Here is a 56,821-nt window from a genome sequence, read left to right as displayed (position 1 = left end):
TACGGCCAGGCCGACGGTTTCCCGGCACCTGCAGATACTGACCGAATGCGAGCTGCTGAAACAGGAGCAGGCCGGCCGCGAAATTTATTATCACTTAAATCCCGACAAAATGAAAGAGATCGCCGATTTTATCGAGCCGTTCAGGAAAATGTGGGACGACCGGTTCAACAAACTGGAATCCATTATGAAAAACTATCAATCCAAAAAATAGCCGGATATGGAACGGAAAACGAAAATCAATGCTGAAAACGGAAAACAGGACCTTGTGATCACCCGGGAGTTTGAGTTGCCCCTCGGATTGCTCTTCAAAGCTTACGTGGAACCGGAGATCGTGGAGGAATGGATGGGAACCAAAGTGCTGAAACTGGAAAACAGGCCGCATGGCGGCTGGCGGTTCGAAACATCGGATGCGCAGGGCAATGTGGTGTTTCGCGCCAATGGCGTGATCCACGAGTTTATACCGGAGGAAAAGATCACACGGACGTTCGAAATGGAAAACACGCCGTTCCCCGTTCAGCTGGAATTCCTGGTCTTTGAAAGACTCACCGACGACACCAGCAAGCTCACCATCCAGATCGTATACAAGTCGCCGGCAGACCGCGACGAAATGCTGAAATTGCCCTTTGCGCAGGGTATCAATATGGCCCACAACAGGTTACAGGAAGTTCTTAACAATTTGAAATAGGAAATTATGGAAAAGAGAAACAGGATTATCTACTGGATTTTCACGGCTTGGCTCGCGCTGGGAATGACGTCGACGGGGATTGTGCAATTGATGAAAATGAAAGAGGAAGTCGATATGTTTGCACACCTGGGTTACCCCGAATATTTGTTGACGATCATTGGCGTCTGGAAAATTCTGGGCGTTATAGCAGTACTTATGCCCGGATTTCCCCTTATTAAGGAATGGACTTATGCGGGTTTCTTTTTCTGCATGTCGGGCGCGATCGTTTCGCACATGGCGCTCGGCGACCCGATAGGCCAGGTAGCGCCGCCATTGCTGCTGCTTGTGCTGACGGTGATCTCCTGGTATTTTAGGCCGGCGGGCAGAAGACTCGTTTCCGTTCAAATCTAAATGCATGGTTTATGAACATCAGGGTCGACGCATATGTAGCCCAGGCCAGCCAGTGGAGCGAAGTGATAGAGCAGCTAAGGACCGTCATGCTGGATTGCGGGCTCACCGAGGAATTTAAATGGGGCAAGCCCTGCTATTCGTTCGAAGGGAGTAATGTGGTTGTAATCCAGGGATTTAAGGCCTATTGCGCACTGCTGTTTATGAAAGGTTACCTGCTGAGCGACCCGGAAAATGTGCTCGTCAAAACCGGCGAAAACACTAAAATAGGCCGTCAGATCCGTTTCGCGACCGCACAGGATGTGATCGACCTGGAACCTGTTCTGAAAGCCTATGTCCGCGAAGCGATCGACGCAGAGCAATCGGGGCGGAAAGTGGAGATCGACAAGACGCCGGCGGTACCGGAAGAATTTAAGGAAAAACTGGATGAAATTCCGGCACTGGAAAAGGCGTTCAGCGCATTGACACCCGGCAGGCAAAGGGCCTATCTCATTTATTTTTCCGCGCCCAGGCAATCCAAAACCAGGGAAACCCGGATTGAAAAATGCATTCAGCGCATCCTGAACGGCAAAGGACTGAACGATTAACTACAAAAATGAATCAATTTTAAGAAACAGATGAAAAACGATAAGAAAGAACTTTCGGCGGAAGGGCGCGACGAGCTGCTTAAAACCCTGAAAGCGCGTTTTGAAAAAAACAAAGGCCGTCATAAGGACATTGAATGGGCCGACGTGCAGGCCCGTCTCGAAAAACGCCCCGAAAAGCTCTGGTCGCTGGACCAAATGGAGCTTACCGGCGGCGAACCCGACGTAATCGGTCGCGACGAAAAGACGGGCGAAATCATTTTCTGCGATTGCTCGCCGGAAAGCCCCAAAGGCCGCAGAAGTTTGTGTTACGACCGCGACGCGTGGAATTTCCGGAAAGAGCACAAGCCTGAAAATACAGCCCTGGACGTCGCCGCGGAAATCGGCGTCGAAATACTGGACGAAGAAACGTATCGCTACCTGCAGACGCTTGGAAAGTTCGATCTCAAAACATCGAGCTGGGTGAGAACGCCGGCCGATATCCGCAAACTTGGCGGAGCGGTGTTCTGTGACCGTCGTTACGACACGGTATTTTATTATCACAACGGAGCTGAATCGTACTACGCGGCCAGGGGATTCAGGGGCACGTTGAAGGTGTAATGATTTGCACAAAGCAGCCCGCCGGCGATTTTGTACCGCATCCGGAAGCTCCGGGCGGTACCTCTGCGGGCGGGCTGTCCACGATATTCAACGGATGGTTGCGTTTAGCGCCGGAAATCCACCAGCTCGCCGTTGATGGCCTGCAATTCGTCGGCGGAGAGCGCGATGCTCATCGCCTGTGCATTGGAAACGGCCTGCCCCGCGTTACGCGCGCCCGCCAGCACAACTGTGATGCCTTTTTGCAGCGTCGTCCAGCGTAGTACCAGCTGCGCCAGTGTGGCGTTCTTCCCGGCGGCAACGGGCTCGAGTTTTTCCAGGAATGCCTTCACTTTTTCAAGATCGAACTGGCCGAAGTAGCCGTTGCGGTGATCGTCGTTTTTCAGGGTTTCATTTTGAAAATACTTGCCTGACAGAAGGCCGCGCTCGATGGGGCTGTAAGCGATAATGCCGATATTGTTTTCGACCGCGTAAGGCACCAGTTCGGCTTCGATGCTGCGGTTCAGCATGCTGTATGCGACCTGGTTGGATGCTGGGGCGAATGTTTTGGAAGCCTCTTTCAGCAATGACGTATCGTGATTGGAAACGCCTGCCGCGCGGATTTTTCCTTGCCGGATCAGCGTCTCCATTGCTTCCATCGTTTCGTCGATCGGCGTGGTAGCGTCAGGCCAATGCTGCTGCAGCAGATCGATATAATCGGTATCGAGGCGTTTGAGGCTATCCTCCACTTCCCTGACAATATTGGCCTTCGACGAGTATTTGTATACTTGCAGTTTCCGGCCGTTATCTTCGATATCGAAGAAATGCTGGCCTTTGCCCTGGTTACTGCCATCCCATACCAGCCCGAATTTGGTCAGGATCTGGATTTTGCTCCGGTCTTTTCCCTTGATAGCTTCGCCGATCAGCTCCTCGCTCAAACCGAAACCGTAGAAAGGGGCGGTATCGAGGGAAGTAACCCCGTTGTCCAGCGAAGCATGGATCGCCTCGATCGATTCTTTTTTCTGCGTGCCGCCCCACATGGTGCCACCGATGGCGAATGCACCATAGGTAATTGCGGATAATTTCAGATCGGTATTTCCTAATGTTCTGTATTCCATTGCAAAAATCATAATTATTTCCGGCTGCAAAATTGCTACGAAAGCAGGTATTTCCAAAATAACATAAATCATAGGTTTCTATTAGTAAGGTAATAGATAGAAATGTTTTCGCGTTCCGGTTTTCGCATTAACGGAACCATGCAGGCAATACAGCCCTAAATGCATTTTTTTCGGAATCGAGCCTTTCTCATGCGTTTCGTCTCGCATTTCCATTTATATTTACGAATTATTAATTAAACCAATTCTAAATAAATAGATTTGTACGATTCATAACCAATCGACCGGGTGCTGGGGCTTCGCCCGACGCATCTTCAATCCAATCCTATGTTCAGTACTATTTGTCTTTTGTTTCTGGCCGGGTTCCTGTTCTGGATGAACACCTCCGCACGCATTTCGTGGCCCGATAAAAACCGTGTGATGGCCTATATGGCGTCCTATCCATTATACAGCAGGTTCGCTGCCGGTGCATTGTTCCTGCTGGCTACCGGCTTGTGCGTCGGGTTACTCGGCGTGGGGAGCGGCTTGTTTGCCGCGGTCGTGATCCTGATGACGACCGGGTCGGTGTCCGTTTTATTTTTTCCTTTCCGCTATTTCGGCACAGTCGCAGTTGCCGCACTTTACGTGTGCGCGTTAATGCTCGAACTTATCATCCAGTGATATTATGCCTGCCAACAAAAAATACCTCACCCGATCACCCTGGCTGCGACTGAGCAAGATCCTGGCTGGAACCGTGGGCGGCTATGCCGTTACGATGAGCCTCCATTTATTTTTCACCGCGTTCCTGCCCAGGGAAAATGTCATTATCACGGCCTGTTTTACGGGTTACATCCTGTGGGCGTGCCTGCTCCTGTATGCGTTTATCGCCCCGAACGTGTGGCGCGTGTGGGGGCTTTACTTCCTGCTTACGATCGTTTTAGCAATGCCTTATTTATTGAAATTCAACCCTTAACCATGGATCCCAGGAAATATAACATCTATTTTCACACCCACACGATCAGCGGCATCTTCATTGCGGCTTTGCTGTATGTGATCTTCTTCGCAGGGTCCTTTTCTTTTTTCAAGGATGATATTGCCGCCTGGCAGAAAGGCAGATCGGAAACGGGGCACAAATTTGCGCCGCCGTACAACCATCTCCTCGATTCGCTTTCGCAACGGTATGATCTTCGTGGCCGGAATTTCAATTTTTACCTGCTGCGCCAGGGCCAGGGAGCTTACGTGGATATGACCACCTCTCAGGATACGACCGTCAGCAAGCCGAAACCGAAGCCCCGAAAAGAGGAGAGAAGACGCGGAAGAGGGCGAAGGGGAGACGATGATTCGGCTTATTTCCGCTATCATTTCGCCGACAAAAAAGCCGGCGACTATTCGGATAGCTACGATATGGCCGAGTTTCTGTACCGCCTGCATTTCCTGGCGCAGATGAATCAGATCGGGATCAATATCGGTACGCCGTTCGGCTACCTGGTGGCGGGTATCGTGGCTTTTCTATTCCTGTTCGCGCTGATTACCGGCTTACTTCTTCATTGGGACAAAATCAAATCCAATTTCTTCCTTTTCAGGCCAATGAGCAAATGGAAGACAGTCTGGACGGACATGCATACCGTGCTGGGCGTGATCGGCTTTCCGTTTCAGCTGGTGTTTGCCGTAACCGGCGTTGTCCTGATCGTGAACTTTGTGCTGCTTACGCCTTTCGCACACCTGCTCTATAACGGCGATAGCGAGAAGTTGTTCGAAAGCCTGCAATACAACAAAACGGTGAAGGTGGATTACACCTACAAGCCCATGAGCGGCAGCTTCGATATGGATGCATTTGTAGCCAAGTGGCAGGAGGAGTGGAAGGATGCGCAGATATCGCGCATTTATATCCGCAATTATATGGACGAAAGCATGCAGGTAAGCCTCGAAGCCAAACCCGATCCGAAGGCCAATTTCGCAGGATCAGGATATTTAACGGTAAATATTGCAGATGGCAAGGTGCTCGAACAAAAGTCGCCGAACGACGGCGGCAATTATATCGACAAGGTTAAAAGCCTTGTCTACCACCTGCATTTCGGCGATTTCGGCGGCAAACCGCTGCGGATCGTCTTCTTTTTTGCTGGGATTGACAGGCTGTGCAGTCATTATTTCAGGCATTATGATCTGGCTCGTGGCACGCGACAAGGCCGCTACGGAAATCCGCAAGCGCAGGTTTAATTTCTGGGCAACCAACTTTTTCCTGGCCGCCTGCCTGAGTATGCTTCCCGTAACGGCATTTGCATTCGTCATGGTAAAAATGCTCGATCATGTAGACCAGGCTGTGATTTACAAAACCTATTTTTACAGCTGGCTCGCGGTAGCCGTTTACTTCATGGCCCTCCGCAATTTGCCGAAAATGAACCGGCACGCATTAGTGCTTTCGGCGGTCCTGTGCCTGGGTGTGCCCATCGCGAACGGAATGTCGACGGGCCTTTGGATGTGGAACACCTGGCAGCAGGGAGGTCTCGACATTTTCTTCGTTGACGCGCTATTTTTAATCCTGGCCGGCTCGTGCGCATACGCGTACACAAAAGTAAATGCGGAAGCAAAGCCATTTAAAATCCTTTCATTGCAAAAGGAGAATGGCAAGCTATTGAGAACAGGCGTATTGAAAGACTAAAAGCAAGCGGTGCCGGCACGGTGGAGAGTAGCCGGGCATCGCACCGCGCTCGCCATTTTTTGTCTTCCCATTCTAAAACCTCGCTTTTTATGTCCGGTCCGCATCTGCGGCCGGCATTTTTATTTGGTTCGCAAACAGGCTGGAGTACGCGTATCGTATATCTTCCACCGTTCAAATTTCCTTCGCGGGGCCGTGCCGACTTATTAACCGCTATACGAGCAGTCGTGTAAAAATATGCGTTTTCGTGCACACACAATTTCACCGCAAGCCGGGAAATTCCTAAATTCGTTTCTCACGATATTTTAATATGCACGATAACGATCAATTTTGTGATCAGGAGCTTTTCGGGCTCATCAAGACGGGCGATCAGAGGGCCTTTACCGCGCTATATCGGCGTCATTGGCAGAGTATGTTCAATGCAGCCTATAAAAGGCTGCAATGCAAGGCTTTATCGCAGGATATGGTGCAGAATATTTTTATCGATCTGTGGGAAAGAAGAGGACTAGTGGAGGTGTCCAACGTACAGGCCTACCTGCACACTGCCATCCGCTTCCAGGTGTTCAAGCAAACGGCACGCGAAGGACGCAATGCACATTTGCTCGCGGCATTCGAGGCCAACCTGGCCGCCATAGGAAGCGCCGATGAGGTGGTGCTGGAAGAAGAAGTGCATAGGCTCCTCGCCCTTTGGATCGAGGCCCTTCCCGAAAAACGCCGGGAAATTTTTCTCCTGCATTGCTTCGAGGGCAGGTCGACCGCCGAAATCGCCGATCAGCTCGATATCAGCCGGAAAACGGTCCAGAATCAACTCAATAATGCGACGACCGAGCTCAGGAGCAAGTTCGATAAAATTCTGTGCATCGACTTGATTGTCTTTTCAATTTTCTTTCAATAGCCGCTATTTCCGGGTTTTGTATCGGGTTTTAAAAAAAAACTGAAAAATCCTGAAACCGTTTGGGAGTTCGCACGGTGCTTCGGTACATGTATGCGGAACGGCTATTTAACCGTCGTTCCGGTTAACGAATGGAAACTTTTGACGGAAAGAAGGACTTCCTGCGCATGGTGCGGAGGTATCTGCGGGGTTACGCCAGCAAAAAGGAGAAGACTTTTCTGGACGAACTTTACGATCGGCAGGAAAACCGGGACGATATTCTCGACCAGTATTCCGGCGAAGACCGGGCCGCATTAGGTGGGGAAATGGAGAGAAATATCCTGCGACGCATTGCAGGCGACCATGATGATGCTGGCCTGCGCCTCGGGTTTCCATGGTCGCGATTGATTGCGGCGGCGTCTGTGGTGCTGTTGGTAATGGCCGGGGCCGCTTATTATCTGAAACGGAGCGCCATGCCGCCTAAACCAATCGCGGTGCCGACCGATTTTTCACCGGGAAGCGACCGGGCCGTTCTTACGCTGGCCGATGGCTCGACTATTCTGCTCGACAGTGCAGGCAAAGGGCAGATCGCCAGCCAGGGAAATGCAGTTATTACCAAGAACAGGGACGGCGAGCTTGCCTACAAGGTAACGGGTACCGCTATGGCAGCGGTGGGGATGAACACGATCGACACGCCGGCGGGCGGCCAGTACAGCATTGTTTTGCCGGACGGCAGCCGGGTTTGGCTCAATGCGAAGTCGTCGATCACTTTTCCCAATGTATTTACAGGTAATGAACGCCGGGTAAGCATAAAGGGCGAATGTTATTTTGAAATACAAAAAGAGCGGAATAAGCCTTTCGTGGTGGATGTGGACGGCAGGCAGAAGGTCGTGGTTACCGGCACGCATTTCAATGTTAGTGCCTATGCGGATGAGCCCGAGATACGGACGACCCTGCTCGAAGGGGCTGTAAGCGTCAGCCACGGAGCGGAGGAAAGCCTTCACCTGATGCCGGGCGAGCAGGCCGCTTCCGGTGAAGGCGGGCTGCGCAAGCGAACGGTCGATGCGGACGAGGCGGTGGCCTGGAAAAATGGCTTTTTTCAGTTTCGTGAAACATCACTCGCAGCTATCATGCGGGACATTGGCCGATGGTATAATGTAGAGGTCGATTACCCGCAGGGAATTCCGGAAAAGCGTTTTTCAGGCAAGCTGCGCCGGAATACCAACGCGTCCGCAATCCTCGAAATATTGAAGTTTGCAGGAGTGAATTTTCGCATGGAAAGTAGCGCGTCTCAGGCTTTCAAAGGAAAGATCGTGGTGCTGCCGACGGAAAAAGGCCTTTAATTAAATCAGTTTTCACTAAACCTAACATTCCCTATGACTCTATTTTTACGTAGCCCATGAAACATCGTGCCGGGCAGCAGAAAAAACCGCAGATGTGCTGGAACCACATCTACGGCGGATTCAGGCTGGATCGTACGGCATAGCCGCACCAAAATTGTACATCTTTCTTAACCCAAACCTTGTAAATGTAATGAATTTTCATTCCAAAGGGAAGCCTGTGCCCTGTGCACGGGGGAATGCCGGGCGATTGGCCAGCGTTCCAACCCTGTCCAAGCACCAGATTATTATGCGCCTGAAACTAATGACCGTCCTGCTGACTGCCTTCCTGGTACGCGTTCAGGCGGCCGGCTTCGCGCAGCCTATCACGATTTCCGAAAGAAACGCGCCTATCGAATACGTTTTCGGAATTATCGAAAAGCAGAGCGGTCATGTATTTTTTTACGACAGCGAAGACGTACGCGGTCTGAAAGTCAGCCTGAATATGAAAAACGCGTCGATCGAGGAAACGTTGAAGCAGTGTTTCGCCGGGCTGCCGCTGGCTTACAAGATTGTTGATAAGACCGTCGCCGTAAGAAAGCTGGCCGAAAATCCGCCTAAAAAAGCTGCGGGGCCACAGCCGGTTTCGCTGGTCCGGGATATCAGCGCAGAGCTCAGGATCACCGGTAAGGTAACCGACGACAAGGGCGACGCATTGCCCGGAGTGAGCATACTGTTGAAGGGATCGAGCCAGGGTACTTCAAGCGATATCAAGGGGAACTGGGAGCTGTCGGTGCCCGACAAGGACGCGATCCTTGTATTCAGCTTTGTAGGTTTTGTAACCCAGGAAGTTACGGTGGGCAGCCGGTCGGCCATCGATATTACAATGACCCCGGATGTGCGTGGATTGGAAGAACTCGTAGTAGTGGGGTACGGTGCCCAGAAAAAAGTAAACCTGACCGGTGCGATCACATCGGTAAATTCGGTGGAGCTGAACAACCAGTCGGCCTCGAACCTTTCCAACACGCTTGCCGGTAGGGCGCCGGGGGTTAACGTCACGAATACCTCCGGGCTGTCGGGCGCTTCATCGTCGATCCGCATGCGGGGGAGCTTCGGCGATCCGCTGTATGTGATCGACGGGATCGTACGCGACAAGGAGGCTTTCGATGTGCTGGAAGCCAACGAGATCGACCAGATGAACTTCCTGAAAGACGCCGCCACAGCCTCTATCTACGGTTCGCGGGCAGGCAATGGCGTTGTGATGGTCACTACCAAAACCGGTACGCAACAGAAGCCAACCTTTAACCTGCAATCCAATTATTCGACCAACCGGCCGACGCAAACGCTTCTTTCCGACCTTACCACCGCGGAGGATGAGCTGATCTATCAGAACAGAGTAGCGGAGTTCAACGGGACACCCATTCCCAACGGTCAGCGGGAGTTTGATTATTTTAAGGACAAACGCTACAATGTCCACGACTTCATCTGGCAAAACCCTTACAGCCACCGGCATTCGCTCAGCGTGACAGGAGGCGACAAGAAAATCACCTACTATTCGCTGCTAAGCTACCGCGGAGAGGAAGGCTCCTATAAGAGCCTTGAAAACAGCAAATTCAATCTGCGCACGAATGTCACGGCGGAAATCAACGAAGCGGTGAAGGTAGGGCTCAATATCGCGGCTTACCAACAGAATTTCGACCGTTTTTACTGGCCGTTTACGGGCGATGACGACTTCGATGTGTCGGACCTGTACCGTGTTACCTTCAACTGGCCTAAATTGTACCCGTTTTATACCGAGGCAGACGGCACTCCGGCCAATTATCCCACGGCGTATCCGGTACAAACGCCAATGGGAAGCTGGCAGGCGTGGAGCGTAATCGACCAGGTGATCGGCGACCGCTATATCAAAACGCGCAACCGGAACCTGAATTCGATTCTTACACTGGACATCAAGCTCGACAAGCTCGTTCCGGGATTGTCGACGAAGCTGATCGGCAACTACATTGCCGAGGATTTCATGCGGAAGAAATACATGACCTTCCAGAAAAACTACGTGTTTAACCAGGCGGACCCGAACGGAAACCGGTTTATTCCGGGCCCGCCCGACGAGAGCAAGATCAACATTTTTACGTTCAGCCAGAACCAGCCATTCCTGAACTACAGTATTTCCACGGGATGGAGCTACCAGTTCGACTGGTTCCTGAATTACAACCGCACATTCGGCAAGCACGGCGTCGACGGCCTCGTGGTGTTCGAGCAGGCGCAGAACGGTCAATACTCGGCAATGGCGCAGCTGGAAGAACCCCTCACGTCTTACGATCAGGCATTTGTTTACTCCACGGACACCCAGCGACGGAATGGCAGCGCCGGTGAGGAAATCGGTGCGAGGAGGTCCTGGATCGGCCGGTTCAACTACAATTACGACAGCCGGTACATTGCCGAGTTTTCATTCCGCTATGACGGCAATACCTTGTTTCCGAAAGGAAAGCGCTGGGGATTTTTCCCGTCGGTGTCGGCTGCATGGCGTATTTCGGAAGAGCAGTTTATGAAAAACAGCACTTCATTTCTCGACGACCTCAAATTGCGGCTTTCCTATGGGACGACCGGTAACGATCTCGACGTGAACAACGAAAAGATCAGGCCGTTCTCGTACAGCTACCGATACCAGAATGCAGGAAGCTATATTTTCGGAGATAAGTTGTACCAGAGCATTGCACCCGGCGCCACACCCAATCCCAACCTGACCTGGGCCACCTCCGCTACTTACAATGTGGGCCTTGATTTTGGTTTCCTGAAAAACCGTCTTTACGGAACCCTGGACCTGTTTCTCAAGAAAGAAACCAATATCCTGGGCTCACGGGTAGTGACGCTGCCCGACAACTACGGGCAGAGCCTGGCACCTGAAAACTATGCCGCACGGTCATGGCGGGGTGGCGAATTGTTCGCAGAATGGCGCGACAAGGCGTTCGATAACCAGGTGAATTATTCCATTAATGCCAACATCGGCTATTCCAAGGACCGCTGGGATGTACTCGACGAGTCGGCCGCGTACCAGCCGGGCGGAAACCGCCATTTCGAGAGCAAGATAGGCCAGCCAGCCAACCGCATTATCGGTTTGAAAACGCTGGGAATGGTGCGCACACAGGACCAGCTCGACGCGTTGCTCGCCTCCGGATTGAAGCAATACGGACGCAACCCCTATCTGGGCGGGCTGTATTTTGAAGACGTGCGCGGGGACGGCTATGCGCCCGGACCGGACGGAAAGATAGACGGAAATGACTTCCAGGTACTTTCTACCAACGCAACCCCGCGGATCAATTTCGGTTTCGGGCTGAATGTTTCGTGGAGGGGGCTGGCCATTAATTCGCACTTTCAGGGCGTTGGGGCATACGACCGCATTATCAGCAACCAGGAAGGCGAAGGGATGCGGCAACACGGGGGCACCGTCAGGCCGTATTATCCGATCTGGGCGGACGACGTATGGACACCTGAAAACCCCGATGCAAAATACCCGCGGCCTATCGGTCAGAACTGGTACGAATCAGGCACGGGAGCGACCTCTTTCTGGATCCGCAATGGGGCGTACCTGCGGTTGAAAAACCTCAACATCGCCTATAACCTGCCCAAAAAGTGGGCGTCGCTGTTCAGGCTGAGCAGTCTTCAGGTGTACGCTAACGGGACCAACCTGTTCGCGATTTCGAAAGTGAAAGAGTTTCATGACCCCGAGCAAAAGAACTACGATTCGTTCCCGATCATGAAAACCTTCACCGTTGGCCTCGATCTTAAATTTTAAGCTGAAAAGAAATGAAAAAAATATTATCACTATTCCTGGGCGTTTCGCTGCTTTGCTCGTCCTGTAACGATGTGCTCGACGTGGAGGACATCAGCAACTACAATCCGGAGCTGGTATGGAACGATGCGAACCTTGCCAATGCCTACATGGCGAACCTGTATCCGATGTTTGGCAACTGGAACACGGGTGCGGATGCTTTCAGTCAGCAGCTGGCAGGAATCAATTTTTACGCGGACCGTATTACAATCACCAACGGGGAGTTCAAGCTTTGGAATTATGGCCGGATCAGGCTGATCAACCAGGCGATCGTGGATGTGAACAAGGGCAGGCTTCCCGACGCCGTAAAGGCCAATATCACGGCCCAGGCGCTTTTCATGCGGGCATATACCTATTTTGAAATGGTCAGGTACCACGGCGGCGTTCCGTATATTACCGTTCCTCAGGACCGCTATGAAGACGACCTCGCCGTCCCCCGCAATTCGACTGCCGAATGCTTTGACCTGATTATCAAGGATGTGGACCAGGCTATTGCCGGGCTGCCGAAGAAGATCGCTACCACCTCCGCCGACTTCGGGAAGATCGACGCGAATTTTGCGTTGGCATTCAAAGCGAAGGTGTTGCTATGGAAGGCTTCTCCGCAGTTCAATCCTTCCAGGCCATTCAATAATGCTTACTGGGCTCAGGCCTATGAAGCTAATAAAAAGGCGTATGATGACCTGAAAGCGCAGGGATACGGGCTGGTAGACGATTATTCCAACGTCGCGCTTGTGGAGCGTGGCAAGGAGTCGGTTTTTACCGTAATCAACTCGTACCCCAATAAAGTTGCGAACTGGGATAACGGCGTCAGGCCGGGTTCCGAAAGCCGGGGACCGGCGTCGGCTGTCCCTACCTGGGAGTTTATCAAGGAATATCCGATGAAGGACGGAAAAATGTTCAATGATCCTTCGGGGAAATATTACAAATCGGAGGAAGCCCTGTTGCAAAGCTTCTGGAAAGACCGCGATCCGCGTTTCGCGAAGTCGATCGTTTGGAACGGAAAGGTATATGAAGTGTCGGGAAAAGCCGGAAAACGGCAGTATACAGCTTTGGGCGTGGCCCATGAGCTGGACGATTTCGGCGTCAATCCGAAGGCGGGAGTAAACTCCACCAATCTGGACCGTTATACCGGCTTTTTTATCCTGAAAAACAGTCTTTTGAAACTCGCCCAGGCCGAAGTACAGCAGTACGATGTGGATTTCGTCGTGATGCGTTTCGCCGAAGTAATGCTGAATTATGCGGAAGCGGCCAATGAGACCGGTAAAATGGCCGAGGCGCTCGATATCCTGAAACAGATCAGGAAGCGCGCGGGCATCGAGCCGGGAGCCGACGGTAATTACGGCATCACCGCTAACACCACCGCGGCCATGCGCGAAACGATTCTCGCGGAACGCAACGTGGAGCTGGCTTTCGAAGGACATCGTTTCTGGGACCTGCGACGCCTGCGGATGCTCGACCGCCTCGACGGCACCACCAAGCATGGTGTCGAAGCGATTGCCGTGCAGGCAAACGGACAGGATATGCCCATCGGCGAGGCCAGGGAAAAGGCCAACAGATACGAACTCGTCGAATCGGACTTCCGGTACAGCCTGTTGCAGGTGCCCCGCTCCGGTGTGAAAGTGAATGTAGTTCCCGGCAAGTACTATTTTTTTCCGATCCAGCGGGACATTCTGGACAGGAACAAAAATCTTGAACAAAACAAGGACTGGGGCGGCTCCTTCGACCCGACATTACCATAACCGTCCGGCGAATTTTGTCAACGGGCGCGGGAATCACGGTATTCCTGCGCCCGTTCCTATTGTATAGAACCGCGATTAATACACCGGCGACCGGGAGTCTTTATTGCTTTGTGCCGATAGTTTCCTGAATATGGAAGCCAGCTGATCGAACGAGTTGTAGCCGGTGACCTTAATGCCTTTCCCGTCGACTGTAAACGTAATGGTTGGGAAGCGGTCGACTTTATTGATGCGGATTTTCAGAAGGTCGTCCTGGATGGCACGGCGGGTGTACCGGCTGTTGAGATCCATTCCGAACCGCTGCAAATCGAAAATCTGGCGATGGTTGCGGCTGATCTCCCTGGCGATTTCAACCAGCACATCCATTTGCGAAACATCCCGTTCGTCCTGCATGGCTGCCTTCCGAAGTGCGTCGAGAAAGGTGTCGGCCGCCCATTGCGATTGGAGCGAGGCCGCCTTGACCGCCTGGCATGCATTGGTAGCCGGTAATTTTGTGTTGTTATCCAACGAAACGTCGGGGACATTCAATGCCGGTGCCGACATACAAAATCTGAAACTGAGAAACTGCCCAAAGACCGAAATGAATTGCTGCCAGTCTTTTTGCATACGCCAGCTGACGGGGCACAGTGGGTGGGTGTAGTATACAATTTTGATGTTGGTGTGATTTAATCTGAGCTGATCCATTTCCTGTATTTGCATCGTGCGAACTGCCTGAAAAAGAGCATTAGATGCGTCCTTATCTTTCGCAGTTTTAATAATTGAACATAGTAACAGGTCACAAAAAATATGCCCTGTATTATAATGTCCTTGTTTCCGGCAGGAAAAATAGCCGCTATTTACAACTGAGGCAGTGCAAGTTCGGTGGCGGGCCGACTGTTTTAGCGGCGGGCTTTGGCTCGTTTTTCCCAAAGCGGGCATAGTAGAATTAGTTACCCAAAATATTCAGCTACCGACGTCTCTGTTTCTATGTGCGGGTAAGTTTTCGAGCCGGTTCCCTTTTCACATTGGCATGTAGTAATATGCACTGAATCAGTCGATTCTAACGACGATAAACTGTTTCAGACTTTAAGTAAACGTTCACCTATCAACTTTTATCAAAAATGGAAAAGATTGCACCGGAAGTCTATGATCGGATCGACAACGATCTTTACAATGCGAAAGGCGATTTGTGGTGGAACCCCGAAAACGTTCTGCACATCTTAAAGACGTCCGTTAACCCCTGGCGAGTGGGCATTGCCCGCGACGTTTTCAGGAAGCTCGGTTTTGACCCGAAAGGGAAAAAGGCGCTTGAAGTAGGCAGCGGCGGCGGTATTCTGACGGAGGAGATTTACGGGATGGGGTTCGAGACGACCGGGATAGAGCCGGCGGAAGAGTCGATCCGCACGGCGTCGGAGCATGCCAAAGCCATGGGCCTCGATATCAGGTATGAACAAGGGACGGGGGAACATCTCCCTTATGCCGATGCGTCGTTCGACTGCGTCTTTTGTTGCGACGTTCTGGAACACGTTTCCGATTTACCCAGGGTTATCTCCGAGATCGCGAGAGTGCTTAAACCCGGGGGAATTTTCATTTACGATACCCTCAACAGGACATTCGTCAGTAAAATTGTCGCCATTAAAATATGGCAGGAGTGGAAGCGGTGGGCTTTTATGCCGCCCAACCTGCACGTTTGGGAAATGTTTATCAAACCGGAAGAACTAAAAGTTCTGCTGGCCCAAAGCGGACTGGAATGGAAAGAACACCGTGGTTCGGAAGCCAATGTATCCATTCCGAAAATGCTGGGTTACCTCAGGAAGCGTGCCAGGGGAGAATGGACATTTGTGGAGCTGGGGCAAAATTTCAGGTTGGTCGAAAGCAAGGATATGAACGTTCTTTACGCCGGTTACGCGATCAAAAAATCGTGATCCGCCCGCAAGTTGCATCATTTTCACTGGCAAAAGGCGCTACAACCGGCCTTTCGCCAGTGAAAATGTCCGCGGGATCAGTTATTGTTATTAAGAGAAGCCAGGTCAATCACAAAACGGTATTTGACATCCCCCTTAAGCAATCGCTCGTAGGCTTCGTTGATCTGCCGGATATCGATCATTTCAATATCCGCGACGATATTGTGTTTGCCGCAAAAGTCGAGCATTTCCTGCGTCTCCGCAATGCCGCCGATCATCGAGCCCGCGAAACTTTTGCGTCCCATGATTACGCTGAAAGCCGCTACGGGAAGCGGGTGCTCCGGTGCCCCCACCAGCGCGAGCGAGCCGTCTACGCGCAGTAGGTTGAGGTAAGCATTGATGTCGTGCTCGGCCGACACCGCGTCGAGGATAAAGTGCAACGTGCCCCGGTAGGCCGCCATTTGCTGTTTGTCTTTGGATAAAACCACCTCATCGGCGCCCAGGCGTTGTGCCTCGGCAAATTTGGACTCGGAAGTGGTGAATGCGACCACATGAGCACCCATTGCCTTGGCAATCTTGATTCCCATGTGGCCCAATCCGCCCATACCCACAATCCCTACTTTTTTGCCGGGGCCCACATTCCAGTGGCGAAGCGGTGAATAGGTGGTGATGCCTGCACATAGCAACGGCGCAGTGGCCGCCAGGTCCAGGTTTTCGGGAATGCGCAGTACATAGTTTTCGTCCACTACCACGCTTTCCGAGTAGCCACCGTAGGTTTGCGTACCCAGGTATTTGTCGGGCGAACCATAGGTGCCGGTCATGCCAGGCTCACAGTATTGTTCCAGGCCGTCCTGGCAATACTGGCATTCACGGCACGAATCTACGATGCAGCCCACGCCCACAAGATCGCCGACTCTAAATTTATGCACGTGGTCGCCCACGCTCACGACTTTCCCCACGATCTCGTGACCGGGAACACATGGGTAAACGGTGCCGTGCCATTCGTTTCGGGCAGTGTGCAGGTCGGAATGGCAGACCCCGCAATAGAGAATCTCGATCTGCACGTCGTGCGCGGTCGGTTTTCTGCGGTTGATATTAAGCGGGTTCAATGGCGCGTCGGCTGCGTGCGTTCCGTAGGCTTTTATTGCTGTTGTTTCTATCATGTTGTTAATGGTAGGTTATGCTATGTTTTCTTTAACGATTTTTGCCGGTATGCCTGCTACTACTGTGTTGGGGGGGCACATCGCGGCTTACCACCGCTCCGGCAGCCACTACGGCATTCTCCCCGACGGTCACGCCCGGCAAAATAGTTGCCCCGGCGCCGATCCAGGCGTTTCGTTTGATGTGCACGGGTGCGAGGATCAGTGTTTTGCGGCCGGACGGGTCCAGCGGATGGTTTTCGGACGTGATATTGACGCGCGGGCCGATCAGCACATCGTCTTCGATAGTGATCCCTCCGATGTCCAGAAACGAGCAGGCACCCTTGATAAACACATTTTTCCCCAGCGTGGTAAAACGGCCGAAGTTGGTATAAAACGGCGGGAATATCGTGGTCGTTTCGTCGATCGGGCTGCCGGTGATCTCGCTTAACCGCTCCCGCACCTGATTAGTATCGGTGGCATCCGCATTCATTTGCGCGCAAAGCCGGATCGTACGTGCCACTACCTGCCCAAAGTCGTCATAACCCGGATCGTCTTTCCGCATAGGTTCACCGGCACGCATGCGGGCGAAAATGTCTTTGCTATTGCTTTCCATTTGATGATTTTTTGTTTCAAAAATCCACCCGGGATTCACCGGAATTTTCGGATCGCCCCTATGCCTAACATTCTGTGCAGTTACGTCTTTTTCATAAATTTTCATGTCGGCGAATCTGTAACAAATGTATCACGTAGTGAAGAGGAAGGGATAAAGACAATCAAACCAATTATTAAGAATTTCAAACCGCTTCCATTCTGAGTGCCCTGGGGTTTGTACCCGTCATGCGCTTGAAGAAGTTGTTGAAATAGGTGGGGTATTCGAAACCGAGTGCGTAGGCGATCTCCGAAATGTTCCAGTCGGTATGCTGCAAAAGCGCTTTCGCCTCGGCCAAGATCCGTTCGGTAATATGGACAGTGGTAGGTTTGCCGGTGATCTGTTTTACGGCCCGGTTGAGATAGTTGACGTGCATATTCAGGCTTGTGGCATAGTCCTGTGCCGTTTTCAACTGCAACGGCCTGTCGGCGCTTTCGACAGGGAATTGTCTTTCCAGCAATTCCAGGAATACCGACGTGATGCGGCCTGCGGCGTTTTTCTGCTGGTTGTAGTTTTCGGACGGTTGCAGTTTGAGCGCCTCGTGGATGATCAGGTTGATATAATTGCGCATTAAATCGTCCTTGTACGAATAATCCGTCTTCTGTTCTTCTATCATCCGTTGAAACAGCGTGTTAAGGAACTGCCTCTGTTTTTCCGAAATGTTCAGGACGGGTGTTCCGCCGATTCTGAAAAGCGGCGATTGTTGCAGGCTCCCCGTACGCTCGGCGACCGTCAGAAACTCCTCGGAAAACAGGCAGGTATAGCCGACATAACTGGTCGAGAGCGTTTCCCACGAATACGGGATATGCGGGTTTCCGAAAAACAGCACGGTGCCATCCGTTTCAAAACTCCTGTCGGAATAATGGACCCTGCTTTTCCCGGTTGTCAAACAGATCTTGTAAAAGTCCTTGCGGCTGTACACGCGCGTCGCATGGCCGTCCTCTTCGATCTGAAAGACGTTGAACCCTTTTAGTTTCAACTCATTGTTGAACTCCGATACCGGCCGATGCCTGACATTCTCCATACCGTAAAATTAAGAATTGCATGAACTCCGATCACAATCATTGCAAAAATAGGAATGCAATCGGTAAGGTGTGCGGGAAAGCAGCCCTTGAATGCATTTGGTTTGAAAATCTTAAAAGATTGTTTGAAAATCTTTATTTGTAACGGCGGCGCGGGCCAGATATTTGTACGTATGAGCCATATCGCCATTCGGAAAAATCTAGATGGCAAAGTGGTGGACTGGATGGAGAAGTTTTCGGAAAAGCAATATCACCAATAATTTAACGACCCATCGGATGAAAATTTTCCTGATCAGCCTGTTGTTAGTGGCTGGCGCCGCGATGCCCCCGGCGTTCGGCCAGCAGAAAGAGTGGATGGTGCGCGTAGCGAAAATCGAGATCGACAGCGCCTACCTCGAACCTTACAAAGCAGCTATCCGCGAGCATACCCGGGCCGCAATCGCGTCGGAACCCGGAGTGCTGACTTTGTATGCGATGTATGACAAAGACCATCCTACCCGTGTCACGGTTCTGGAAATCTATGCAAGTAAGGAGGCTTATCAGGCCCATTTGAAAACGCCCCATTTTCAGAAATACAAAACCGGGACGCTCAAAATGGTAAAATCATTGCAGCTTATAGATGTGGATCCGATTGCATTTGGGGCCAAGCCGGATATCTTTGAAAAGAAATAGCACGGACACGGAGCGCCCGGGTTTGAATAGGCCCGGTGCATGTGCACCTCATTCAATCGACGTAAACCGAAATACCGCATGGAGCCAGGCAACAAGGCAATACTCGAAAAGGCAAATGCAGCGATTATCAACGGGGACCATGAAGGTTTTCTCGCGTTCTGCAGTGACGACACCGAATGGACATTTGTGGGCGACCAAACGCTTCGGGGAAAGGAAGCGGTCCGGCAGTACATGGCGATCGCGTACGCGGAGCCGCCCCGATTCATAGTCGAAAACCTGATCGCGGAGGGCGATTTTGTTACGGCTCTCGGCAAAATTAGCATGAAAGACGAAACCGGGGAGCTGGCTGACTACGCGTATTGCGACGTTTGGCGGTTCAGGGACGGCAAAATGGCCGAATTGAGGGCTTTCGTCATTAAGGCAGGGCAGACGAAAATTGCACGGTAACGAAGCAGGATACCCGTCGGGTACTATTTCGCGAAGAACTCCCCGAAATGCCATAATATTCCCGAAGGGTCGTGAACGAAACATTCCCGTCCCCAATGATCAACCCGGACCGGTGTCAGCCGCACATTTGGGTATTTTGCAGGAAGGTCCAGTTTTACGAGCCCGTCCCAAAAACGCCGGACATCCTCTACTTCTAGGAACACCATTGTATTGTCGACCCAGTCGCGGTTGAAGGCATTTTGCAGATAGAAACCATAATTTCCCGTTTTGAAAAGGGACATGACGGGCGTCAATACCACTTCTTCAAAGCCCAGATCGCGGTAAAAGGCCCTGGATACCTCGAAATCGGCGGCTCCGATAAACGGGCGGATAGACAATGCTTTATGTTCCATAAGGTTTTCGATAGTTTACATCAAAAGTAAAACATTGATTCCGGCATTCATCTTGATCGAAATCAAGTAATGCCGCCGCTTGCAACCGCCTTTCTGACCCTGCTAAGCGTTTCGGGAGTTACTTTGAGGTAGGAAGAGATCGTTTTCAGGGGAAACGCCTGGATCAGCCGGGGCCGGTGGTCGAGCAGGAAAGCGTATTTTTCCATAGGTGTCATGGATCGATCGAAAAATTGCATTCTCCCGAATGCTCCTTCCAGAATCCTGTTGAGTTGCAAAAACGCAATCGATTTTCCCGTCAGGTAATGCACTGTTTCCAGGCTGAGCTCGATGAACCGGCAGTCGGCGAACGCTTCGATGAAAACCCTGGAAGGGCTTTGAGCGACGAGGCTCTCGTAATTAAGGAACCATTCGCCGGGAATATGCAGATCGATCACGTTGAGTTCCTCTTCGGAGAGGATGTCGTATTGTCGCACGGCCCCTTCCAGCAGGTAATATACCGACCTCGCAACTTCGCCCTTTCGAAGGAGAAGTTCGCGTTTTTTGGACTTCCCGCACGGTAACCTCTTTTTCGAAGAGCCTTACTTCGTCATCCAGGTAATTGCCCGTGGCCCTCAAAATTTCCGCATACATAGTGTTTGTGATATATTCCCCGACTACGGCTATATGTTGCCGCTCCTATGGCACAGTGGGGCAGGTTATCCTGTAATTACGGAGGCTACGCCTTTTCGTAATTTCTTTTGGCCTTTTCGTAGGCATAATCCAGAAACCCTTTGAGCTGCGGATAGCTGCTTTCCGACGGGTTTACCATGCTCACCCAATACATACTCCCATAGAACGGATGCGGGAACAATTGGTTTTCTTTTGTAAAGTCAATACCGGAATCGACGTACCCACCGATTCCCGGCTTCGCAGGTACTGAGCCGAACAAGCTGTGAAACGTAGCCTTGTCAATGCCGATATTGATTCTGTAAAACCCTTCGCGGCTGAGGTTCGACACGCTGTCAAAATCGTTGTCGCTCGTGACGATCGTCGCAAAAGGGAATTTTTCTTCGTCCCGGTACATGAAGAAGTAGTCGCCGTTGGCTTCAACCTCCCGCACATTTTCGTATCCGGCTTTAATCCGGTCTCTTATTTCCGACAGTTGCATAGTTGTAATGGTTTCGCGGATGCTAAGTTGACCGCTTCGGCTTACTTTTGCAAGTAGTTATTCTTTATGAAAAGGATAATTTCGGTTCGGAAAGGGCGGGTCCCGTCAATTTTTTACTCCTCTATCACCAGGGTTCCCTGCTGTTTCAGCTTTTCCAGCCCGTCTTTCATTGTTTTGATCTGCTCGGGGGAATGGCTTTGCCATACCGTAACTTCGCCGATTACCCTGAAAGGATGCGTGGAACGGTAGGACATCGTAGGGTTACCCGGGAATTTTTTATCGGTTACGTTCGGATCGTCTTCCAGCGGGCCCGTGGCCTCTACGAGGTATATTCTTTCACGCCCCTCGCCAGTAGCGAGCTCCGCGCCCCAGATGGCCGCATTCAGGGTGGCGGAGAGATAAATATGTTTTAGTTTTCTATCGATGAAATTCGAATTGAAACCGGTTTCTATCAGGTCGCCGATTTTTAAATCCGCTTTGGTCCCGTGGAAAAAGGTTTGGGAAAAAGGGTTATAAACAGGTGTTTCGTGTACTGTTCCGGTTTTGTCCATCGTGGTTTTGATTTATCGTTTAATTCACTGTTTTCCATTGTGTTATAGCCTTCATGGCGTTCTGTTGGCGGTGAATGCGAGTCGACGGCTAGATTTTCCGCTCCGTTTCTTGAATATCTCTGTAAGTAATTATCTTAGTTACAAAGATAAATAACAAATGCCCGCTTTTCCAAAAAATCCGGATCATACGAATTCCGGATTTTTCGGGCGGGGCGTTTGGTCAGCTTTCGGCGGCTGAAACGGGCGCGGGAAGATGCCCCGACCAGCGGATTTTGATCCATACAGACAAGTAAAATGAGCCGTGCAGGAAATCGGTCAAGGCGGATCTGAGCGCAATTTTGTATCGTTAAAAATCAAAACAGATGACGACGATAACAAAAATAAACCTGGGCCAGAACGGGCCACTTGTTTCAAAACTGGGATTAGGCTGCATGCGTATGTCGCCCGTATGGGGAGGTCGCGCCGGTGATGAATCGGAGAGCATTGCAACCATACATAGCGCCCTGGATGCGGGCATTAACTTCCTGAATACGGGTGATTTTTACGGTGCCGGGCACAACGAACTGTTAGTCGGGAAAGCGATCCGGGGCCGGCGCGACAATGCTTTTATCAGCGTCAAGTTCGGGGCGATATTTTACAACCGCCAATGGCTTGGACTGGACCTGCGTCCCATCGCGATCAAAAATTTCATCAACTATTCACTGGTACGGCTGGGGATCGATACCATCGACCTCTATCAACCCTGCCGGCTCGACGACAGTGTTCCCGTAGAGGACGTGATAGGGACCGTCGGCGAGCTGATCAAAGAGGGGAAGGTCCGGTACCTGGGTGTTTCCGAAATCACCGCCGACCAATTGCGGAAAGCACACAGCGTTCATCCCGTTACGGCGCTGGAAATCGGGTATTCGCTGGCCGACAGGCAGATCGAAGCCGACTTGCTCCCCGCCGCGAAAGAACTGGGCATCGGGGTGGTGGCATTTGCCAATACGGCCGAAGGTTTGCTCACCGGCGATATCGAGCCGCCTCTTCCGGCGGATGACTACCGTCTCCATTTCTCCCGTTTCCAGGGCGAAAATCTGGTCCGCAACCTGGAAAAAGTGGAATGGTTGAAACAAATGGCGAAGGAGAAGGGATGCACGCCCACACAGCTGGCGATCGCGTGGGTGAACGCCCAGGGCAGCCATATTATGCCGTTGGTAAGCATGAGCCGCAGGTCCCGTCTGCCCGAAAACATAGCGGCCATGGACATTGCGTTCAGTCCGGAGGAGATGATTGCACTTGACACGCATTTTGCCCCCGGCGCGACACTCGGCAGCACTTACCTGCAGCGATAGCGGGAACAAGCAAAGGCAGGGTGTTAAAAAGCCCTGCTTTTAATATCTTTACCTCGTGACAAATCCAACCGAAATACTTCCCGGCGTCATCTTTTACTCCTATTTTTCGAAGGAGAGAAAAGACAAAGTGGCGTTCATGGAACATAATACGCTGGTGATGCAGGTTTCGGGCCGTTTTTCGCTCGAAACGGCCACGCAGAAGATCGCCATGGGTGCCGGTGAAATGCTTTTGATACAAAAGAACCAGTTGGGGGAAATCACAAAGACCCCGCTCGACGACCAGGACTACGAAACCATTGTTATCTGTTTGCAGGAGGAGCTGCTCCGGGCGATTGCCCTTGAGGAGCAAGTGGAAACGGGGCGCAAATACTCCGGACCGCCGAATGTGCTGATTCCCGCAAACGACTTCCTTCGTGCTTTTTTCCAATCGGTAATTCCCTATATCCGAAATCCGCAGGGGGCGGTTACAGCACGGCTTGCGACACTCAAAGTGAAAGAAGCGGTACATTTGCTCATACATTCCAAACCGGGGCTTGAAGAGCTGCTGTTCGATTTTTCGGAGCCATATAAAATGGACCTGGAAAAGTTTATGCTCAGCAACTTTCATTATAATGTTCCCGTCGAAAAATTTGCGCGGCTTACGGGAAGGAGCTTGGCAGGTTTCAAGCGAGATTTTCAAAAGATATTTGGCATGGCTCCCAGGCATTGGCTGCAAGAGCGCCGGCTCCTGGAAGCGAGGCACCTCATTGAAACCAAAAATAAAAAGCCGTCCGCCATTTACCTGGACCTGGGATTCGAAAGCCTGTCCCATTTTTCCCATTCATTCAAGAAAAAATTCGGCAAGGCGCCCAGTGAGTACCCCGGTTAGACGCGACTTAAACACCGGAAGCCGTGTATATCTTATTGCCTCAGGGATTTCCATTCAGAAAAAAAATAAAAGATTTGGAAGTAACCCCAATTTAATCGTAATATTACGATGAAATTAGGATCTGAATCATGGGCGCTACCAAAACGGATTTATTCACGAAGGAACAAAATGAACTTGCCCTGATGGCGAAAGCCATTGCACATCCCGCCCGCATCGCGATCCTGCAATACCTGGTGAAAAAGAACGCCTGCGTATGCGGCGATCTGGTGGAAGAGCTTGGGCTCGCGCAGGCGACGACTTCCCAGCACCTGAAAGAATTGAAAACAGCGGGGATCATCCAGGGGACAGTCGAAGGCGTAAGTGTATGCTATTGTATTAATCCGAAAGTGTGGAACAAGTATAATGCACTGTTCAGCAATTTCTTTCGGGAGGTAGACCTGAAAGGAGCGAATTGCTGTTAACAATTTTTTTCTTCCGAAATCATCGCAATATTGCAATAGTACGATTAAAATAAAACGGAAATGCAAACCGAAGAACAATTGAAGGAGCTTGTAAGGCAGAAATACAGTGAAATCGCTTTGCAGGACAAGGACACAAACCAATCTTCATGCTGCGGGTCGGGCGGCTGCTCCACGGAGGTATACAACATCATGAGCGACGATTATACCGAGCTGAAAGGTTATAACCCGGATGCCGACCTGGGCCTGGGCTGCGGTTTGCCTACCCGGTTCGCCAGGATCGAGGCGGGGGATACGGTAATCGACCTGGGCAGCGGTGCGGGCAACGATGCGTTCGTCGCACGTGCGGAGGCCGGCAGCGAGGGAAGGGTGATCGGTATCGATTTCACTCCGGCGATGATAGAGCGGGCGAGGCTTAACGCGGAAGCCCGCGGCTTCAATAATGTCGAGTTCCGGCAGGGAGACATTGAAAAAATGCCGGTGTCGGCAAATATCGCCGATGTGATTGTCAGCAATTGCGTTTTGAACCTGGTACCTAATAAGGACGGCGTTTTCAGGGAAATATTCCGGGTTTTGAAGCCAGGCGGTCATTTCAGTATCTCCGACATCGTATTGGTCGGCGATTTACCCGACAGCCTCCGCTCGGCCGCGGAAATGTATGCCGGCTGTGTTTCGGGAGCTATTCAAAAGGACGAATACCTGGCGCTGATCGAAGTGAACGGCTTCGCCAACGTGACCCTGCAAAAGGAAAAACCCATCGTTATTCCCGACGATATTCTGGCCAATTACCTCGACGAATCCGGTATCGCTGCTTTCAAAGCCGGGAATACCGGCATTTACAGCGTGACGGTATATGCCGAAAAGCCATTGAGGCCGGCCGGAACCTGCTGCGCTCCCGGCTGTTGCGATTGAAGCCCGGCTTGCCGGAAGGCATCCGCAAAAAATATGATTTGACGACAATCACCTGAAATGAAAATCGCCTTGTTCTCCGATATCCATGCCAATCTGCCCGCATTGGAGGCGTTCTTCGACGATGTCGGAACACGCAATGCCGACGCGATCTATTGTTTGGGCGACCTTGTAGGTTATAACGTCTGGCCGAACGAGGTGATCGATGAAATCCGTAAAAGACGTATTCCCGCCATTGCCGGTAACTACGATTTCGGGATCGGCCGCAACAGCGACAACTGCGGCTGTGCTTATAAAACCGATGAGGAAAAAGCAATGGGTAAGGTGTCCATTGCTTATACCAACGAAATCATTGGAGATGGACAGCGGGCGTACCTCAGAACATTACCGGCCCATATCCGTCTGGTGTTCCGGCTGAATCCCGGCAAGCTTGATGTCCTGTTGGTACACGGCAGTCCACGCAAGGTTAACGAATACCTTTTCGAAGACCGGGACCAGCAAAGTATGATGCGGATCATGGAGCAGGCCGACGCCGATATACTGTGTTTCGGGCATACCCATAAACCTTACCACAGGATATTGAACTCCGGTAACGGACGAAGCGACCGTTACCGTCATGCTGTCAATATCGGGTCGGTTGGGAAGCCCAAGGATCAGGACCCACGTGGCTGTTACGTATTGCTGACCATCGGCGAGGACAGTAACACCCGGGACAAAGAAAGTGTCGGTGTAGAGTTTGTCCGCTTCGAATACGACGTTGAGCGCGCGGCCAAAGCGGTTGAAGCCAGTCCGTTGCCCAGCGCCTACGGCAATATGTTAAGGACCGGCTGACGCCATTACATCTTCCGAATTTCCGGCCCGGATTCCTTCCTGAACCGGACATCGTAGGCGCTGGTGCCGACCCTGAGACCGCTCACACGGATCTCATCCAGATATGCGGGTAACCCGTCCGCGTTGATCGTCAGAGTTCCCTTCGCGGGGTCGAAACCGGGAAGCAGGATAGCCTCGATGACCTGAAAGGCCGCCGCTACCGACCATGCCTGGGGTGAACAGGCAACCGGATACGGGGTCGGGCCTTCTCCCTTACGCCGCTCGAAGCCGCAATACAGCTCCGGCAAACGTTGCAATGGCAGGAACAGCGACGCATCGAAGAGCGAAGTTACCAGTTGATAGGCTTCCCGGTGAAGTCCATAACGGGCCATGCCCATTGCAACCAACGACACATCATGGGGCCATATCGAGCCATTGTGATAAGACATCGGATTATACCGAGCCGATTCGGACGACACGGTACGCAGGCCCCAGCCACTGAACATGTCCGGCTTTAACAGCGTAGCCGCCAATGGCGCGGCAAACTGGTCGGGAACGATTCCCGTGTACAGCAGCTGTCCCGCATTGGAGGATTTGACACGGCAGGTTTTTTTGTTGCCGTCCAGAGCGAGCACGTAACATTGAAGCGCTTCGTCCCAGAACCGCTTGTGGAACTCGATTTTTAATTGTCCGGCGCTTTCTTCCAGTTCCGCGGCAAGGTCCGGTTCGCCCATTGCCCCGGCCAGGACAGCGGCCTTTTTTTTGGCGGCGTAGACGTACCCCTGCACCTCGCACATGGCGATCGGCGGCGCGGCCAGTTCGCCGTTATCGTAAAAAACAGAATCGAAACTGTCCTTCCATGCCTGATTGGTCAACCCGTTTTCGGCCTTATGCTGATATTCGAGGAACCCGTCGCCATCCAGGTCGCCATAGCGGTCGATCCACTCGAGAGCGGCTCTGACGTTGGGCCACAATGCCTCAATAGTAGCTTTGTCGGCGGTTCGCTCGTAGTATCTGCCCGCCAGCATGACAAACAGCGGCGTGGAATCGATGCTGCCGTAATACTGGCGAAACGGGACCTCGTTGAGCGCGACCATTTCGCCGTTACGCGTTTCGTGCAGGATTTTACCGGGCTCGGCATCGGCGGCGGGGTCAGCCTTCACGGCTTGCCGGCTTGCCAGGAAAAAGAGCACGTCCCTGGCAAGGTCCGGGGCTGCCCACAGAGTTTGCAGGGCGGTTATCAACCCGTCGCGGCCGAAAGCGGTATTGTACCATGGGACGCCGGCGTAAGGATATTTGCCTTGCGGGGTGTCGGCCAGCAGGGATATCAAATCGATTTTGGAACGGTTCAGCCAGTGCGTGAACTGCTCGTTGGATGTATCGATGCGGGGGAACATCGCGCTTGTTCTCCGCAACTCCGGTTCAAGCAGCGGCCGGGCTTCTTTATAGCTTTTGGGATAAGCGTCGTCGGTCTGATGCTCCTCCCGGAATTGAATGGAGTAGTCCAGTTCGGCACTTTTGCCGGGCAGGAGCTCGAAGTCGAAATGCGCGGCGGGGACCTGGGTTTCGTATTCGAAAACTCTCGGAAAGCTCACCCTGGCCGTCCTTTTCACGCCGTCCAGGCCGTCGTAATACATGATGATTGACTGGTCGTCGATAACGGGCATGCCCCTGAGACCTCTTCTTTCTCTTTGAATTCCCCGTACCTCAAAGATGTCCAAAAAGTCGCTGCCGAACCTGAGCGATAACTTCACAGGGCATGTGTCCCCGGCGAAGGATTGAAGCTGGATTTTTTCATAAAAGTAACCTGAACGCAGGAACTGGCTCCGCCTGATGTGGATCTGCCCTTGCTCGATCGTCAGGCCGTTGTCCAGGGTAAGCGTGGGGTTTGTCAGGTCGATAGACAGGATTTCGTTCTCTTCCTTGATGGAGGAGCCCAGCAACCGGGGCCGGACACCGTTGACCGACAGCGACAGGCTGCTGATATAGCGCGTATCCCTGTGGTAAATGCCAAAAGCGTGCCCGCCCGACGCTGTTATATCACCCGACCGGTTCAGAATTGCGAATGTATCCCGGTAATTGAGCACCTGCGTCCGGTCGTCGAGCAATGAAATATCGATGGTATTCAATGATGTGATCTGATCTTCCATAACTAAGCGGCGTTTTCTGCTGAAAAGGTACTGTTAAGCGAGCGGGATGCATCGGGACCATGCTGTTTCGCCAGCAGCCGCGCATAAATTCGCTCGTAGTTTGCCGTCATAACGCCCGCGGTAAACCGTTCTTCGAAACACCGCCTCACTTCTCTCCTGTCGATCAGGTCGATGCGGTCGAGCGCGGCGACGGCCTCCTCCACGGAATCGACGATAAACCCGTTGACGCCATCCTGCAAAACTTCGGGAACGGAGCCATTCCGGAAGGCAATTACCGGTGTGCCGCACGCCATGGCTTCGATCATCACCATGCCAAAGGGCTCGGGCCAATCGATAGGGAAAAGCAACGCTTTTGCCCTGCCCAAAAACGGCCCTTTCAGGTCTTCGCCGATTTCACCGATGAATTCCACATGTGGCTGCTGCAATAGCGGCCTGATAGTGCTTTCATAATACTGGCGGTCGGCCTTGTCTATTTTGGCGGCAATTTTGAGCTTCATTCCCGCCCGTCCGGCGATTTCTATGGCGCGGTCCGGCCTCTTCTCGCGCGAAATCCTTCCGATGAACGCAACGTAATCGCCGTCGCCCCGGCCGGGTTTGTAGAGCTGCCCGGGCAAGCCATGGTACACCGTATCGAGCCAATGGGCGTTGGGCAAGGGAAGCCGCTGGTGATTCGAAATCGATACCACATTCTGGCGATTGAATCTGCGGTAGATATGTTGCAGTTCCGGCAAGTCGAGGCGGCCGTGCAGCGTTGTCAGCACAGGCTTCGGGAGCGTGCTGGTGAACGGGAAATGGAAGTAATCGGTGTGGAAATGCAGAACATCGAACTCGCCGGCCAGATCGGCGACGTCCTGCATCTGGATAATATGAAACGCGATCGGGTCGGTTACCGATGGGTCCAGCCGCAGTGCCGAGCCGACGGGACTAACCAGCTTAGCCCTGGTTTCCGAATCGCCGGCTGCAAACAAGGTGACGTCGTGGCCGTGGTTAACCAATTCTTCGGTCAGGTAGGACACGACTCTTTCGGTCCCGCCATATAATTTGGGAGGTACTGATTCGTATAGCGGCGCTATTTGTGCGATTTTCATATGCGTCGTTTTACAAGTTAAAAAATCCATAAAAATGCTTCGCCCTGTTGAAAGGGACACGATGCCACAGCACGAATGGCGCGGTGCCGCGGCTATCCGGACGTGGTCAGGTCCGGAATTGTTCAAAACAGTTCCAGGGAGGCTTGCGGCAAAGAAGACGTTCGGGAAAATTGCGGATGTTTTTTATCAACCGTGCTGCATGGGAGGATTCCCGCCGCAAGTGTGGTGCCTTTGAAAATATCGTCATTTGACAGAAATTTATCGTGAAACAAATCCTGGCAATGCCATATTATTCTTGACGCCAGCCGACAAGCAAAATTTGTGCCAGCTGCTCTTTTGTCAGCCCGAAAAACAGAAAGCAGCCCCGGCACACGCCAGGACTGCTTTTTATTCGAAAATAGACCTGGAAATCGTTTTTCAGCAAGCTGCTTTTAACTTCTGATTTCCCGCCGCATAAACAGGTAATACGACCAGGCAAAGCAGAAGCACGTCGCCGCCAGCAATCCGCTTACCTGCGGCCAAACGACCATCAGGCTTTCCCTGAATGGGAGGGGGGAGGGGATAGCTCCTGCCAGCTGCTCCATCGTAAGTGGTCCCAGGCTGCGTACGGAAGGCATGAGCAACGTGGTCGTCGCGTCGGAATAAAGCTGGCTGGGTGCCAGTCGAAGTATATTCAGGGCCATTTCGTTGTACCTGATCTGCTCCTGGGTAAGCAGGATTTGTTTCGGAATGAAAGCGCCGATCACGAGATTGACGACGATCTGGTAAAACACTGTAAAAAATAACCAGATACCGATGGCGGCCAGTGCCGCAGTGGCCGCCTGTTTGAACCGGATGGAGAATAATATCGACAGGCTCAGCCAGAAGCCCACGTAAATGACGGTCATGAAGATGAAGCCAAAGATGCGTAAGACCTCTGCCGGTTCGATCCATACCCCGGTGATCGTCAGACCGGCACCGATCATCAGCAGGGCGAGGGCCGTGAAAAGGCAGGCTACGATGAGCAATGCGCTGGCAAACTTGGCGAGGATCAGATTATCGCGGTACACCGGTTGTGCCATCAGACGTATGAGCGTCCCGTTGTTTTGCTCTGAATTGATCGCGTCGAAACCCAGCGCTATGCCGAGTAACGGCCCGAGAAAGTTCATAAACACATGGAAAGGCGGCATATTGCCGTCGGTGGCGGTCAGCAGTTTCAGGTAAACAAATGTACTGTCGGGGTCCTGCACATTCGAAACCGTATTCCTGATATTGCCCAGGGAGACCGACAGGGCCCCCGCAAATGTCAGCAGGATCAGCGTAAACAGTACTATGAACCGCCAGCTCCGGATATGGTCCGCCACCTCTTTGGCCACCATTACCCGGAAAGGTCCGGGCGAATCTGCGGCGGCTTCACCTTTTCTCGAAATACTTTTGGAAAATACTGCGAGACTTGTCATTGGAATTGTTTTCGGTTAAATTATTCTCAAAGTATTTTTGATAAATTTCGTCGAGCCCGAATTCCCTCTTGTGGACACCCATCACATCGTGGCCTCCGTTTACAAAGAAGCGTACGATATCGGGAGTGACGTCGGAAACGCAGGCGATCTCGATCACCTTTTCGGTAATCGCGAATTGTTTTACACCGTCGACTGCCCGCAGCTCCGCGGCGTGTTCCCACGATTCGGGCAGGGGGTTTTTGAGCGTTACGGTTACCGTGTATGGTTCGCTGGTGAATAGGTTCTGCGAGAGGTTGGCGATATTGCCTTCCATCCGCATTTTTCCGCCGGCAAATATGCCTACACGGTCGCATACCTGCTGCACCTGATGCAGGTGGTGCGAGGATAGCAATACGGTCAGTCCCTGTTCCCTGCTGAGTTGACGGATCAGCGAAAGGAACTCCTTTACACCCGCGGGGTCGATGCCGAGCGTGGGCTCGTCCAGGATGATCACCTCCGGGCGCTTGATCAGCACTTCCGCCAGGCCGAGCCTTTGCTTCATTCCCCTGGAAAAAACGGACGTTTTTTTGTCCGTGGCCGCGCCCAGTCCGATGGCGTTCATCAAATCCAGCGCCCGCTTGCCGGCCTCGGCGCCCGGAATGCCGTTCAGCCTGGCGGTGTAGATCAGGTTGTCCAGGGCGGTCATGCTATCGTAAAAGCCAACGCTGTCGGGCATGTAACCTACCTTCCGTTTTACCGCGATCGGGTGGGTCGTGGCATTAAAGCCGCAAACGGTAGCCGTGCCCGCAGTAGGTTCGGTGAGTCCGAGCATCATGAGGATGGTCGTAGTCTTACCCGCGCCGTTGGGGCCCAGCAGGCCGAATATCTCGCCCTTGCCGATCGTTAGGTTCAGGTTATCGACGGCTTTGAACGAACCATAGCATTTGGTTAACCCCTTCAAATCAATGACAGGATTTTCCATAAACTTATCGTCTACCGTACTTTCTGATCAATTGATACACCAAGCCGACAGCCAGTAAAATCACCAGGATACCAAACCAGCCTGACAGCAGCGACGTCTTAACCATGATCCGGAAAGACGCGTTGGCACTCGTATTCTGGTTCCTGGCTGTGAAAGTGGAGACATAATCGCCGGCAATCGTTTTGTCCGGGACCCTCACGGTAGCCGTTATATCGACCGAGCCGGCCGGGTCTATACGTTCAACTTTGGATGGTTGGAAAGTAACTTCCCATTTCGGAGGGGTTTGAGCTGTTAGCTCTACATTTTCGAGGGGCAGTGTTCCCGTATTTTTAATGGTGCATATGATTTCTTCCACACTGCCCTCGGTAACGTCTTCGCTGAGGCGTCCCGACGGCGTAGTGAGCTCAATGCCGTATGCCCCTTTCAATACGGCTTCCAGATTAAGCCTGAGGGTATCCTTGGCCGATGTGGCCGTTACGGGTATTTCGAACTTACCGGGCTTGGAATAGGGGCTTGCATTGATTTCAATGGATACCTCCTGGCTTTTTCCTGCTTCGAGAAGCAGGGAGGTGACCTGGCTGCCCATTGTCCGGAAGGTGACAAACCATCCTGCGGGCAATTTGGCGTTTAATGCGTAGTACCTGGATTCGCCCGAACCGTTCTGAAGTGTCGCCGAGTAACGAAACGTCTCGTTTGCGGCGGCTTCCAGGTTGAACAAGGTTGATTTGAAGGAGGACTTTTCGTCGGATTTGTTTGAAGTTGGAGATTGTGCGTTTGCGGTAAGTCCGACCAGGAAAAGCAAACCGCAAATAAGGCAAATGTTGTGCTTTTTAAAAATTGGACAAAAAACTGACATAGTTTAACAAACAAAAGTTATTACTAAGTTTTATTTATTAAAGAATGAAACCCGGACCTCCGTTCGGCCCGGGCCGCGACTGACGGGCGCGCAAATTAAAAAAACAGGTAAATTTTCAAAAGTCCGGGCCGGAATTTTTGGGTATCGATGTGGTTCGGGTTATTACCCGACAGGCACGAAATATCTTTCTTAAACCAGTTTAAGCAACCGCAGGATAGCCGTGCCGATCTTTGTAAAGAGGCATCCCATCGGGCTTACTTAAACCCCGGCGTTGCCGGTTGCAGTCTAAGTATTAATGAATAAATCCGGAAAATCATGAATATCCGCATCCCCCGAACTGTCGCCGGCGTAAGAATCCCCGACAGCACGCCGGCCAGGCAGGCCATTGAACTGCTTCTCGACCATGGTACCGAATTTCTCTACAACCATTCGCTCCGTTCATTTGTGTTCGCTTGCCTGAAAGGGCAACAAAGTCAGCGCCGTTACGATGCCGAACTCCTGTACATCAGCTCTGTCTTTCACGACCTGGGCCTGACGCCGCATTACCGCAGCGCGGATTACCGGTTCGAAGTGGATGGGGCAAACGCCGCACGCGACTTTTTGAGGAGCCACGGACTGCCCGAACCGACACTCCAACTGGTTTGGGACGCGGTCGCATTGCATACCAGTCCCGGGATTGCGGAGCATAAAGAAGCGGAAGTGGCTTTGCTGAACTACGGAGTTGCGCTCGATGTGGTGGGCAGGGGATATGAGCAGTTAGACGAACACCTCCGTAAGGAAATCGTCGGTGTTTTTCCCAGAAACGGGTTCAAGGCAACGATAATCCCTACTTTCTTCGAGGGTTTCAGGCACAAGCCGCATACCACTTATGGTAACATGAACGCCGATATCTGCGCATTCATGATGCCGGATTTTCAACCAGGGAATTTTTGCGACGCTATTCTGCAATCGCCCTGGAGTGAGTAAGGGGACGCTTCGTTGCCCGGATTGCGGCCCTTGCAGAAAAAAACAGTAGCCCGGTCGACTTAATTTTTTCATCCGCGACGTTTTGCTGCTCTTTGTATCAAAAAATCCGGTTATGAAAATTATCCTTAACGACTTCCCGTGGACCAAAGTGGTGTTGTATTTCACGGTGATGGGAGCGGCAATGCAAATCGCGGGCCTGGTGCCGTTCCTGAACGATTTCTGGTTCTTTTTTCTGGTTTCCGCTGCGGACAGCTGGTTGCTCCTGCGATGGGAGGAACGAAAGTTCGCCCAACTCCATTTACTGCCCAAGACCCGGCGCCACTGGCTGCAGGGGTTATCCGGAATTTTTGCGGGCTGCGGGATGCTGCTTGCCACCGCCGCTATTACGCTGTTCCTGACAGGTGATGGCTGGCAGGTTAACCGCGACGTAGACCCGGTTTACATTATGGTCGTTTTTGTGAGCTGCCTGTGGTCTTCCGTTGTCCAGGAGTTTGTGTTCAGGGGATATCCCTTTCAAACGATGTTGGACAATTATGGCACCTGGAAAGCGCAGGTGGCAATAGCCATTCCGTTTGGGTTCATGCACGTGCATGCGGGGATGGATTTTTTTTCGGTTTTAACCACTATTCTCACAACAGGGCTCGGCTCCGTATTATTTGGAATGGCATATGTAAAAACGAAGCATCTTGCGTTGCCGATCGGTTTGCATGCGGGCTGGAACTTTGTTCAGGCGCTCGTTCCCCGCGCGGCCGCCGGTAACATGGGCCGGAGTTTGGTTCAGATATCCGGCGACGCGGACCGCTATAATTTCGCTAACATCGTAGGGCCGTATATCGTGGTGACGCTGATAGCGATTGCGGTGCTGGCCAACCTCGACGCCAGCCGAAAGATGAAGGAATTATTTTGAGCAATGAAACGGAATAAAGGCATGTTTCGGGGGGAAGTCGCTTGCAATGGCCGCCGGTTTACACGCGACAATAGCCGGCAATGACTATCGCTTGCCTGACGACGGCAGTCTTTTTTCAGCAGGAGTTCGTACATTTTGGATATGAAAATCCGGAGCCGATTCAATTTGCTTGACCCTACGCCGTTGCAGCGGGTGCTCCTGCATGTGTTGTTCTGGCTGTTGCTTTTGGGTCTGCGCTTTTATCTGACCCTGATCAGTTTCAATGTTTACTCGGGATTTCCGGTCGAATATTTGCTGGTGTCCGCTCTGCTGAACACCAGCCTGATTGCCGCCGCCTTTTACGTAATCGTGGGGCCGGTTACCGTGCTGGTCAAAAAACGCAGGAAGTTTGCCGTGGTGCTGAGTATGGTGGCGATACTCTTTTGCTACACGGTTCTGGATGCGGCTGCGGAGCAATTGATCGTCCGGTCCTGCGGAAATTGCCTTTCCGTTCTGAAAGAAAGCCAGGCCGGATATTACGAATTGCTCCAATCCGGCTTGATCAACATCGTGTTGAAGCGGTTGTTGAGCATGGGAACTCCTTTTTTTCTGTTGCTTACACTAAGCATTCCGCTATGCATCAAACTGGCGCTGGCCGGCTGGCGCAGTCAGGTTAAGGCATTGGAGCTCGCCAAAAACAATGCCGAACTTGAATCCGCTTTTCTTAAATCCCAGATCAATCCGCATTTTTTGTTCAATTCCCTGAACAATATCTACGGCCTTATTTTGCGGGAAGAAACACAACTGTCTGCGGAACTGGTAGCGCGATTGTCCGCATTGCTACGCTATATGCTTTACGAAACGGGGCACAACCGGCTGGCAATCGGCATGGAGCTCGGGTTGTTGAAGGACTACATCGAATTGGAACGGATAAGACTCAATGATACATTGGTAACAACCCGCATCCACACCGATTCTTCCGAATATATCATGCCTCCGTTGTTGCTGATACCGCTGGTCGAGAATGCATTTAAATTTTGTCCGGATGAACCCGGCGCTTACATCCGCTTTTCGCTCGATGTGGAGCGGGGACACCTGCGGGCAACGCTGGACAACACGGCGAGCCCCGGCACGGTGAGGCGGGAAGGAGAGGGGATCGGGTTACCAAATCTCAGGAAGCGCCTCGACCTTTATTATCCCGGACGGTACCGCTACGAGGCCGCCGAGGAAGGAGGTATTTATCGCGTTAAATTGTTCATCGATATCCTATGAGAAAAATCAACTGCCTTGTGGTGGACGACGAGCCCATCGCCCGTGATATCTTAAAATCGCATATCGGGCAGTTGCCGGGCCTGCATTTGCAGGCAATGTGCAAAAATGCCGCAGAGGCCTACAAGGCACTGAACGGGTTTCCGGTCGATGTGCTATTCCTGGACATACGGATGCCCGTGGTCACCGGCACAACATTCCTGCGTTCCCTGCAGAAGCCCCCGTTGGTTATTTTCACTACCGCTTATTCCGAATATGCGGTAGAGGGATTTGATTTGAATGCAGTCGACTACCTGTTGAAACCTGTCACTTTCGAGCGTTTTTGTCAGGCTGTACAAAAGGTGCGGGAGAGAATAGCCGGAAATGACTGGCCGGCGGCGCGCTACGAGCCCGCCTCGTACCTGTTTATCAGGCAGGACACCCGGTTGGTCAAAGTCGACTTCGACGACATATGCTACATTCGGGGCGAACGCGATTTTTGTTCCATTTACCTCACAAATGGCAAAAGAATGCTCGCTGGCTCGCATTTGAAACTATTGAACCATGCTTTGGCACCCGGCCAATTTATGCGGGTGCACCGGTCCTATATTGTAAACCTCGGCAAGCTGAGGGCGATCAAAGGCAATATGATCGAGATGTGCGGCACGGAAATACCGATAGGCAGCAGTTTCAGGGAAGAGCTCCTGAGACTCCTGAAAATATAATACGGGCCGGTATGATTCGTCAAAGGCCCCTCATATCGGTAATGTCATCGTGCTACACGTTTACCGGACCTGCCCGGCGATTTTGCTGAGGGTATAGCTATTTTTTTCATAGCGGCATTTTCCGGACAGCGGCTTATCCCGGCTGATTTTTCATGTTGACATCCGGCGAATGCGTTACAAGCGCGCGGAGTACCAAATGGAGCAACTTCGCCGCAACACAGCAGGCGATCAGGAAAAACAGGGACCAGAAGCTCGTATTACCGAATAACAGGATGTCATCGATCAACCGGGTCGAAGAGTTGACCAATATTACCATAAACAGGAAAACAAAATAGCTAACGGTCGACGGGTTGAATTTTACGTATATCTGGCGGATGTAGCCCACAAGCAAACCGATGATAAGGGCATATACGATCCCTCCCCATAAACCAAAGAAATGGTAGGCAAGATAGTTGTACCGGCCGTTGGCTCCCGAGGTCCGGCGGTTGGTGTAATACGCGAAAACATCGACACCGATGGGTTCCGGCGGTATGATATTGAAACCCAGGTTTTTCAGGATCGTGCCCCAGCCGGGGTAAAATGCATATTTGAAAAACGAAGTTTCCTGGATGGACGCCATCACGTCGTCGTAATAGCCGAGGAGAAAAATATCCCCGCTCGCCATAAATCTCAGCGCTACCTGCTGCATCGCACTGATGGGCGATGCCCCCACCGAGACCATGACCACCGCGATGGGGAACGTGGCCAGAAGCATCAACGCCGGCAATGAGATTTTCATTGCCTTCATCTGCCCATGCAAAGTCAACGGATAGGCTGTCAGGAAGTAGAGTACAAAAAATACGACGATGGCGGATTTGGAGCCGCTTGTCGCGATATCCAGCAGCAACACGAGGCAGATAAAAATCTCCAGCGCGTTCAGCCTCCTTTTGAGGAAGAGCACCTTGTAATACAGCGTGAGCGTCACCAGTGTCCGGAAAGACATCAGGAAGGCCCTGATAATGCCATGCCCGCCGTACGCGGACACGTGGTTGTTTTCTTCATCGAGCAAAACGATTCCGACCGTTTTCAGGTTGACGATTTCAACGATGGTATACGCAATACACACGATAAAACAGAAAACATCGAACTCGCTGATACCGCTCTCGTTTTTATGCTCCAGTTCCCTGCTCCCCCCGATCCGCAGCGCAGGGATCATCGCCGCCAGGTTTAATCCGCAAAAGAGCGCAATTTCCGTCCCGATGAACGACCAGCCGTAGACCGGCTTGAGCGACTCGTCCGAGTAAAGGAAATAGACGCAGAACGCACTTCCGCTCAGGTTAATAGTAGTAAGGAACATCGGGTCGAATATTCCCCAGTATATTTTTCTGTATAACAGCAGGTAAACGCAAACGATGAGGCCGTAGATCAGGCCGTATTTCAGCCAGTTATCGAGAATCGGGCCTACAAAAAATTCAGTTGCCACTTGTCAGTCTTTTACTTCAGGTTGGTTTGTCTTCAAACAGGGACCGTAGTCTTTTGCCAGGGTAAAGGTATAAAAGAGGATTGGCACAATTTATATTTAGCCGAAAATGTCTTGTTAATTTAGCAGATATGTATCTTTTATTACTGTATTAAGATAGCATTAATCCGGGCCCGCAGATGTTGTTGAAAGGGCACGAACCGAAAGCCTGCCCGCATCGATTCGTTTGCAACTCTGTGCCTGATCGCATATGCATTACGCCCCATAATGCTTTATAACGCCGATTATACACACCGGTTGGGTCGAATAATAGAATTGGCACAAGTAGATTCCCAAAGAAGATCGTTTAATAATAATGGTTCCGGCATGTTTGTAAACTTGAAAAAAATATGCCTATATTTGGCCGATGCTACCGTCAATTTGTAACTAATTAACGCATACTAGATCCCTCATTTGCTCTTCGTCCACCGCCTATGTTTTGCAAGATTTGTGGAAGTGATTCTCCGGCTTTATTTGATAGTAAGACAACTATTTTAAGTCAATATAAGATAGACTACCATCAGTGCAGTGAATGTAAATTCATACAAACCGAATCCCCTTATTGGTTGAATGAAGCCTATAACTCGGCAATTACATCGCTCGATATCGGGTTGGTCGGAAGGAACATCGGGATTTCCAAGCGGCTTTCCTCTTTGATTTTGTCCCATTTTGACAGGGAAGGGCATTTTCTCGACTATGGAGGAGGCTACGGAATGCTCGTGAGAATCATGAGGGATTGCGGGTTTGATTTTCACAGGTTCGATACCTATTGCGAAAATATTTTTGCGCGTCATTTCGATCTGCACGACAGTTCGGTCAGGAAATTTGAGCTCCTAACCGCTTTCGAGCTATTCGAACATCTCGAGAACCCGGTGGAAGAGCTGGAAAAAATGCTTGAGTTTTCGGATTCAATTTTCTTCTCGACGGAGCTGGTGCCGGCGCGTAAGCTCACATCCGCCCGTGACTGGTGGTATTTCACACCGGAAACCGGCCAGCACATTGCATTGTATTCAGAACGCTCGCTGGATACGCTTGCGCGGAAATTCGGATGTAATTTTTACACCGATGGTCGGACGCTTCACCTGATTACAAGGCGCAGGATCAATCCCTCACTGTTTCGCCTGTCGCTCAATCCGAAGGTTGCTCAGTTGGTTACAAAGGTTCGTAGTCAGAAATCGTTGCTTTCAAATGATTTCGATTTTATCAGAAACTCTATCCGTGGCAATGAAAATTCTCTACGATCATCAGATATACAATAATCAGAATTACGGCGGGATTTCCCGGTATTTTTATGAACTCTCCAAAGGGTTAACTTTACTCGGCAATGATTGCCAAAACACTATTTACTTTTCAGAGAACGAGTTTACAAAAGATCGGAGAATGTACGATTCCCGGCAGTTCCTTCCTTTTAAATTCAAAGGGCGCTGGGCGGTGAAAGAACGGCTCAACCGGTTCGTTTCGGAACGCTTTATACAAAAAGGCGATTACGATATTTTTCATCCAACCTATTACGATACTTATTTTTTGAACGGGAAACTGCCGAACAGGCCGTTTGTCGTTACTTTTTATGATCTGATTCATGAGAAGTTTTCGGACCGCTATCCGACGCTTCTTACCAATATGGACAAGGTCATTTCAAATAGAGAAATATTGTTAAAAAGGGCATCCAGGGTCATCGCTATATCGCAAAGCACAAAGCGGGATATCGTTGATTACTATGGCGTTGCGGAGGACCGCATTCAGGTAACGCATTTGGCAAGTTCGTTTTTCGCCCGCCCGGACGGGACCGACGAAAACTGGGGAGATTATATTCTTTTTGTAGGAAACAGGCTGGGTTACAAGAACTTCGCCCTGTTTTTCGAGGCCATACATGGCTTGCTGGAAGCGGGAAAAGAGCCTAAGGCTGATCTGTGCGGGAGGTGGCAAATTTAACGACGAGGAACTGCAATTGATCAATAAATTGGGGGTAGCGAGCCAGGTGGTACAATTGCCCATCGATGACCAGCGCCTGGCGGCGCTTTATAGCAAAGCGCTTTTTTTTGTTTTTCCAAGCTTGTACGAAGGCTTCGGCATTCCGGCACTCGAAGCATTCAATTGCGGTTGCCCGACGATACTGAGCAATGTGAGTTCGTTGCCGGAGGTCGGCCAGGAGGCGGCGTTATACATCGACCCCGAAAACCCGGGGGATATGCTGAACAAATGCGAGTTGTTTTATTATGACCGGGGGCTGCGCGAGGAATATCGCGAGAGAGGCCTCAGGCAGGCCGGGAAGTTCTCCTGGGAGAAGGTATCGCGCGAGACGTTGGACATTTATCAGTCGGCCCTATGAAAGTCGCTATTATAACAGGAATATCGGGACAGGACGGGGCGTATCTTGCGCAGCTGCTGCTCTCGAAGGGTTACAAGGTCGTCGGCGTTGTAAGGGACCTGAACCGGAAATTGCATGGGCTGGAATATCTCGGGATCCGCGACCAGGTTACGCTGGAATTGTGCGATCTGTGGGAGCAAGCCTCGATTTTAAGATTGCTGGTAAAATACAAGCCGGACGAGATATATAACCTGGCGGCACAAAGCTCCGTCGGGCTTTCTTTCGAGTACCCGATCGAAACCATCAAATTCAATTTCGTTTCGGTGCTGAATTTTCTGGAGGCGATCCGGCTGCATGACAAAAATACCAGGTTTTACCAGGCATCCAGTTCGGAGATGTACGGGATGGTGAGCGATTTGCCCGTCAGGATCAATTCGCCGATGCACCCGTTGAGCCCTTATGCCATCAGCAAAGCGTCGGCTTTCTGGATGATTGTGAATTACCGGGAAGCCTATAAGCTGCATTGCTGCACCGGCGTGCTTTTTAACCATGAATCCTATCTGAGGTCATCGAACTTTTTTGTAAAGAAAGTGATCGTCGAAGCCATTAAGATGACTTCGAATCCCGATATGGTGCTACGGGTCGGGAATCTGCATGTACGGCGCGACTTTGGTTATTCGCCTAAATATGTGGAGGCCATGTGGCTGATGCAGCAGAACCCGGTTGCGAAGGACTATGTCATCTGTTCGGGCACCAGCATTTTACTGGAAGATATTGTCCACCATATTTTTCACAGGCTGGGCCTGGATACCGGAAAGATCGTCGTCGATAAGAACCTCAGCCGGTTAACCGATATCGAAGATATTTACGGCGACAATCGGGAGGCGGTCAGCGACCTCGGCTGGGATTATAACCTCGATTTCTATCAGGTCCTCGACATGCTGATTGACGAGGAAATAAGAAATACCCCGGACGCTCAACATCTGGCCGCTCGCCTGTCGGAGGGCCCGGCGGGGCACTTTTTTCATTGAGGCCACCCCGAATATCCGCGGGATATGCGGTTTTCGGCGAAACGGGCCATGGAACCTGCCAGGTTCGTGGCAAATGCGTGACACGAGTAATATTTTTTGCTAGCTTCGCCGGGTCGTTTCCGCATACCGCTCAGGATGCGGGTTCAGCCGCGCCAATGTGCCCCGATTCATCACGCTGCCAAAACTGCATGGATAATGCAGGCGCTTAAACGACGGTTGGCAGCAATATATATCTGACTAATGCAATACAATCCTGCACCCATTCTCCTGTTCGTATACAAGCGTCCGGCTCACACGAAGCGGACGTTGGAAGCACTGGCTGCCGACATGCTGGCCGACGAGTCTGTCCTCTATATTTACGCCGACGGCCCCAGGGCCGATGCTTCCGACGACGACCGCCGGTTGGTGACGGAGGTCCGCCGGCTGATCAGGGACCGGAAATGGTGTAAGGAGGTCCATATTATCGAATCGGCGCAAAACAAGGGATTAGCCAATTCGATCATCGAGGGGGTAACGCGGCAGGTGAACGAACACGGTAGGGTGATCGTACTGGAAGACGACCTGATTGTCGCAAGGGGATTTCTTAAATACATGAACGAAGCCCTGGAAAGGTACGAAAAGCAGGACAAGGTAATGCAAGTGTGCGGTTACCAATTTCCCATTGGTGTCCCTGCAACGCGGTCCGCGTTTTTTCTTCCTCTGACGGCGTCATGGGGCTGGGCTACCTGGAAGAGGGCATGGAGCCAGTTCGACCCCCGGGCCGAAGGCTATGAAGAGCTGAAAACAAACCCGGATCTGGCCAGGAGGTTCGACCTCAACGGAACGATCAAATACAAGGATATGCTCATCGACCAGATGGAAAGAAAAAACATCAGCTCCTGGGCGATCAGATGGTGGTGGACGGTGTTTAAGGCCGACGGGATCTCCCTGTTTCCGGATAACAGCCTGGTAAACAATGTCGGGTTCGGTAAGGACGCGACGCATACCAAAGGACCAAACCCGTTCGGACGCTCGAAGTTTGACCCTGAATACACCATATTCAATTTCCCCGAAACCATCGGCGCAAATGAAGAATACTTCCTCCGGTTGCAGGAAATGTACAGAAGGATTTATCCGGCCAACGAGCGCTTCGTTGATAAGGTAATCCGTAAACTAAGGTATGGCATCGATTCTATATTCCGGCGGGAGGAGGTCTGACCGGCGTGTGGCAGTCGTCCCGGATATCAAATCGATGCACCTTCGCATTACGTTTTCAGCCGTTTATTCCCGTTGCCACTTCTGCCTGCGGGCCAATTCGGCTTCGCTTGCTTCCTGTGGTGCGAAAGAACCGCACTGCACTTCGCCGTCGAGGATATAGCTTGCGAAGATTACGCCTTTCGCCGATACCTCCGAATCCGTCATTTTCCATCGCTGCGCCTGCGTACCTTCTTCAAAGAGTTTTTTCCCCTTGCCCAGCGTGATCGGATACGTCCATGTATGCAATACGTCCACGAGGCGGTGGGCGAGCAGGGTTTGCATCAAACGGCTGCTGCCCCATACCATCAAATCAGGCCCGTCCTGTTCCTTTAATTTTTTCAACTCATTGACTATATCTTTGTCGATCAGGATCGAATTTTTCCACGACATATCGATGGGTGTTGTAGCGACCACATATTTATTGATCCGGTTGAAAATTTCGCCGATCGCATCATTCTGATAAGGCCAGTGCGCCGCAAATATTTCATAGGTCCGACGGCCGAGCAACAGGTCGAATGACGTCGCCATAATCTTGCCCGGGTTGTTATTCATCTGCTCGTCCCAGAAAGGGAATTGCCAGCCGCCCCATTCGAACCCGTTAGAACGGTCCTCTTCCGGGCCGCCCGGTGCCTGCAATACGCCGTCCATTGTCATGAAGGTGGGAACAATAATTTTTCGCATGTTTTTTTCTCGTTTTGTTGATGAAACAAAGCTAGAAAATCGGGTTAACCGAAGCGGGGTGTAATTATGCCAACTGTGACGGTGCATTGCGGCACGGCAGGGATTTTTCCGAGAAGACACGGCCAGCACCGGAAAAATTGCCTCCGACGTCCGCCGCACGGAGATATTTCAACCGGGGCTATGCCAGGAGGGCCGATAGATTATCGCCCGGCCTGTTTCGCGACACAGGGAACTGTTACATTCTTCGTCATCATGAGGATTTACGGACCCGGCTTGCGGTTCCTTCATGTGGATACAGGCGCGTATACGCATCGGAACGGTCGGGTATACTTGTTTTTCCATAAAAAGCAAAAAACTCATTCGTTATGGAAACAGGAGCGATAAAGGCGGCTCATATTTACTCTTGTGGCAATATGTTCCTCACCGCCGCTTTGGAAATCAATGTAAAAGGTGTCAACTTCTTTTTCGGGGGACATGAGATATTTCATACGGGCGCCAGGGGCGGACGGACCGGTGATGTTCCCTACCTGGGAAAATTTGTATTCCGATGCCTTGAAGTCTGCGGAGTGCAGGCGTGGAGCCAGCTGAAAAATTGTAAGGTGCTGGTCAAGATCGTGAACAGACATGCGGTTGCTATCGGACAATTACGTGGTAACAAGATTTTTAACCCTGCCGAAGAATTTGGCGCCGCCCGAAATAATGGCAAGGAAGGCATCGACATGCCGGACATTATCGGTTAACAATCCCGGCAATCGCATACCGACCCGCATCAATCCGGATCGGCTGACGCCCGCATTTCCATGGCCTGGCAGCTGTCCGCATAGGGACAAGTACTGTTCGCAACCGGACAGTATTAATTCTTTTGACAAATTGTAATATGCTGAATTTTAATATGTTAGCTATTTGGCAAGGCATTTGTACGATAAAATAGAAACTAATAGCAGCCGACAATGCGTGCGCGTCACCCGGGCCAACGGAAAGATTTATGAAGAGGCATCGAAAATCTGGTCCTCCTGCCTGGGCGCGCATTCTGCTTACCCGCATGCACCCGGCCGAAACCGTCGAGGAGGTGGAGGGGGGATCTGGATGAATTATACCATTACTGGTGCAGAGAGAAAGGGAAGGGGGAGGCTGACCTGCGCTATGTAGTCAGTGTGATCTCGGTCATGCCCCCCATTGGTACGCCGGCGCGAAAGCCGCATTCATGATCGTTCACGACCTGTTTTATATTCGTTAGCCATGCTCCAAAACTATCTCAAAATCGCTGGCCGGAACCTGGGCAAGCACTTCGCATTCAGCTTGATCAATATTATGGGCCTGGCCCTTGGGATGAGTTGTTGCCTTTTTATCTTTCTTTGGGTAAGGGATGAACGGGCCGTCGACAATTTTCACGAGAATGGCCGTAATCTTTACACCGCCTATGAAACATTGTCGGCGAACGGCGTGCTGACGGGCAATTACCGCACCCCGATCCGCCCGAGGCTGAGACCCTTGTCGGACGAGTTTTTGATGGAAGACCTGCCTCGCTCGGTGCCGGAGGTCGAGCGCGTCGTTTTTTATGCGACAGGTTATGAACTTCCCTGGGGCCATCCCGAAACGATCCAGGCAGGCGACCGGAAGGCCAAGTTGAAGGGCGCGAGGGCAAGCCGCGACTTTTTTTACGATGTTCAGCTATCCGCTCGTGGCCGGCGTAGCCCAAACCGCCCTTCCCGACATTGGAAGTATAGCCATTTCCAATAAGACGGCCATGCTGTTTTTCGGTTCGGCACAGAATGCTATCGGAAAGCCTCTACGTTACGAAAACAAGCTGGATTGATGGTTACTTCTGTGTTTGAGGACATCGGCCCGGAAAGCTCGATGCAGTTTGACTTTCTGCTGAATTGGGAAGGGCAAAAATCAAAACTCGAATGGGCTTCCCCCGAGTTCAGAACGTACGTCCAGCTGGTGCCGGGGGCCGACGCCGGGCTGGTAGAGGCGAAGATCAACAGAGTGATCAAAAGCGGGGTGAAACAAGAGAAAAACCTCGCTACTTATATTGGATTGCAGCCCATGGCCGACCAATATCTCCATGCCAGCTTCGTAGACGGTAAGCCTGCCGGAGGCCGGATAGAGTATGTTCGTATATTTACGGGCGTTGCCGCGTTTATTCTCCTGATCGCCTGCATTAATTTCATGGTACTGTCGACGGCCCGGTCGATCAAGAGGGCTAAGGAAGTAGGAGTGCGAAAGGTACTCGGCTCGGCCCGCGCCGAACTGATCACGCAGTTCTACTGCGAAGCATTGTTGCTCGCTTTGCTGGCATTTATAATCACCATGGCCGCGGTGTGGATATTATTGCCGGCGTTCAACGATTTTACCGGCAAACAGTTGACACTGCCGTTCACGGAAAAATCTTTCTGGCTGGTCGTGGCGGGACTGACCGTCTTTACCGGTCTGGTGGCAGGTAGTTACCCGGCATTTTTTCTGTCTTCTTTTCAGCCGGTCCGTATTCTTAAGGGCGTAATGCGGTTTACCAGCCGGGGCAGCTGGTTCCGCAAGGGGCTGACGGTCTTTCAGTTCAGCCTTTCGGTGTTGCTGCTGATCGCGACAGTGATCGTGTCCCGCCAGACCCGGTTTGTGCAGGAGCGGCACCTGGGGTATGACCGCGAGAACCTGCTGTATATCCGTATCGAGGGCGAGCTGGCGAAACAGAATAAATATGCTTTGTTTAAAGAACAGGTCTCTGGAAGGCAAGGTGTAAAAATGGTCGACCGAAGCACCGAAACGCCTCATACGATGGGATTTGTCGTGGACGAGCGCGACGGTGTGGCCAATACGCTCAACGGTAACGACGCGATTAACTGGGAGGGGAAAGAGAAAAATGCATCCGTCGGTTTCAAGCCGGCGTCGGTAGGTTTCGATTTCGTCAGGCTGATGAACCTCCGGCTGGCCGCCGGCCGCGATTTCTCCCGGTCCAATGCAACCGATTCGAGCGACGCCTTTCTGGTGAACGAAGAAGCGGTCAGGCAAATGGGAATGAAGGAGCCGGTAGGAAAATGGATTTCGGCCTGGAATAAGAAGGGGCACATTATCGGCGTCCTTAAAGACTATCACACCGGCTCGCTTCACGAGCAGATCAAGCCCGTGATCGTGGATGTGAAGGAGTACGAGTATTTTGGTGTGATCCTGGTGCGGCTCGGCGCGGGACAGACCAGGGAGGGCCTTGCGGCGCTTCGGGAGGTTTACGAAAAGCTTAACCCCGACTACCCGTTCGACTACCATTTTATCGATCAGGAATATCACGACCTGTACCGGAGCGAAGAGGTAATGGGCAAGCTCTCGTCCGCTTTCACCATCATAGCCATCGTCATTTCCTGCCTGGGTTTGCTTGGCCTGGTGATGTTCTCTGCCGAGCAGCGCACGAAAGAGATCGGTATACGGAAGGTATTAGGTGCGTCGGTGAGCAGCATTATCGGATTGCTATCCCGGGACTTTCTGCAGTTGATCGGCATTGCGATCCTGATCGCCTCACCGGTAGCATGGTATCTGATGGACAGCTGGCTTCGGAGTTTTGCTTACAAGATCACATTGCAATGGTGGTATTTTGCGCTGGCCGGCGGGGCGACGACAGGCATTGCCCTTTTGACGATCAGTTTCCAGAGTGTCAAGGCCGCTCTTGCCAATCCCGTTAAAAGCCTGCGAACCGATTAACCAGGGACAAACCGTGGAACATAGCATTTCTAACCCGGATTTTTAGCGAACAAACCTTCACCAGCGATGAACTGGATGCAATCCTTTTCGGCGGGCTAGCGCCAACCCAGGCCGGGAGCCACGTGTTCCAGAATAGACGACAGCACATGGACATTATAGTCGACTCCCAGGGTGTTGGGTATAGTCAAAAGGAGGGTATCCGCTTCCTGGATAGCTTCGTCCTGTGCGAGTTCTTTAATGAGCCGATCCGGTTCCGCGGCGTAGGTTCTCCCGAAAATCGCGCGTTTGCCCTGTTCGATCATCCCGATTTTATCGCTCCTGCTGGCCTCCTGGCCAAACAGATAGCGGTCCTGGTCGGTTACCAATGCAAAAATAGACCGGCTCACCGAAACCCTTGGTTCGCGCTCGTGTCCGGCTTTTTTCCATGCCTCCTTGTACAGCCTGATCTGCTCTGCCTGTTGTACATGGAAAGGCTTGCCGCTTTCATCGTATTTCAGGGTGGAGCTTTGAAGATGCATTCCGTTTTCGGCTGCCCAAACGGCGGTAGCATTGGAAGCTGCGCCCCACCAGATACGTTCCCGTAATCCTTCGGAATGGGGTTCCAGGCGTAGTAAACCCGGCGGGTTCGGAAACATCGGGTACGGATTCGGCTGTGCAAATCCGACGCCCCTTAGCTTGTCCAGAAATTCCAACGCTTTACGGCGCCCCATATCTGCATCGGTTTCTCCCTCTGCGGGCTCATACCCAAAGTAGCGCCAGCCGTCGATTACCTGTTCCGGCGAACCTCTGCTGATTCCCAATTGCAGCCGGCCTTCCGAAATTAAATCCGCAGCGCCGGCATCTTCTACCATATACAGCGGATTTTCGTAACGCATGTCAATCACACCCGTCCCGATCCCGATTTTGCTTGTTTTGGCGCCGATAGCCGCCAGCAAAGGGAATGGCGACGCCAACTGAGCCGCGAAGTGATGCACACGAAAATAGGCGCCGTCTAAACCGATTTCTTCCGCGGCAACAGCCAGGTCAATGGATTGTAGCAGCGTGTCGCTTGCTGTTCTGGCCTGATAGGCCGGGTGGTTAGACCAATGGCCGAACGATAGAAATCCGATTTTTTTCACGTGGCGTTTTCAGTTCTTATTCCCGAAGTCGGGTGAACATAAGAAAGATTATTCCGCTTTAAAAGTTCCTGAGTTTTCGGAGGGCTTATGAAAAAAAGCGCCATTGTGGACACTCAGCCGGTGAAAAGCGCCCCGGAGGGATACGTAACCGAAGACAATCCGGTATATTGGCCGAAAAGGGTTTTAAAAACACATTTTAAAAATTTGCAATGCGATGAGAACAATGATAGTTACGGGTGCAAGCCGCGGAATAGGAGCGGCCACGGCGTATCTTGCTGCCGATCACGACTTTGCCGTTGTGGTTAATTATCACCAGAATAAATCCGCCGCCGAAAAGGTCGTGTCCGACATTCTTGCAAAAGGAGGCAGCGCGGTAGCTGTCCAGGCCGATATATCCAAAGAAGCGGATGTAATCCGGCTTTTCGAAGAGGCCGACCGTACATTTGGAAATTTGCAGGCACTCGTCAACAATGCAGGTATCCTCGAACGTCAGATGCGCCTGGAACAAATGGACCTGGCGCGGCTTAACCGCGTTTTTACCGCGAACATCGTCGGGCAGTTCCTGTGTGCACGCGAGGCTGTGAAAAGAATGTCGGTCAAAAACGGCGGTACGGGCGGAACGATCGTAAACGTATCTTCCATTGCGGCCCGTACGGGCGCGCCGGGTGAATATATCGACTATGCGGCTTCAAAAGGTGCGTTGGATGCGCTTACGATCGGCCTGGCGAAGGAAGTTGCGGAGGAGGGTATTCGCGTCAATGCCGTCAGGCCGGGATTTATTTATACCGACATTCACGTTTCGGGCGGCGAGCCGGGCCGCGTCGACAGGATCAAGGAAAGTATCCCCCTGAAACGGGGCGGTCTGGCATCGGAAGTAGCCGAGGCGATCATCTGGCTTTCGACAGAAAAATCGTCTTTCTCGACGGGCGTTTTTATAGACGTTACCGGTGGACGCTAGTTGCCGGATGACGGTGGGTAGCCAGGTGAAGTATCGCGGAAGAAGTGCATACGGATAGTTAGATCGATGAAGGCGAGGCCTTTAATGTTGGAATACGCTTTCGAAAACATATGCCGAACATACGACAATCGCTTCTGATCGCCGCAACTGCGAAAGAAGTCTACGACGCGCTGACAACCTCAGAAGGGCTATCGTCGTGGTGGACTCCCGGAGCCAGCGCAGCCGCTGTACTAAATTCGAGCGCAAGTTTCCCTTTCGGCGACAGCTATCTTAAAAAGATGCGGATACTGGAGTTAAAGCCTCTCGAATTTGTCAAATGGCATTGCGTACAAGGTGATTCGGAGTGGGTCGGGACGACCATCGGTTTCAGGCTCCTCGAATCAAGCAACGAAAAATTGCTGGAAACACACCCCGAGGTTAGGGGTCAGGTCGAACAAAGCCCGGCCGCCCGGGGAGTATTGCTGACATGTCAGCACGACGACTGGGACTCTTACACACCTATGTTTGCGGAATGCAGTTACACATGGGGGGCAGTTTTTGAGGAGTTTGAAACTGTTTTGCGAAACCGGTAAAGGAACGCCCTGGCCCACCCAGCATTGTGGCAATCGAGGCTTGTAAGTGCAGGTGTTTATCTGCCGCGTTCAAAATGGGTTTCAGCACATGGCCAAAATGACGTGAGCTTACAGGATATTGGTAATCAGGATTTCGAACCTTGTTCCATGGCCGGAGCTGACAGAAATTTCGAGCCCTAATATTTCTGTAAGTTCTTTGATAATGACCAGCCCGATGCCGTGCATGCGGGGCTCTCCGTCCGGGGATTCCGGATAAGCTGCGTTGCTTTCGTTGATCCAGTTCACCAAGTCTCCGGATAGCCCCGGCCCGGTGTCGGATACCACCAGTCTTACCGCCGGCCCTTCCTGGCTGCCGCCAACGCTTACGATCCCGTCGGAAGTATATTTGTTGGCGTTGTCAATCAGGTTATGCAGGATGATTTTCAATAACTGCCTGTTGGACCTGATCCGAAGCGTTTCGGGCACATGGTTTTCAAAATGATTCTGCTGGGCCGCGAATGCTTCCATGAAAATGTACGCGACCTCGCCAATCAGCGGGGCGGGCCGGAAATATCTCATACGAAACAACATCGCCCGAAACATGAGATTTAGCATATGAGAGCATATTTTCCAACAGGGAAAGGATCTTTCTGGACGATTCGTTTACCCTTGATCCTAATGTTTTGGCGAGCGTATAGTCACCGTTCTCGATTATCCCCGACAGCTTTGCAGAGGTGAATTCTATCGACCGCAGCGGGCTTCGGATATCGTGGCTGATGGATGCAATCAGGTGCATTTGCAAGCGGGTTTGCCTCATGAGTTCCTGTTCGGACGTTTTCAGGACGTTTATTGTTTCCTGCAAATTGCGCGTCTTTTCCGACACACGGGATTCGAGTATCCTGTTTAATCGGTTGGCTCTTCTGAGGCGGTTCTTGTAGTACATAAAAATAGCCGTGAGCAACAGGGATACTACCAGCATTTTGAATGGCCAGGTTTCATACCACGCATACGGAATAACGAGGGTAAGTGTCGCCAACCGTTCTGAATTTGCTCCAAACCCACCATTTTTACGGATTTTTAGCGTGTAGGTTCCCGATTCCAGGCTATTGAGATGGACTGACTGCTGTTCGTTTTCAATGGGGTGCCATATTTGTCTGATTTCAGTTCTCCTGTCGCTCGATACCGAGTAGAAAAGCTGCTGGTTTTCCCAGTTGCCGAGGTAGGGGGACGAAATGAATACCTGGATATCGCTGACGCCGTTAAGCTGTATTTTTGAACCATTTACAGGAATATTCCGTGAGTCCGCTTCGATCCGGTCGATGAAGATTTGCGAGTCCGGCACATCTACCGGTGTTTGTTCGGGTCTGAAAAAGACCAGTCCGTCAATCGAAGGCAGGGACAGGTAGCCGTTGCGCAAGCGCACCGCGCAGGGTTGGCAACCGCCGTTGAATTCGTTGGTGCGGAAGCCGTCGCGTTTTTTGAAGCGATGATAATATAGCCGCGTACTATCCCGGTGTTCCGTGAAATCCAGCAAATCCTTGCGATAAATGCGAAACAGTCCGTTGTTGGTTGGTATCCACAAAAAGCCGTTCCTGTCTTCCATCAGGCAATGCGCATTAAGCAATATCTTATTTTTATCCAGGGGAAGCCGGGTAAGCTGTGCGTCTTTAAGTAGAAAGAGCCCGTTTTTGCCGGTTGTAATCCAAAGTTCTCCCGCCTGCGAACTGTGGAGACTTTTGATGTGACAGGTGCTCGTATTAGGCAACACGGAAAAGGTCTTCCGTTTCAGGTCGACTCTGAACAAGCCGGTCCGTGTGCCGACCCAGAGGGTGTCAGTATTTTCCTGCAACATATAAGTAATGCCTGTGATTTTGTGGGAGAAAGTTCGTAGAGAGGCTTCGTTTTCCTCCGGATTAATATATAGTAAGCCATCAAACCGTGTGCCAAGCCAGATACGCCCATCCCTGCCTTCATAAATAGGGGATATTTCCCTTCCTGCATTCCATTGGTTTTTTAGTTTTTTGCTCTTCCCATCGAATTGGTACAGCATATTCATTTTCCTGACCCAAATATCACCGGAACGGGATTTCAACACACTTTGCATGTTCATCGGAATGTGATGAACCAGGGGAGGGAGTTTGTACGAAATGGTACGCCCGGTGACGTCCTTGCCCAGTACGTTGAAAGACGGAATGAGGATCGTGCTGTCGGAGAAGGCGATTTGCGAATAGAATACATTCGCATCAGGTTCGTTGCTATCGACGGTCAGCGTTTCGAAAAAGTGGAAATCAAGAATGAAAAAACCGTTGTTGGAGGTTCCCAGATAAAGTCTTTGATGCTTTTCGTCGAAGTATACCGAAACTATGTTGTTTTTCTGGAAATCAAAGGATTCGAGTAAAACCGTGGTACGAAGAGCTCCGGGCTTGCCTTGTGAAAGCTGGTGAAGTTTTTGATTCTGATAAATAAATGTCTGTCCCGACAAATCGTGTGAATAAATCACGTAAGGTTTGGACAGATCGATGCCGGCATGCTGTGGTGATGCTCTGGTGAGTTTAATTTTTCCGGGTTTTACATTCGTTTCAGGCGTGGTCGCTATCAGTTCGATGTTACCGTGCTGATCGTCGTGATACAGGTTTGTCCCTAATCTGAAAAGCCCAAATGGTGACAAACCAGAGGTAGCATAAGTTCGCTGCTTTTTCCAGCTCCGGTAAAAATCAATTTTCCCGCCTTTGCGCCACATGTAAAAAACTTCCCCCGGAGCCGGGGATTAAAAACAGGTAGTGTGAAATCGGCCACTGACCTTTGTGCCGATCGGGTAAACCGACCCAATAGAACCAATCACAGTTTGCTTCCCTTGGCTTAAACTGGCCGTTGGAATATGCTTCGAGCAAATTGCTATCGACGACCGCCGTACCCCGGGAAATCTTGATATGGTTGCAATCTGCGCTCAAAGCATACAACCGATCTTTTCGCCCTTCCGGGTCGGGAGCGAAAGACACGATCTGGCTGGTACTTGTTCGGAGATTCCCCGCATCAAAAGTCACAAAATACTGGCCGTCGAATCGCGCCAAACCCATATCGGTAGCCAGCCAAATGAAACCATCGCGATCTGCCGCAAAGGACCTTACTGAATTTTGGGGGAGGCCATTTTCATTGGTAAAATGCCTCAGGGAGTAACCCGGGCCTTCCTGCTTCGCAAACAGGGGTTCAGGCGCTAAAAGGAGCGTTGTCAGTAAAATCAACATTAATAATCTCATGAGGGCAGGATACTTCAGATTGTTTTTCCACTGATGTCACGTGAGAGGGAGTATTATCCAAGGAAGGCAACAAATTAAGCCAAATAGGCGAATATCGAAAGGAAAAGCAATACAATTACACCTTTGTTTAATCCAGGTCGATAGAAATAGTTCTATGACTTTCCAACGGAACGAGGAACGATGGCCGACGGACAACGGCAGGAGTTAGTCAATTACGGAAATTGCCTCAATGCGTGGCAGGCTTCCGGATTCAAAGGAAAAATAATGTCTGGTAGGTTGATATTATTGATACCAAAATCAAGATAAAAATAATATCATGTTTTTGTGTGTTTGTCAAAAAGTGAAGTTATTTTTGTTGTACGTCATCATCAACAAACTTAACCCTTATGCGAAAACCGCAGCACTACACGGCAAAGGCAGCAAATCCAGACCAGCTTACCACACCGTTCATCCCGGAGTTTTTTAAGGAACACGGCGCCATACTTTATCAATTCGTACCTACGATCAAAGGCAGCGAACTGTTGCCGGGCGAGGTCAGGTATGGTTACAAATTTTATCTGCTGGATGATCCCGGCAAAGAAGGGGTGTTTTACCTGTCATCCCACAGCGACATCGAGACTTTGAAATCACGATCCAAATTTTTGTCGAGAATAGAAAAGGAAATATTGAAAATTTCATGAGGAAGCTCCTCTTTCTTGAAGCGCCGGTTAAGCGCTGATCGGGATAAAGCTCCGGCGGCGAAGCTATTCTTTCTTCTGCAAAAAGAAAAAATAAAAGTTTTTTCGGGGGCAGCTAGGGTCGGCTTTCAAAATTTTGTCCTGTGTTTAGAACTAAACCCGACAGAGCTACGTGAACCCCGAACCATTTGACCAACAACCGGACGAGGAGCAAAACCTCGGCAAGCCGGCCGGACATGGCGGGGACAAGCGCGTGCCGGAATCGACGGACAAGGAGTTTTTTATTCGGAAAACATTCGAAACCGATCCGGCCAAGGGCTACGAGCTGTTGTTCCGGACCTATTATATTCCGCTTTGCAGCCATGCGGTGCGCTTTGTGTATAACAAAGAAGTGGCCGAGGACCTGGTGACGGAGATCTTCCTCAATTTTTGGAAAAAGCATTTGCATTTAACCGTCACGTCCACTTTCCGGGCTTACCTGTTCACGGCCGTGCGTAATCGGTGCTTCACCTGGCTTCGCTGGGAGTTTCAGAAAACCCGGCAGGAAGAGCTTGCGGAGCATTCGGGCCTGGACATGCTTTCTCCCCAGCAGATCATGGAGACCGACGAGCTTTATATGCATATCGAGCGGGTGATCAATGGATTACCGCCTCAATGCCAGAAAGCATTTGTGCTGAGCCGGTTCGAGGGAAAGTCCTACCAGGAGATTGCCGCACGGCTCGATGTTTCGGTAAAAGCGGTGGAGGGGCACATCAGCAGGGCGCTCAACGTATTGCGCCGGTCGCTGAAAAGAAATTAGAATATAATCAGCATACAGCCATTCATGAAAACGCCATTGTCGAAAGAAATGCTCTTCACCTATTTTTCCGGCCAGGCCACGATCCTGCAAAAGCAGCTGATCGAGGAGTGGCTGGCCGGGCAGGAGAGCCAGGAAATGTATTTTGAATGGTTACAGGAATGGGAAAACAGCCATCCGCAATTTTTGCCTGATGTGGATAGTGCATTTGAGCGGATGCAGGAATTACTTGAAGCGGAAGAATACAAGGAAGAGCAGGCGGCCGTTGCGAGCCGGACAGGCGACATCCGAAACGGCTTCGGTACCTTAGGGCGCTGGGCGGCTGCGGCGGTGGTTATCTCGGGGTTTACGGCTTACCTTTTCAGAGACGTAGTATTTTATGAAAACTACCGGACCGGCTACGCGGAAAACCGCACGCTCGCATTGCCCGATGGCAGCACAGTGGCACTCCATCCCAATAGCGGGCTGAAAATGCTGCGCTGGGGTTTCGGATGGTTCAACCGGGACGTGGCGCTGGAAGGGGAGGCAAGTTTTGTAGTGACGCACCGGGCCGACAACCAGCCGTTCACGGTACACACGCCCGATCATGGAAAGGTAACCGTGCTGGGTACCGAGTTCTTCGTGTATTCCCGCGAGAAGGGGACGCAGGTAGTGCTCAGCAAGGGGAAGGTCCGGATTTCGTCACCGGAAATGGCCGCACCGCTCGATATGGAACCGGGCGAAAAAGCATCTATCGAAAGTACGGGCGAGATCGACATTCAGCCATTGACCACCACGGAACGCGCCAATCCGGCCAGCTGGCAGGAACATCATTTCCGCTTTGATCATACCAGCCTTTTCGATGTTACCCGCGAGCTGCATTCGGTTTTCGGCTTACAGACCGTCATCGACGACCCCTCGCTGGCCGCACGCCAGGTTACGGGCACTTTTAAGGCACGGCAAGCCGACGAACTGCTTTCCGTACTGGCGGAAATGCTCGAAATGACCGTCGAAGTGCGGAGCGGGAAGGTTTACCTCGTACCTGATTCACTTGACACCAATTAACCTTTTATTACACATCCATGAACCCACATGTACCTCTGACAAAGGCCGTTGGTCTTTATGTCATGCTCAACCTGCTCCCTTTGCCGGGCGCCGGGCAAGCGCTGGCCTGGGCGGGGCCCGAAACCCGCCAGGCACCGGTAGAGCTCCTTCAGGGCCAGCCTATGTTGCTGCGCGACGCGCTCCTGAAACTGAAAGAACGCTATGGAGCCGATATCCTCTTCGAAGAAAAGCTGCTCGACGATCTCAAGGTATCGTCGCAGACCATCGATCCGAGCAAGACGCTCGAACAGAACCTGGAAGCTCTATTGGCACCGACGGGCCTGAAATACAGAAAGGTAAAGGATAATACCTACGTGCTCCTGGCTTCGCGCCGCAAAAAAGAGCAACCGGCTGCCGGACGGCACACTTCCGCTTTGCCGGAAGGCACCCCGGTGGCCTCGCTGGCACCTGTGGCCGCAGGGGCGGCAACGGTAGAGGCGACCGTGAAAGGGACAGTGACCGACAGCAAAGGCGAGCCGCTGATCGGTGTGAGCGTGCTGGTCAAAGGCACTAGCCGAGGCACCGCTACGGATGTGAGCGGGAAATACGAGATCGCGGTGGAAGATGGTGCGGCGACGCTCGTGTTTTCTTTCGTAGGTTATGTGCGGAAAGAAGTGGTGGTTGGTACGCTGTCGGAGATCGATGTCACGCTGGCCGAAGATACGCAAAACCTGTCGGAAGTCGTGGTAACGGCATTGGGTATCAAACGCGATAAACGCGCATTGGGTTACTCGGTGCAGGAAATAGGAGGGGAGGCCGTTTCGATGGCCAAGGAAGCCAACCTCGCCACGACCCTTGCCGGTAAAATGGCGGGCGTGCAGGTGACGCGTTCCGCGAATGGTGCAGGTGGGTCGTCGCGGGTGGTTATCCGCGGTTCTAATTCGCTGGTTGGTAACAGCCAGCCATTGTACGTGATCGACGGTATTCCGATGGATAACAGCAATCCCAACTCCCCCTCGGCAACGGGCGGTATCGATTACGGGGATGGTATCTCGAACATTAACCCGGAAGATGTAGAGTCCATTTCGGTGCTGAAAGGGCCTAACGCAGCCGCATTGTACGGTCAGCGGGGCAGTAACGGAGTAGTGCTGATCACCACTAAATCCGGTAAGTCGAGAAAAGGGATCGGCGTCAAATACGGGGTCGATTACTCGGTTGGAGACGCATTGGTGCTGCCTGATTTTCAGGATGAATACGGGCAAGGGCTGGACGGGACGTTCACGCATTTCCGGGGCGACGACGGTAAAATTTATACCTGGGCAGCCGCGCAGGCCGGCAATATCCAGGGAATGCCCAAAACCAGCGGCGGCCGTGACCGTTTCACCCGCGCGAGCTGGGGTGCACGTATGGACGGCCGGCAATACGAAGATCAATGGGGGAATATCCTGAATTTCAGCCCGCAGCCCAACACGTTTCAAACCTTTTTCCGAAAAGAAAAACAGTTGGTCAATAACCTGAGCCTGGAAGGAGGAAATGACAATGTGAACTATCGCCTATCGTACGGCCACACCAATATCGACGGCTACACACCGGGCAATACCTTGAAACGCAACAATGTAAACCTGCGGACAGTGGCCAAGATCACACCCAAGCTGGA

Annotated in this window: 58 protein-coding genes and 2 pseudogenes (2 of these 60 running past the window's edge); 40 read left to right on the top strand and 20 right to left on the bottom strand. The window is 51.7% G+C overall.

Features of this window, described 5'->3' with window-relative positions:
• The 5 genes in view from ABV298_RS00600 to ABV298_RS00580 are tightly spaced (at most 30 nt apart) and all read left to right on the top strand, a layout consistent with a single transcriptional unit that may run on beyond the window.
• Positions 1-211, top strand: partial view of a metalloregulator ArsR/SmtB family transcription factor gene (locus tag ABV298_RS00600; RefSeq protein WP_353720272.1) — the 3' portion only. It extends 113 nt beyond the left edge of the window; the window shows 211 of its 324 coding nt (coding positions 114-324); its start codon lies beyond the left edge, outside the window; its stop codon occupies positions 209-211.
• Between the two features lie 6 nt (positions 212-217).
• The gene (locus ABV298_RS00595; protein ID WP_353720271.1) at positions 218-685 is read left to right on the top strand and encodes an SRPBCC domain-containing protein; all 468 of its coding nucleotides are present in this window, start codon (positions 218-220) and stop codon (positions 683-685) included.
• A 6-nt stretch (positions 686-691) separates the two neighbouring features.
• Complete coding sequence (locus tag ABV298_RS00590) at positions 692-1,075, top strand: DoxX family protein (protein ID WP_353720270.1); 384 nt, start codon at positions 692-694, stop codon at positions 1,073-1,075.
• Between the two features lie 11 nt (positions 1,076-1,086).
• Positions 1,087-1,659, top strand: a complete 573-nt coding sequence (locus ABV298_RS00585) for a DUF1801 domain-containing protein (RefSeq protein WP_353720269.1) — start codon at positions 1,087-1,089, stop codon at positions 1,657-1,659.
• Between the two features lie 30 nt (positions 1,660-1,689).
• Complete coding sequence (locus ABV298_RS00580) at positions 1,690-2,256, top strand: DUF4256 domain-containing protein (RefSeq protein WP_353720268.1); 567 nt, start codon at positions 1,690-1,692, stop codon at positions 2,254-2,256.
• Between the two features lie 104 nt (positions 2,257-2,360).
• On the opposite strand, the gene ABV298_RS00575 is transcribed toward ABV298_RS00580, so the two are convergent.
• Positions 2,361-3,350: an aldo/keto reductase gene (locus ABV298_RS00575; protein ID WP_353720267.1), complete on the bottom strand. Its 990-nt coding sequence runs from the start codon at positions 3,348-3,350 to the stop codon at positions 2,361-2,363.
• Positions 3,351-3,674: 324 nt separating this feature from the next.
• Between ABV298_RS00575 and ABV298_RS00570 the strand changes: the two genes are divergently transcribed.
• The 8 genes from ABV298_RS00570 (at position 3,675) to ABV298_RS00535 (ending at position 13,740) form a co-directional block, all read left to right on the top strand.
• Positions 3,675-4,007 carry a hypothetical protein gene (locus tag ABV298_RS00570; protein WP_353720266.1) on the top strand — a complete coding sequence of 111 codons (333 nt, stop codon included), beginning with the start codon at positions 3,675-3,677 and terminating at the stop codon, positions 4,005-4,007.
• 4 nt (positions 4,008-4,011) lie between these two features.
• The gene (locus tag ABV298_RS00565) at positions 4,012-4,299 is read left to right on the top strand and encodes a hypothetical protein (protein ID WP_353720265.1); all 288 of its coding nucleotides are present in this window, start codon (positions 4,012-4,014) and stop codon (positions 4,297-4,299) included.
• 2 nt (positions 4,300-4,301) lie between these two features.
• Positions 4,302-5,543 (top strand): PepSY-associated TM helix domain-containing protein, encoded by a 1,242-nt coding sequence (locus tag ABV298_RS00560; protein WP_353720264.1) that lies wholly within the window; start codon positions 4,302-4,304, stop codon positions 5,541-5,543.
• Complete coding sequence (locus ABV298_RS00555) at positions 5,485-5,985, top strand: hypothetical protein (protein WP_353720263.1); 501 nt, start codon at positions 5,485-5,487, stop codon at positions 5,983-5,985. The genes ABV298_RS00560 and ABV298_RS00555 overlap by 59 nt, the downstream gene beginning before the upstream one ends.
• A 307-nt stretch (positions 5,986-6,292) precedes the next feature.
• Positions 6,293-6,877, top strand: coding sequence for a sigma-70 family RNA polymerase sigma factor (locus ABV298_RS00550; RefSeq protein ID WP_353720262.1), 585 nt, complete (start codon positions 6,293-6,295; stop codon positions 6,875-6,877).
• Between the two features lie 128 nt (positions 6,878-7,005).
• Complete coding sequence (locus ABV298_RS00545) at positions 7,006-8,196, top strand: FecR domain-containing protein (RefSeq protein ID WP_353720261.1); 1,191 nt, start codon at positions 7,006-7,008, stop codon at positions 8,194-8,196.
• Between the two features lie 190 nt (positions 8,197-8,386).
• Positions 8,387-11,965, top strand: coding sequence for a TonB-dependent receptor (locus tag ABV298_RS00540; RefSeq protein ID WP_353720260.1), 3,579 nt, complete (start codon positions 8,387-8,389; stop codon positions 11,963-11,965).
• An 11-nt stretch (positions 11,966-11,976) separates the two neighbouring features.
• Positions 11,977-13,740 (top strand): RagB/SusD family nutrient uptake outer membrane protein, encoded by a 1,764-nt coding sequence (locus ABV298_RS00535; protein ID WP_353720259.1) that lies wholly within the window; start codon positions 11,977-11,979, stop codon positions 13,738-13,740.
• A gap of 75 nt (positions 13,741-13,815) precedes the next feature.
• Here ABV298_RS00535 and ABV298_RS00530 read toward each other — a convergent pair whose 3' ends face one another.
• Positions 13,816-14,421: a DsbA family protein gene (locus tag ABV298_RS00530; RefSeq protein WP_353720258.1), complete on the bottom strand. Its 606-nt coding sequence runs from the start codon at positions 14,419-14,421 to the stop codon at positions 13,816-13,818.
• A gap of 416 nt (positions 14,422-14,837) precedes the next feature.
• Between ABV298_RS00530 and ubiG the strand changes: the two genes are divergently transcribed.
• The gene (gene ubiG / locus ABV298_RS00525) at positions 14,838-15,641 is read left to right on the top strand and encodes a bifunctional 2-polyprenyl-6-hydroxyphenol methylase/3-demethylubiquinol 3-O-methyltransferase UbiG (protein ID WP_353720257.1); all 804 of its coding nucleotides are present in this window, start codon (positions 14,838-14,840) and stop codon (positions 15,639-15,641) included.
• 77 nt (positions 15,642-15,718) lie between these two features.
• Here the strand turns inward: ubiG and ABV298_RS00520 are convergent, their stop codons facing one another.
• The 3 genes and pseudogenes from ABV298_RS00520 to ABV298_RS00510 all read right to left on the bottom strand — a co-directional run bounded on the left by ABV298_RS00520 (position 15,719) and on the right by ABV298_RS00510 (position 18,435).
• Positions 15,719-16,783 carry an NAD(P)-dependent alcohol dehydrogenase gene (locus tag ABV298_RS00520; protein ID WP_353720256.1) on the bottom strand — a complete coding sequence of 355 codons (1,065 nt, stop codon included), beginning with the start codon at positions 16,781-16,783 and terminating at the stop codon, positions 15,719-15,721.
• 15 nt (positions 16,784-16,798) lie between these two features.
• A pseudogene (locus ABV298_RS00515) lies at positions 16,799-17,375 on the bottom strand (DapH/DapD/GlmU-related protein).
• Between the two features lie 181 nt (positions 17,376-17,556).
• Positions 17,557-18,435 carry a helix-turn-helix domain-containing protein gene (locus ABV298_RS00510; protein WP_353720255.1) on the bottom strand — a complete coding sequence of 293 codons (879 nt, stop codon included), beginning with the start codon at positions 18,433-18,435 and terminating at the stop codon, positions 17,557-17,559.
• Between the two features lie 123 nt (positions 18,436-18,558).
• Here ABV298_RS00510 and ABV298_RS00505 point away from each other — a divergent pair, with 123 nt between their 5' ends.
• From ABV298_RS00505 to ABV298_RS00495, 3 genes are all read left to right on the top strand, one after another.
• Positions 18,559-18,693: a hypothetical protein gene (locus tag ABV298_RS00505; RefSeq protein ID WP_353720254.1), complete on the top strand. Its 135-nt coding sequence runs from the start codon at positions 18,559-18,561 to the stop codon at positions 18,691-18,693.
• A 16-nt stretch (positions 18,694-18,709) separates the two neighbouring features.
• Positions 18,710-19,105: an antibiotic biosynthesis monooxygenase gene (locus ABV298_RS00500; protein ID WP_353720253.1), complete on the top strand. Its 396-nt coding sequence runs from the start codon at positions 18,710-18,712 to the stop codon at positions 19,103-19,105.
• Between the two features lie 78 nt (positions 19,106-19,183).
• Positions 19,184-19,552 carry a nuclear transport factor 2 family protein gene (locus ABV298_RS00495; RefSeq protein ID WP_353720252.1) on the top strand — a complete coding sequence of 123 codons (369 nt, stop codon included), beginning with the start codon at positions 19,184-19,186 and terminating at the stop codon, positions 19,550-19,552.
• A gap of 23 nt (positions 19,553-19,575) precedes the next feature.
• Here ABV298_RS00495 and ABV298_RS00490 read toward each other — a convergent pair whose 3' ends face one another.
• From ABV298_RS00490 to arr, 4 genes and pseudogenes are all read right to left on the bottom strand, one after another.
• Positions 19,576-19,944, bottom strand: coding sequence for a glyoxalase (locus tag ABV298_RS00490; RefSeq protein WP_353720251.1), 369 nt, complete (start codon positions 19,942-19,944; stop codon positions 19,576-19,578).
• Positions 19,945-20,006: 62 nt separating this feature from the next.
• Positions 20,007-20,474, bottom strand: a pseudogene (locus ABV298_RS00485) (cyclic nucleotide-binding domain-containing protein); the annotation flags it as partial.
• Positions 20,475-20,659: 185 nt separating this feature from the next.
• The gene (locus tag ABV298_RS00480) at positions 20,660-21,091 is read right to left on the bottom strand and encodes a DUF6194 family protein (RefSeq protein ID WP_353720250.1); all 432 of its coding nucleotides are present in this window, start codon (positions 21,089-21,091) and stop codon (positions 20,660-20,662) included.
• Between the two features lie 113 nt (positions 21,092-21,204).
• Positions 21,205-21,642, bottom strand: coding sequence for an NAD(+)--rifampin ADP-ribosyltransferase (arr, locus tag ABV298_RS00475; RefSeq protein WP_353720249.1), 438 nt, complete (start codon positions 21,640-21,642; stop codon positions 21,205-21,207).
• A gap of 362 nt (positions 21,643-22,004) precedes the next feature.
• Between arr and ABV298_RS00470 the strand changes: the two genes are divergently transcribed.
• From ABV298_RS00470 to ABV298_RS00450, 5 genes are all read left to right on the top strand, one after another.
• A complete protein-coding gene (locus ABV298_RS00470) occupies positions 22,005-22,976 on the top strand; it encodes an aldo/keto reductase (protein ID WP_353720248.1) in 972 nt (323 codons plus the stop codon).
• Between the two features lie 55 nt (positions 22,977-23,031).
• Positions 23,032-23,844 (top strand): AraC family transcriptional regulator, encoded by an 813-nt coding sequence (locus ABV298_RS00465; RefSeq protein ID WP_353720247.1) that lies wholly within the window; start codon positions 23,032-23,034, stop codon positions 23,842-23,844.
• Between the two features lie 128 nt (positions 23,845-23,972).
• Positions 23,973-24,305 (top strand): metalloregulator ArsR/SmtB family transcription factor, encoded by a 333-nt coding sequence (locus tag ABV298_RS00460; protein WP_353720246.1) that lies wholly within the window; start codon positions 23,973-23,975, stop codon positions 24,303-24,305.
• 60 nt (positions 24,306-24,365) lie between these two features.
• Complete coding sequence (locus tag ABV298_RS00455; protein ID WP_353720245.1) at positions 24,366-25,214, top strand: arsenite methyltransferase; 849 nt, start codon at positions 24,366-24,368, stop codon at positions 25,212-25,214.
• Between the two features lie 57 nt (positions 25,215-25,271).
• Complete coding sequence (locus ABV298_RS00450; RefSeq protein WP_353720244.1) at positions 25,272-26,042, top strand: metallophosphoesterase family protein; 771 nt, start codon at positions 25,272-25,274, stop codon at positions 26,040-26,042.
• 5 nt (positions 26,043-26,047) lie between these two features.
• Here the strand turns inward: ABV298_RS00450 and ABV298_RS00445 are convergent, their stop codons facing one another.
• The 5 genes from ABV298_RS00445 to ABV298_RS00425 all read right to left on the bottom strand — a co-directional run bounded on the left by ABV298_RS00445 (position 26,048) and on the right by ABV298_RS00425 (position 32,377).
• Positions 26,048-28,171, bottom strand: a complete 2,124-nt coding sequence (locus ABV298_RS00445; RefSeq protein ID WP_353720243.1) for an amylo-alpha-1,6-glucosidase — start codon at positions 28,169-28,171, stop codon at positions 26,048-26,050.
• Between the two features lie 2 nt (positions 28,172-28,173).
• On the bottom strand, positions 28,174-29,259 hold the full coding sequence (locus tag ABV298_RS00440; protein WP_353720242.1) for a glycosyltransferase family 4 protein: 1,086 nt from the start codon (positions 29,257-29,259) through the stop codon (positions 28,174-28,176).
• 431 nt (positions 29,260-29,690) lie between these two features.
• A complete protein-coding gene (locus ABV298_RS00435) occupies positions 29,691-30,698 on the bottom strand; it encodes an ABC transporter permease subunit (protein ID WP_353720241.1) in 1,008 nt (335 codons plus the stop codon).
• Entirely contained in the window at positions 30,652-31,659 is a 1,008-nt protein-coding gene (locus ABV298_RS00430) for an ABC transporter ATP-binding protein (protein ID WP_353720240.1), read from the bottom strand. Before ABV298_RS00430 ends, ABV298_RS00435 begins: the two co-directional genes overlap by 47 nt.
• 4 nt (positions 31,660-31,663) lie before the next feature.
• Positions 31,664-32,377, bottom strand: a complete 714-nt coding sequence (locus ABV298_RS00425; protein ID WP_353720239.1) for an NEW3 domain-containing protein — start codon at positions 32,375-32,377, stop codon at positions 31,664-31,666.
• Positions 32,378-32,830: 453 nt separating this feature from the next.
• Here ABV298_RS00425 and ABV298_RS00420 point away from each other — a divergent pair, with 453 nt between their 5' ends.
• From ABV298_RS00420 to ABV298_RS00405, 4 genes are all read left to right on the top strand, one after another.
• Positions 32,831-33,481 carry an HD domain-containing protein gene (locus ABV298_RS00420; RefSeq protein ID WP_353720238.1) on the top strand — a complete coding sequence of 217 codons (651 nt, stop codon included), beginning with the start codon at positions 32,831-32,833 and terminating at the stop codon, positions 33,479-33,481.
• A 112-nt stretch (positions 33,482-33,593) separates the two neighbouring features.
• Positions 33,594-34,388, top strand: coding sequence for a type II CAAX endopeptidase family protein (locus tag ABV298_RS00415; protein WP_353720237.1), 795 nt, complete (start codon positions 33,594-33,596; stop codon positions 34,386-34,388).
• Positions 34,389-34,529: 141 nt separating this feature from the next.
• Positions 34,530-35,639, top strand: coding sequence for a sensor histidine kinase (locus tag ABV298_RS00410; RefSeq protein WP_353720236.1), 1,110 nt, complete (start codon positions 34,530-34,532; stop codon positions 35,637-35,639).
• Positions 35,636-36,340: a response regulator transcription factor gene (locus ABV298_RS00405; RefSeq protein WP_353720235.1), complete on the top strand. Its 705-nt coding sequence runs from the start codon at positions 35,636-35,638 to the stop codon at positions 36,338-36,340. The genes ABV298_RS00410 and ABV298_RS00405 overlap by 4 nt, the downstream gene beginning before the upstream one ends.
• Positions 36,341-36,473: 133 nt before the next feature.
• Here the strand turns inward: ABV298_RS00405 and ABV298_RS00400 are convergent, their stop codons facing one another.
• A complete protein-coding gene (locus ABV298_RS00400; protein ID WP_353720234.1) occupies positions 36,474-37,802 on the bottom strand; it encodes a hypothetical protein in 1,329 nt (442 codons plus the stop codon).
• A gap of 602 nt (positions 37,803-38,404) precedes the next feature.
• On the opposite strand from ABV298_RS00400, the gene ABV298_RS00395 reads away from it, so the two are divergent.
• From ABV298_RS00395 to ABV298_RS00375, 5 genes are all read left to right on the top strand, one after another.
• Positions 38,405-39,097: a class I SAM-dependent methyltransferase gene (locus ABV298_RS00395; protein WP_353720233.1), complete on the top strand. Its 693-nt coding sequence runs from the start codon at positions 38,405-38,407 to the stop codon at positions 39,095-39,097.
• On the top strand, positions 39,063-39,770 hold the full coding sequence (locus ABV298_RS00390; RefSeq protein WP_353720232.1) for a glycosyltransferase: 708 nt from the start codon (positions 39,063-39,065) through the stop codon (positions 39,768-39,770). The genes ABV298_RS00395 and ABV298_RS00390 overlap by 35 nt, the downstream gene beginning before the upstream one ends.
• Positions 39,709-40,167, top strand: a complete 459-nt coding sequence (locus tag ABV298_RS00385) for a glycosyltransferase (protein WP_353720231.1) — start codon at positions 39,709-39,711, stop codon at positions 40,165-40,167. The genes ABV298_RS00390 and ABV298_RS00385 overlap by 62 nt, the downstream gene beginning before the upstream one ends.
• On the top strand, positions 40,164-41,177 hold the full coding sequence (locus ABV298_RS00380) for a GDP-mannose 4,6-dehydratase (RefSeq protein ID WP_353720230.1): 1,014 nt from the start codon (positions 40,164-40,166) through the stop codon (positions 41,175-41,177). The genes ABV298_RS00385 and ABV298_RS00380 overlap by 4 nt, the downstream gene beginning before the upstream one ends.
• A gap of 240 nt (positions 41,178-41,417) precedes the next feature.
• Positions 41,418-42,374: a hypothetical protein gene (locus tag ABV298_RS00375; protein WP_353720229.1), complete on the top strand. Its 957-nt coding sequence runs from the start codon at positions 41,418-41,420 to the stop codon at positions 42,372-42,374.
• 63 nt (positions 42,375-42,437) lie between these two features.
• On the opposite strand, the gene ABV298_RS00370 is transcribed toward ABV298_RS00375, so the two are convergent.
• Complete coding sequence (locus ABV298_RS00370) at positions 42,438-43,094, bottom strand: dihydrofolate reductase family protein (RefSeq protein WP_353720228.1); 657 nt, start codon at positions 43,092-43,094, stop codon at positions 42,438-42,440.
• A 365-nt stretch (positions 43,095-43,459) separates the two neighbouring features.
• Here ABV298_RS00370 and ABV298_RS00365 point away from each other — a divergent pair, with 365 nt between their 5' ends.
• From ABV298_RS00365 to ABV298_RS00355, 3 genes are all read left to right on the top strand, one after another.
• Positions 43,460-43,834, top strand: coding sequence for a hypothetical protein (locus ABV298_RS00365; protein ID WP_353720227.1), 375 nt, complete (start codon positions 43,460-43,462; stop codon positions 43,832-43,834).
• Between the two features lie 499 nt (positions 43,835-44,333).
• Complete coding sequence (locus tag ABV298_RS00360) at positions 44,334-44,834, top strand: ABC transporter permease (RefSeq protein WP_353720226.1); 501 nt, start codon at positions 44,334-44,336, stop codon at positions 44,832-44,834.
• Positions 44,835-44,909: 75 nt separating this feature from the next.
• Complete coding sequence (locus ABV298_RS00355; RefSeq protein ID WP_353720225.1) at positions 44,910-46,784, top strand: FtsX-like permease family protein; 1,875 nt, start codon at positions 44,910-44,912, stop codon at positions 46,782-46,784.
• A 95-nt stretch (positions 46,785-46,879) separates the two neighbouring features.
• On the opposite strand, the gene ABV298_RS00350 is transcribed toward ABV298_RS00355, so the two are convergent.
• Positions 46,880-47,902, bottom strand: a complete 1,023-nt coding sequence (locus ABV298_RS00350) for an LLM class flavin-dependent oxidoreductase (RefSeq protein ID WP_353720224.1) — start codon at positions 47,900-47,902, stop codon at positions 46,880-46,882.
• A gap of 214 nt (positions 47,903-48,116) precedes the next feature.
• Here ABV298_RS00350 and ABV298_RS00345 point away from each other — a divergent pair, with 214 nt between their 5' ends.
• Together ABV298_RS00345 and ABV298_RS00340 are read left to right on the top strand one after the other, a co-directional pair.
• Positions 48,117-48,860 carry an SDR family oxidoreductase gene (locus tag ABV298_RS00345; RefSeq protein WP_353720223.1) on the top strand — a complete coding sequence of 248 codons (744 nt, stop codon included), beginning with the start codon at positions 48,117-48,119 and terminating at the stop codon, positions 48,858-48,860.
• 110 nt (positions 48,861-48,970) lie between these two features.
• Positions 48,971-49,432 carry an SRPBCC domain-containing protein gene (locus ABV298_RS00340; protein ID WP_353720222.1) on the top strand — a complete coding sequence of 154 codons (462 nt, stop codon included), beginning with the start codon at positions 48,971-48,973 and terminating at the stop codon, positions 49,430-49,432.
• Positions 49,433-49,540: 108 nt separating this feature from the next.
• Here the strand turns inward: ABV298_RS00340 and ABV298_RS00335 are convergent, their stop codons facing one another.
• From ABV298_RS00335 to ABV298_RS00325, 3 genes are read right to left on the bottom strand one after another with little or no spacing between them, the layout of a single operon-like run.
• Positions 49,541-49,939 (bottom strand): HAMP domain-containing sensor histidine kinase, encoded by a 399-nt coding sequence (locus ABV298_RS00335; protein WP_353720221.1) that lies wholly within the window; start codon positions 49,937-49,939, stop codon positions 49,541-49,543.
• Positions 49,905-52,079: a hypothetical protein gene (locus ABV298_RS00330; RefSeq protein ID WP_353720220.1), complete on the bottom strand. Its 2,175-nt coding sequence runs from the start codon at positions 52,077-52,079 to the stop codon at positions 49,905-49,907. Before ABV298_RS00330 ends, ABV298_RS00335 begins: the two co-directional genes overlap by 35 nt.
• Positions 52,080-52,125: 46 nt before the next feature.
• A complete protein-coding gene (locus tag ABV298_RS00325) occupies positions 52,126-52,668 on the bottom strand; it encodes a two-component regulator propeller domain-containing protein (protein ID WP_353720219.1) in 543 nt (180 codons plus the stop codon).
• Between the two features lie 386 nt (positions 52,669-53,054).
• On the opposite strand from ABV298_RS00325, the gene ABV298_RS00320 reads away from it, so the two are divergent.
• The 4 genes from ABV298_RS00320 to ABV298_RS00305 all read left to right on the top strand — a co-directional run.
• Positions 53,055-53,348, top strand: coding sequence for a hypothetical protein (locus ABV298_RS00320; protein WP_353720218.1), 294 nt, complete (start codon positions 53,055-53,057; stop codon positions 53,346-53,348).
• Positions 53,349-53,517: 169 nt separating this feature from the next.
• Positions 53,518-54,144 carry an RNA polymerase sigma-70 factor gene (locus tag ABV298_RS00315; RefSeq protein ID WP_353720217.1) on the top strand — a complete coding sequence of 209 codons (627 nt, stop codon included), beginning with the start codon at positions 53,518-53,520 and terminating at the stop codon, positions 54,142-54,144.
• A gap of 24 nt (positions 54,145-54,168) precedes the next feature.
• Positions 54,169-55,185 carry a FecR domain-containing protein gene (locus ABV298_RS00310; RefSeq protein ID WP_353720216.1) on the top strand — a complete coding sequence of 339 codons (1,017 nt, stop codon included), beginning with the start codon at positions 54,169-54,171 and terminating at the stop codon, positions 55,183-55,185.
• 17 nt (positions 55,186-55,202) lie between these two features.
• Positions 55,203-56,821, top strand: the beginning of a protein-coding gene (locus ABV298_RS00305) for a SusC/RagA family TonB-linked outer membrane protein (protein WP_353720215.1). Its footprint extends 2,023 nt past the window's final position; the window shows 1,619 of its 3,642 coding nt (coding positions 1-1,619); the start codon lies at positions 55,203-55,205; its stop codon lies off the right edge, out of view.

Source organism: Dyadobacter sp. 676 (genome assembly GCF_040448675.1).
GTDB lineage: Bacteria > Bacteroidota > Bacteroidia > Cytophagales > Spirosomataceae > Dyadobacter.
Note: the sequence above shows the minus strand (reverse complement) of the source record. Positions and strands in the feature narration are given on the sequence as shown.

Coding starts and splice junctions, on each gene's coding strand:
- ABV298_RS00595 (WP_353720271.1), top strand. CDS start 218: ATGGAACGGAAAACGAAAATCAATGCTGAAAACGGAAAACAGGACCTT.
- ABV298_RS00590 (WP_353720270.1), top strand. CDS start 692: ATGGAAAAGAGAAACAGGATTATCTACTGGATTTTCACGGCTTGGCTC.
- ABV298_RS00585 (WP_353720269.1), top strand. CDS start 1,087: ATGAACATCAGGGTCGACGCATATGTAGCCCAGGCCAGCCAGTGGAGC.
- ABV298_RS00580 (WP_353720268.1), top strand. CDS start 1,690: ATGAAAAACGATAAGAAAGAACTTTCGGCGGAAGGGCGCGACGAGCTG.
- ABV298_RS00575 (WP_353720267.1), bottom strand. CDS start 3,350: ATGGAATACAGAACATTAGGAAATACCGATCTGAAATTATCCGCAATT.
- ABV298_RS00570 (WP_353720266.1), top strand. CDS start 3,675: ATGTTCAGTACTATTTGTCTTTTGTTTCTGGCCGGGTTCCTGTTCTGG.
- ABV298_RS00565 (WP_353720265.1), top strand. CDS start 4,012: ATGCCTGCCAACAAAAAATACCTCACCCGATCACCCTGGCTGCGACTG.
- ABV298_RS00560 (WP_353720264.1), top strand. CDS start 4,302: ATGGATCCCAGGAAATATAACATCTATTTTCACACCCACACGATCAGC.
- ABV298_RS00555 (WP_353720263.1), top strand. CDS start 5,485: ATGATCTGGCTCGTGGCACGCGACAAGGCCGCTACGGAAATCCGCAAG.
- ABV298_RS00550 (WP_353720262.1), top strand. CDS start 6,293: ATGCACGATAACGATCAATTTTGTGATCAGGAGCTTTTCGGGCTCATC.
- ABV298_RS00545 (WP_353720261.1), top strand. CDS start 7,006: ATGGAAACTTTTGACGGAAAGAAGGACTTCCTGCGCATGGTGCGGAGG.
- ABV298_RS00540 (WP_353720260.1), top strand. CDS start 8,387: ATGAATTTTCATTCCAAAGGGAAGCCTGTGCCCTGTGCACGGGGGAAT.
- ABV298_RS00535 (WP_353720259.1), top strand. CDS start 11,977: ATGAAAAAAATATTATCACTATTCCTGGGCGTTTCGCTGCTTTGCTCG.
- ABV298_RS00530 (WP_353720258.1), bottom strand. CDS start 14,421: ATGGATCAGCTCAGATTAAATCACACCAACATCAAAATTGTATACTAC.
- ubiG (WP_353720257.1), top strand. CDS start 14,838: ATGGAAAAGATTGCACCGGAAGTCTATGATCGGATCGACAACGATCTT.
- ABV298_RS00520 (WP_353720256.1), bottom strand. CDS start 16,783: ATGATAGAAACAACAGCAATAAAAGCCTACGGAACGCACGCAGCCGAC.
- ABV298_RS00510 (WP_353720255.1), bottom strand. CDS start 18,435: ATGGAGAATGTCAGGCATCGGCCGGTATCGGAGTTCAACAATGAGTTG.
- ABV298_RS00500 (WP_353720253.1), top strand. CDS start 18,710: ATGAAAATTTTCCTGATCAGCCTGTTGTTAGTGGCTGGCGCCGCGATG.
- ABV298_RS00495 (WP_353720252.1), top strand. CDS start 19,184: ATGGAGCCAGGCAACAAGGCAATACTCGAAAAGGCAAATGCAGCGATT.
- ABV298_RS00490 (WP_353720251.1), bottom strand. CDS start 19,944: ATGGAACATAAAGCATTGTCTATCCGCCCGTTTATCGGAGCCGCCGAT.
- ABV298_RS00480 (WP_353720250.1), bottom strand. CDS start 21,091: ATGCAACTGTCGGAAATAAGAGACCGGATTAAAGCCGGATACGAAAAT.
- arr (WP_353720249.1), bottom strand. CDS start 21,642: ATGGACAAAACCGGAACAGTACACGAAACACCTGTTTATAACCCTTTT.
- ABV298_RS00470 (WP_353720248.1), top strand. CDS start 22,005: ATGACGACGATAACAAAAATAAACCTGGGCCAGAACGGGCCACTTGTT.
- ABV298_RS00460 (WP_353720246.1), top strand. CDS start 23,973: ATGGGCGCTACCAAAACGGATTTATTCACGAAGGAACAAAATGAACTT.
- ABV298_RS00455 (WP_353720245.1), top strand. CDS start 24,366: ATGCAAACCGAAGAACAATTGAAGGAGCTTGTAAGGCAGAAATACAGT.
- ABV298_RS00450 (WP_353720244.1), top strand. CDS start 25,272: ATGAAAATCGCCTTGTTCTCCGATATCCATGCCAATCTGCCCGCATTG.
- ABV298_RS00445 (WP_353720243.1), bottom strand. CDS start 28,171: ATGGAAGATCAGATCACATCATTGAATACCATCGATATTTCATTGCTC.
- ABV298_RS00440 (WP_353720242.1), bottom strand. CDS start 29,259: ATGAAAATCGCACAAATAGCGCCGCTATACGAATCAGTACCTCCCAAA.
- ABV298_RS00435 (WP_353720241.1), bottom strand. CDS start 30,698: ATGACAAGTCTCGCAGTATTTTCCAAAAGTATTTCGAGAAAAGGTGAA.
- ABV298_RS00430 (WP_353720240.1), bottom strand. CDS start 31,659: ATGGAAAATCCTGTCATTGATTTGAAGGGGTTAACCAAATGCTATGGT.
- ABV298_RS00420 (WP_353720238.1), top strand. CDS start 32,831: ATGAATATCCGCATCCCCCGAACTGTCGCCGGCGTAAGAATCCCCGAC.
- ABV298_RS00415 (WP_353720237.1), top strand. CDS start 33,594: ATGAAAATTATCCTTAACGACTTCCCGTGGACCAAAGTGGTGTTGTAT.
- ABV298_RS00410 (WP_353720236.1), top strand. CDS start 34,530: ATGAAAATCCGGAGCCGATTCAATTTGCTTGACCCTACGCCGTTGCAG.
- ABV298_RS00405 (WP_353720235.1), top strand. CDS start 35,636: ATGAGAAAAATCAACTGCCTTGTGGTGGACGACGAGCCCATCGCCCGT.
- ABV298_RS00390 (WP_353720232.1), top strand. CDS start 39,063: ATGAAAATTCTCTACGATCATCAGATATACAATAATCAGAATTACGGC.
- ABV298_RS00385 (WP_353720231.1), top strand. CDS start 39,709: ATGGCTTGCTGGAAGCGGGAAAAGAGCCTAAGGCTGATCTGTGCGGGA.
- ABV298_RS00380 (WP_353720230.1), top strand. CDS start 40,164: ATGAAAGTCGCTATTATAACAGGAATATCGGGACAGGACGGGGCGTAT.
- ABV298_RS00375 (WP_353720229.1), top strand. CDS start 41,418: ATGCAATACAATCCTGCACCCATTCTCCTGTTCGTATACAAGCGTCCG.
- ABV298_RS00370 (WP_353720228.1), bottom strand. CDS start 43,094: ATGCGAAAAATTATTGTTCCCACCTTCATGACAATGGACGGCGTATTG.
- ABV298_RS00365 (WP_353720227.1), top strand. CDS start 43,460: ATGGAAACAGGAGCGATAAAGGCGGCTCATATTTACTCTTGTGGCAAT.
- ABV298_RS00360 (WP_353720226.1), top strand. CDS start 44,334: ATGCTCCAAAACTATCTCAAAATCGCTGGCCGGAACCTGGGCAAGCAC.
- ABV298_RS00355 (WP_353720225.1), top strand. CDS start 44,910: ATGGTTACTTCTGTGTTTGAGGACATCGGCCCGGAAAGCTCGATGCAG.
- ABV298_RS00345 (WP_353720223.1), top strand. CDS start 48,117: ATGAGAACAATGATAGTTACGGGTGCAAGCCGCGGAATAGGAGCGGCC.
- ABV298_RS00340 (WP_353720222.1), top strand. CDS start 48,971: ATGCCGAACATACGACAATCGCTTCTGATCGCCGCAACTGCGAAAGAA.
- ABV298_RS00335 (WP_353720221.1), bottom strand. CDS start 49,939: ATGGAAGCATTCGCGGCCCAGCAGAATCATTTTGAAAACCATGTGCCC.
- ABV298_RS00325 (WP_353720219.1), bottom strand. CDS start 52,668: ATGAGATTATTAATGTTGATTTTACTGACAACGCTCCTTTTAGCGCCT.
- ABV298_RS00320 (WP_353720218.1), top strand. CDS start 53,055: ATGCGAAAACCGCAGCACTACACGGCAAAGGCAGCAAATCCAGACCAG.
- ABV298_RS00310 (WP_353720216.1), top strand. CDS start 54,169: ATGAAAACGCCATTGTCGAAAGAAATGCTCTTCACCTATTTTTCCGGC.